The organism is Photorhabdus sp. RM71S, assembly GCF_042879355.1.
Lineage (GTDB): Bacteria > Pseudomonadota > Gammaproteobacteria > Enterobacterales > Enterobacteriaceae > Photorhabdus > Photorhabdus kayaii.
The window spans coordinates 1-57,671 of record NZ_JBHFKV010000030.1; the positions used below are offsets into that span (position 1 = coordinate 1).

53 protein-coding genes and 4 pseudogenes (1 of these 57 running past the window's edge) are annotated in these 57,671 nt (G+C 43.0%); 25 read left to right on the forward strand and 32 right to left on the reverse strand.

The annotated features are described in order from the left end of the window. Window positions 1-57: 57 nt before the first annotated feature. From ACGF5R_RS15610 to ACGF5R_RS15630, 5 genes and pseudogenes are all read right to left on the reverse strand, one after another. Complete coding sequence (locus ACGF5R_RS15610) at window positions 58-546, reverse strand: hypothetical protein (protein ID WP_387691649.1); 489 nt, start codon at window positions 544-546, stop codon at window positions 58-60. 96 nt (window positions 547-642) lie between these two features. Further along, complete coding sequence (locus ACGF5R_RS15615) at window positions 643-912, reverse strand: hypothetical protein (RefSeq protein ID WP_387691651.1); 270 nt, start codon at window positions 910-912, stop codon at window positions 643-645. A 294-nt stretch (window positions 913-1,206) separates the two neighbouring features. Beyond that, window positions 1,207-1,773 (reverse strand): plasmid pRiA4b ORF-3 family protein, encoded by a 567-nt coding sequence (locus ACGF5R_RS15620; RefSeq protein WP_387691653.1) that lies wholly within the window; start codon window positions 1,771-1,773, stop codon window positions 1,207-1,209. A 53-nt stretch (window positions 1,774-1,826) separates the two neighbouring features. After that, window positions 1,827-2,093 carry a hypothetical protein gene (locus ACGF5R_RS15625; protein WP_112878381.1) on the reverse strand — a complete coding sequence of 89 codons (267 nt, stop codon included), beginning with the start codon at window positions 2,091-2,093 and terminating at the stop codon, window positions 1,827-1,829. 224 nt (window positions 2,094-2,317) lie between these two features. After that, window positions 2,318-2,864: pseudogene (locus ACGF5R_RS15630) on the reverse strand (IS630 family transposase); the annotation flags it as partial. A 216-nt stretch (window positions 2,865-3,080) separates the two neighbouring features. Here ACGF5R_RS15630 and ACGF5R_RS15635 point away from each other — a divergent pair. Both ACGF5R_RS15635 and ACGF5R_RS15640 read left to right on the forward strand, forming a co-directional pair. Beyond that, window positions 3,081-3,749 (forward strand): papain-like cysteine protease family protein, encoded by a 669-nt coding sequence (locus ACGF5R_RS15635; RefSeq protein WP_262981092.1) that lies wholly within the window; start codon window positions 3,081-3,083, stop codon window positions 3,747-3,749. Between the two features lie 16 nt (window positions 3,750-3,765). Further along, entirely contained in the window at window positions 3,766-4,326 is a 561-nt protein-coding gene (locus ACGF5R_RS15640; protein ID WP_262981093.1) for a hypothetical protein, read from the forward strand. A 1,033-nt stretch (window positions 4,327-5,359) separates the two neighbouring features. Here the strand turns inward: ACGF5R_RS15640 and ltrA are convergent. Then, window positions 5,360-6,741 (reverse strand): annotated as a pseudogene (gene ltrA, locus ACGF5R_RS15645) (group II intron reverse transcriptase/maturase). Between the two features lie 582 nt (window positions 6,742-7,323). On the opposite strand from ltrA, the pseudogene ACGF5R_RS15650 reads away from it, so the two are divergent. Beyond that, a pseudogene (locus ACGF5R_RS15650) lies at window positions 7,324-7,779 on the forward strand (transposase); the annotation flags it as partial. Window positions 7,780-8,052: 273 nt separating this feature from the next. Here ACGF5R_RS15650 and ACGF5R_RS15655 read toward each other — a convergent pair. The 5 genes from ACGF5R_RS15655 to ACGF5R_RS15675 form a co-directional block, all read right to left on the reverse strand. Beyond that, window positions 8,053-8,991 (reverse strand): helix-turn-helix domain-containing protein, encoded by a 939-nt coding sequence (locus ACGF5R_RS15655; protein WP_387691655.1) that lies wholly within the window; start codon window positions 8,989-8,991, stop codon window positions 8,053-8,055. A 193-nt stretch (window positions 8,992-9,184) separates the two neighbouring features. Next, on the reverse strand, window positions 9,185-10,426 hold the full coding sequence (locus tag ACGF5R_RS15660; protein ID WP_387691657.1) for an ATP-binding protein: 1,242 nt from the start codon (window positions 10,424-10,426) through the stop codon (window positions 9,185-9,187). A 521-nt stretch (window positions 10,427-10,947) separates the two neighbouring features. Further along, a complete protein-coding gene (locus ACGF5R_RS15665) occupies window positions 10,948-11,421 on the reverse strand; it encodes a hypothetical protein (RefSeq protein WP_112878386.1) in 474 nt (157 codons plus the stop codon). Continuing rightward, the gene (locus ACGF5R_RS15670) at window positions 11,421-11,918 is read right to left on the reverse strand and encodes a hypothetical protein (RefSeq protein WP_112878387.1); all 498 of its coding nucleotides are present in this window, start codon (window positions 11,916-11,918) and stop codon (window positions 11,421-11,423) included. Before ACGF5R_RS15670 ends, ACGF5R_RS15665 begins: the two co-directional genes overlap by 1 nt. Window positions 11,919-12,518: 600 nt before the next feature. After that, entirely contained in the window at window positions 12,519-12,680 is a 162-nt protein-coding gene (locus ACGF5R_RS15675) for a hypothetical protein (RefSeq protein WP_262981099.1), read from the reverse strand. Here ACGF5R_RS15675 and ACGF5R_RS15680 point away from each other — a divergent pair. Then, a complete protein-coding gene (locus ACGF5R_RS15680) occupies window positions 12,679-13,554 on the forward strand; it encodes an alpha/beta fold hydrolase (protein ID WP_112878388.1) in 876 nt (291 codons plus the stop codon). The genes ACGF5R_RS15675 and ACGF5R_RS15680 overlap by 2 nt on opposite strands. Window positions 13,555-13,809: 255 nt before the next feature. Here the strand turns inward: ACGF5R_RS15680 and cynS are convergent, their stop codons facing one another. Together cynS and ACGF5R_RS15690 are read right to left on the reverse strand one after the other, a co-directional pair. Further along, complete coding sequence (gene cynS, locus ACGF5R_RS15685; RefSeq protein ID WP_112878389.1) at window positions 13,810-14,280, reverse strand: cyanase; 471 nt, start codon at window positions 14,278-14,280, stop codon at window positions 13,810-13,812. A gap of 27 nt (window positions 14,281-14,307) precedes the next feature. Then, complete coding sequence (locus tag ACGF5R_RS15690) at window positions 14,308-14,967, reverse strand: carbonic anhydrase (RefSeq protein ID WP_262981100.1); 660 nt, start codon at window positions 14,965-14,967, stop codon at window positions 14,308-14,310. A 418-nt stretch (window positions 14,968-15,385) separates the two neighbouring features. Here ACGF5R_RS15690 and cynR point away from each other — a divergent pair, with 418 nt between their 5' ends. Beyond that, on the forward strand, window positions 15,386-16,288 hold the full coding sequence (gene cynR / locus ACGF5R_RS15695) for a transcriptional regulator CynR (RefSeq protein WP_262981101.1): 903 nt from the start codon (window positions 15,386-15,388) through the stop codon (window positions 16,286-16,288). 47 nt (window positions 16,289-16,335) lie between these two features. Here cynR and ACGF5R_RS15700 read toward each other — a convergent pair whose 3' ends face one another. From ACGF5R_RS15700 to ACGF5R_RS15740, 9 genes are all read right to left on the reverse strand, one after another. Beyond that, a complete protein-coding gene (locus ACGF5R_RS15700; RefSeq protein ID WP_262981102.1) occupies window positions 16,336-17,532 on the reverse strand; it encodes a Wadjet anti-phage system protein JetD domain-containing protein in 1,197 nt (398 codons plus the stop codon). Further along, window positions 17,529-20,924 carry an ATP-binding protein gene (locus tag ACGF5R_RS15705; protein WP_387691660.1) on the reverse strand — a complete coding sequence of 1,132 codons (3,396 nt, stop codon included), beginning with the start codon at window positions 20,922-20,924 and terminating at the stop codon, window positions 17,529-17,531. The genes ACGF5R_RS15700 and ACGF5R_RS15705 overlap by 4 nt, the downstream gene beginning before the upstream one ends. After that, complete coding sequence (locus ACGF5R_RS15710; RefSeq protein WP_387691662.1) at window positions 20,917-21,834, reverse strand: DUF4194 domain-containing protein; 918 nt, start codon at window positions 21,832-21,834, stop codon at window positions 20,917-20,919. Before ACGF5R_RS15710 ends, ACGF5R_RS15705 begins: the two co-directional genes overlap by 8 nt. Window positions 21,835-21,875: 41 nt before the next feature. Further along, window positions 21,876-23,336, reverse strand: a complete 1,461-nt coding sequence (locus ACGF5R_RS15715) for a DUF3375 domain-containing protein (RefSeq protein WP_387691664.1) — start codon at window positions 23,334-23,336, stop codon at window positions 21,876-21,878. A gap of 408 nt (window positions 23,337-23,744) precedes the next feature. Beyond that, entirely contained in the window at window positions 23,745-27,017 is a 3,273-nt protein-coding gene (gene pulA, locus ACGF5R_RS15720) for a pullulanase-type alpha-1,6-glucosidase (protein ID WP_387691666.1), read from the reverse strand. Window positions 27,018-27,385: 368 nt separating this feature from the next. After that, the gene (locus tag ACGF5R_RS15725; RefSeq protein ID WP_370446064.1) at window positions 27,386-27,589 is read right to left on the reverse strand and encodes a hypothetical protein; all 204 of its coding nucleotides are present in this window, start codon (window positions 27,587-27,589) and stop codon (window positions 27,386-27,388) included. Window positions 27,590-27,850: 261 nt separating this feature from the next. After that, window positions 27,851-28,342: a heme-binding protein gene (locus ACGF5R_RS15730; protein ID WP_262981366.1), complete on the reverse strand. Its 492-nt coding sequence runs from the start codon at window positions 28,340-28,342 to the stop codon at window positions 27,851-27,853. A 107-nt stretch (window positions 28,343-28,449) separates the two neighbouring features. Beyond that, window positions 28,450-29,076, reverse strand: a complete 627-nt coding sequence (locus ACGF5R_RS15735; RefSeq protein WP_262981367.1) for a response regulator transcription factor — start codon at window positions 29,074-29,076, stop codon at window positions 28,450-28,452. Beyond that, complete coding sequence (locus ACGF5R_RS15740; RefSeq protein ID WP_262981368.1) at window positions 29,076-30,413, reverse strand: sensor histidine kinase; 1,338 nt, start codon at window positions 30,411-30,413, stop codon at window positions 29,076-29,078. Before ACGF5R_RS15740 ends, ACGF5R_RS15735 begins: the two co-directional genes overlap by 1 nt. A gap of 718 nt (window positions 30,414-31,131) precedes the next feature. Between ACGF5R_RS15740 and ACGF5R_RS15745 the strand changes: the two genes are divergently transcribed. Further along, the gene (locus tag ACGF5R_RS15745; protein WP_262981369.1) at window positions 31,132-31,827 is read left to right on the forward strand and encodes a pirin family protein; all 696 of its coding nucleotides are present in this window, start codon (window positions 31,132-31,134) and stop codon (window positions 31,825-31,827) included. A gap of 47 nt (window positions 31,828-31,874) precedes the next feature. Here the strand turns inward: ACGF5R_RS15745 and pckA are convergent, their stop codons facing one another. From pckA to ACGF5R_RS15765, 4 genes are all read right to left on the reverse strand, one after another. After that, on the reverse strand, window positions 31,875-33,494 hold the full coding sequence (pckA, locus tag ACGF5R_RS15750) for a phosphoenolpyruvate carboxykinase (ATP) (RefSeq protein WP_387691669.1): 1,620 nt from the start codon (window positions 33,492-33,494) through the stop codon (window positions 31,875-31,877). Window positions 33,495-33,708: 214 nt separating this feature from the next. Then, entirely contained in the window at window positions 33,709-34,581 is an 873-nt protein-coding gene (gene hslO, locus ACGF5R_RS15755; RefSeq protein WP_112878403.1) for an Hsp33 family molecular chaperone HslO, read from the reverse strand. Between the two features lie 22 nt (window positions 34,582-34,603). After that, window positions 34,604-35,020, reverse strand: coding sequence for a ribosome-associated heat shock protein Hsp15 (gene hslR / locus ACGF5R_RS15760; RefSeq protein ID WP_262981372.1), 417 nt, complete (start codon window positions 35,018-35,020; stop codon window positions 34,604-34,606). 57 nt (window positions 35,021-35,077) lie between these two features. Further along, window positions 35,078-37,210, reverse strand: coding sequence for an intracellular growth attenuator family protein (locus ACGF5R_RS15765; RefSeq protein ID WP_387691671.1), 2,133 nt, complete (start codon window positions 37,208-37,210; stop codon window positions 35,078-35,080). A 351-nt stretch (window positions 37,211-37,561) separates the two neighbouring features. Here ACGF5R_RS15765 and nudE point away from each other — a divergent pair, with 351 nt between their 5' ends. Continuing rightward, on the forward strand, window positions 37,562-38,110 hold the full coding sequence (gene nudE, locus ACGF5R_RS15770; RefSeq protein WP_112878406.1) for an ADP compounds hydrolase NudE: 549 nt from the start codon (window positions 37,562-37,564) through the stop codon (window positions 38,108-38,110). Between the two features lie 42 nt (window positions 38,111-38,152). Here the strand turns inward: nudE and mrcA are convergent, their stop codons facing one another. Beyond that, a complete protein-coding gene (gene mrcA / locus ACGF5R_RS15775; protein ID WP_387691673.1) occupies window positions 38,153-40,681 on the reverse strand; it encodes a peptidoglycan glycosyltransferase/peptidoglycan DD-transpeptidase MrcA in 2,529 nt (842 codons plus the stop codon). A 119-nt stretch (window positions 40,682-40,800) separates the two neighbouring features. Between mrcA and pilM the strand changes: the two genes are divergently transcribed. The 11 genes from pilM to trpS all read left to right on the forward strand — a co-directional run bounded on the left by pilM (window position 40,801) and on the right by trpS (window position 50,254). Beyond that, window positions 40,801-41,631 carry a pilus assembly protein PilM gene (gene pilM / locus ACGF5R_RS15780; protein WP_112878408.1) on the forward strand — a complete coding sequence of 277 codons (831 nt, stop codon included), beginning with the start codon at window positions 40,801-40,803 and terminating at the stop codon, window positions 41,629-41,631. A gap of 2 nt (window positions 41,632-41,633) precedes the next feature. After that, window positions 41,634-42,185 (forward strand): PilN domain-containing protein, encoded by a 552-nt coding sequence (locus ACGF5R_RS15785; RefSeq protein ID WP_112878409.1) that lies wholly within the window; start codon window positions 41,634-41,636, stop codon window positions 42,183-42,185. After that, a complete protein-coding gene (locus tag ACGF5R_RS15790) occupies window positions 42,172-42,717 on the forward strand; it encodes a hypothetical protein (protein WP_112878410.1) in 546 nt (181 codons plus the stop codon). Before ACGF5R_RS15785 ends, ACGF5R_RS15790 begins: the two co-directional genes overlap by 14 nt. Beyond that, window positions 42,710-43,744 carry a type IV pilus secretin PilQ gene (gene pilQ, locus ACGF5R_RS15795; RefSeq protein WP_112878411.1) on the forward strand — a complete coding sequence of 345 codons (1,035 nt, stop codon included), beginning with the start codon at window positions 42,710-42,712 and terminating at the stop codon, window positions 43,742-43,744. Before ACGF5R_RS15790 ends, pilQ begins: the two co-directional genes overlap by 8 nt. Before the next feature lie 370 nt (window positions 43,745-44,114). Beyond that, a complete protein-coding gene (gene aroK, locus ACGF5R_RS15800) occupies window positions 44,115-44,636 on the forward strand; it encodes a shikimate kinase AroK (protein ID WP_036779445.1) in 522 nt (173 codons plus the stop codon). A gap of 47 nt (window positions 44,637-44,683) precedes the next feature. Then, a complete protein-coding gene (gene aroB / locus ACGF5R_RS15805) occupies window positions 44,684-45,772 on the forward strand; it encodes a 3-dehydroquinate synthase (RefSeq protein WP_112878412.1) in 1,089 nt (362 codons plus the stop codon). 181 nt (window positions 45,773-45,953) lie between these two features. Continuing rightward, window positions 45,954-46,880 (forward strand): SPOR domain-containing protein, encoded by a 927-nt coding sequence (locus tag ACGF5R_RS15810; protein WP_387691675.1) that lies wholly within the window; start codon window positions 45,954-45,956, stop codon window positions 46,878-46,880. Between the two features lie 84 nt (window positions 46,881-46,964). Further along, window positions 46,965-47,777 carry an adenine-specific DNA-methyltransferase gene (gene dam / locus ACGF5R_RS15815; protein WP_112878414.1) on the forward strand — a complete coding sequence of 271 codons (813 nt, stop codon included), beginning with the start codon at window positions 46,965-46,967 and terminating at the stop codon, window positions 47,775-47,777. Window positions 47,778-47,837: 60 nt separating this feature from the next. Continuing rightward, window positions 47,838-48,518, forward strand: a complete 681-nt coding sequence (gene rpe / locus ACGF5R_RS15820; RefSeq protein WP_387691677.1) for a ribulose-phosphate 3-epimerase — start codon at window positions 47,838-47,840, stop codon at window positions 48,516-48,518. Next, window positions 48,508-49,212 (forward strand): phosphoglycolate phosphatase, encoded by a 705-nt coding sequence (locus ACGF5R_RS15825; protein WP_262981378.1) that lies wholly within the window; start codon window positions 48,508-48,510, stop codon window positions 49,210-49,212. Before rpe ends, ACGF5R_RS15825 begins: the two co-directional genes overlap by 11 nt. A 4-nt stretch (window positions 49,213-49,216) precedes the next feature. Further along, complete coding sequence (gene trpS / locus ACGF5R_RS15830) at window positions 49,217-50,254, forward strand: tryptophan--tRNA ligase (protein WP_387691681.1); 1,038 nt, start codon at window positions 49,217-49,219, stop codon at window positions 50,252-50,254. Window positions 50,255-50,630: 376 nt separating this feature from the next. Here the strand turns inward: trpS and ACGF5R_RS15835 are convergent, their stop codons facing one another. Further along, entirely contained in the window at window positions 50,631-50,762 is a 132-nt protein-coding gene (locus ACGF5R_RS15835) for a hypothetical protein (protein WP_255566984.1), read from the reverse strand. Between ACGF5R_RS15835 and ACGF5R_RS15840 the strand changes: the two genes are divergently transcribed. The 5 genes from ACGF5R_RS15840 (at window position 50,709) to ACGF5R_RS15860 (ending at window position 53,434) form a co-directional block, all read left to right on the forward strand. Next, a complete protein-coding gene (locus ACGF5R_RS15840) occupies window positions 50,709-50,843 on the forward strand; it encodes a DUF4160 domain-containing protein (protein WP_112878418.1) in 135 nt (44 codons plus the stop codon). The genes ACGF5R_RS15835 and ACGF5R_RS15840 overlap by 54 nt on opposite strands. A 132-nt stretch (window positions 50,844-50,975) precedes the next feature. Next, complete coding sequence (locus ACGF5R_RS15845) at window positions 50,976-51,269, forward strand: DUF2282 domain-containing protein (RefSeq protein WP_113042734.1); 294 nt, start codon at window positions 50,976-50,978, stop codon at window positions 51,267-51,269. Between the two features lie 27 nt (window positions 51,270-51,296). Then, window positions 51,297-52,220 (forward strand): DUF692 domain-containing protein, encoded by a 924-nt coding sequence (locus ACGF5R_RS15850; protein ID WP_387691683.1) that lies wholly within the window; start codon window positions 51,297-51,299, stop codon window positions 52,218-52,220. Next, window positions 52,189-52,938 carry a DUF2063 domain-containing protein gene (locus tag ACGF5R_RS15855; protein WP_262981381.1) on the forward strand — a complete coding sequence of 250 codons (750 nt, stop codon included), beginning with the start codon at window positions 52,189-52,191 and terminating at the stop codon, window positions 52,936-52,938. The genes ACGF5R_RS15850 and ACGF5R_RS15855 overlap by 32 nt, the downstream gene beginning before the upstream one ends. A 1-nt stretch (window position 52,939) precedes the next feature. Continuing rightward, complete coding sequence (locus tag ACGF5R_RS15860; protein WP_240000823.1) at window positions 52,940-53,434, forward strand: DoxX family protein; 495 nt, start codon at window positions 52,940-52,942, stop codon at window positions 53,432-53,434. A 10-nt stretch (window positions 53,435-53,444) separates the two neighbouring features. Here ACGF5R_RS15860 and ACGF5R_RS15865 read toward each other — a convergent pair whose 3' ends face one another. Then, window positions 53,445-53,645: a hypothetical protein gene (locus ACGF5R_RS15865; protein WP_112878422.1), complete on the reverse strand. Its 201-nt coding sequence runs from the start codon at window positions 53,643-53,645 to the stop codon at window positions 53,445-53,447. Beyond that, on the reverse strand, window positions 53,638-54,228 hold the full coding sequence (locus ACGF5R_RS15870; protein ID WP_262981382.1) for an RNA polymerase factor sigma-70: 591 nt from the start codon (window positions 54,226-54,228) through the stop codon (window positions 53,638-53,640). The genes ACGF5R_RS15865 and ACGF5R_RS15870 overlap by 8 nt, the downstream gene beginning before the upstream one ends. A gap of 191 nt (window positions 54,229-54,419) precedes the next feature. On the opposite strand from ACGF5R_RS15870, the pseudogene ACGF5R_RS15875 reads away from it, so the two are divergent. Further along, a pseudogene (locus ACGF5R_RS15875) lies at window positions 54,420-54,752 on the forward strand (recombinase family protein); the annotation flags it as partial. Here the strand turns inward: ACGF5R_RS15875 and yiiM are convergent. Both yiiM and sodA read right to left on the reverse strand, forming a co-directional pair. Further along, on the reverse strand, window positions 54,666-55,337 hold the full coding sequence (gene yiiM, locus ACGF5R_RS15880; RefSeq protein WP_112878425.1) for a 6-hydroxyaminopurine reductase: 672 nt from the start codon (window positions 55,335-55,337) through the stop codon (window positions 54,666-54,668). The pseudogene ACGF5R_RS15875 and the gene yiiM sit on opposite strands and share 87 nt — an antisense overlap. Window positions 55,338-55,455: 118 nt before the next feature. Further along, complete coding sequence (gene sodA, locus ACGF5R_RS15885) at window positions 55,456-56,082, reverse strand: superoxide dismutase [Mn] (RefSeq protein WP_387691686.1); 627 nt, start codon at window positions 56,080-56,082, stop codon at window positions 55,456-55,458. 373 nt (window positions 56,083-56,455) lie between these two features. On the opposite strand from sodA, the gene acs reads away from it, so the two are divergent. After that, window positions 56,456-57,671, forward strand: the 5' portion of a protein-coding gene (gene acs / locus ACGF5R_RS15890; RefSeq protein ID WP_387691688.1) for an acetate--CoA ligase. It continues 740 nt past the right edge of the window; only the first 1,216 of its 1,956 coding nucleotides appear in the window; it begins with the start codon at window positions 56,456-56,458; the stop codon falls past the right edge of the window.

Genomic DNA, 57,671 nt, shown 5'->3' on the forward strand with positions numbered 1-57,671 from the left:
GAGTTGGCATGTTCTTTAACAGAGCGGGAAAAAGCGGTGGAGAAAAAGGCTGCTAAATCAAGGGGAAAAGTCCGCTAACCTGTATGATGGCGTCGGGATAGTGCCGAAGATGTCATCGGCGGTAAAGTGGGATGGCGGCAGATTGGTGAGCCAAAAACAAAAGCGTTTTTCCTGCGCAAACCAACGTCGGATGACCCGAAATTCGAATCGGCCACGCCGACAGGTGAAATCCAGTACTTCAGCACGGTTGTTTTTGCGACTAATCTCCCGGAGTTTTTTGCCCGCCAGTGTCGGTAATTGTCGCCCCTGTCCATTTCGGGCGCTGACAATCAGGGGATTAAGCAATTGGCTTCCCCGCACGATAAATGCCCCCCGGACAGGGAAAATAGCTCGAAGTACCCGAAATCCACGTAACCGGCATCCGCCAACAGCAATGTATTGCGTAAGGTGTGAGGGGCAGGCAGATAAGCCCGCTCGGAGGCCGTGTCTGCGGTCACCGTCATGGCGATAGGCGATTGGCTGAACAAAGACAGGGTCATATGGCACTTAACCGCCGCCTTCAAGGGACTGAAACGACAGGGAAAAACCCCGGCTAACTCGGGATGAACGTTGAATGAGCTGCCATCCTGCAAGAGGATATCGTCAAACTGGCTGAATTTTTGGGTAAGGGGGCAAAGCTTTTTCAATCAACTGAGTCATGGCGAACGTCACCAGTGTCCTCATAAAATCGGCGAAAGCGCTTTTACGCAACTGATTATGAAAGGGCTTATAGGCGACAGTGTGTTTTTCACTCAGACACATGCCATTGAATTGCCAGTGCAGGTCAGCGATGGAGGGACAGTTTCCTTTGCTCAGAGCGGCTATCAGACTGAGAACCAGAGACTGTGGCCCAATATTTCTGAGTCGTTCCATAAAGCCACATCAGCGGGCGGTTTTTTCAAGAAAAGTGTTACTGAAGAATTGCATTAACTGAAGTTTTGTGGAGATAATTGTCATCGGCTTTATTCTCTGATCTCGGTATTTTGTTTGGCGACAATTATCAGATCATAAATAAAGCCTTTTTTCTATCTAAAATAACCGGTTGGCGCTAAAGATCCTGTTTATGATAAAGGTATACCTTTATAGACAGGTGGCCTACAGCCAGAGTACTTCCGGCTCAAGGGCCGGAGCAGAAAGATTAAGCTGCCTCAGCCGCTGATTGACTTTTTATCGGTTGAACCGGACGGTATCGAGTGCATCAATAAAGGGACGAATATCACCGACCGTGGTCGAGTCATCCGCAATCGCACGAAATAATGCCAGGACTTTGTCCACTTCATCAGCCCATGTCGCCCCCCCCGGCATTCCATGACCACTCAGACAAAATGGTGTTTTCAGGTCTGAATTATCATGGATAGTCTCAATGCGAATGTCATGAAGCCAGTTATCAAATAAGTTGAATTGATAGGCAAAGCGATCGCCGACATCAAAAGCAAAATCATCAATCACGACCTTGTACGGATTATCCGGGAAAGCGATGCCTCCTTCGTAAGAGATGCCGTAGTCTTTGCCATAAATGTGGAACTGATGAAGGTGATCATCATCCCAGCCCTGTACTATCTGGATAATGTAGTGAAGCGCAGCCAGTGACGTATCAGTAGCAATCCTCAGCCGACGCCAGACCATGGGACTGACACCACGAACAGCGAGCTTAATCGTGTACATTTTCATAGCAAAGCGGATGATGGAGACGTAGTGAAATAATGTCAGTATTCTATCGTCAGCGGGGAGCATTTGATGATGACTGCCCCACGCTTTTTCATGCTCTCTTGCTTATAGGGTCAGTATTAAGGCATTTCTGCAATTGGTATAACCATTCTTCTATAAAAATTTAAACCATTGATTGTTTCATATTCAATTAAGAAAAAGCCTGGAGCATTACGAGAATTTGCTGTGATCAAAGCCTGCCCAGCGAGAATTAATGTATTTCCTATTTCTGAGGTATAATCTAGTGGTTCAAAATTAATAACCGTTGTTGCATTATGTGCAGTAAATGCAATTTTATTGTTTGGCAATGTACTTATTAAAATTGACGTTGGAAGAATATGTGACATTTTTTATCCCTTCTTGGTTATGTATTTAATGTGTTGAAAACTGTGATTGCAGTACAACTCTACGATTAAGGTTTTACTGCAATTTATATGCACTAAACAGCATTAGATGCAATACAATTAAATTCATAATACACACTTTGAATACGTGCCCCCTTCTTATTTTTGATAAATAATATTATTTTTTATTTATAGTGTATGTTTGTTTTTAGTTGTTTATATTTATTTTAACGTAAATTATGGTTGGGGATAAGAGATAAATAAGTTTTTATAAATGAGTTAATGAATTTTTCAACGCCTTTCAAGAATTGCCACATATACTGACAACAATGATTCCATGTGACAGTTTCATGCAATGATTGCCATAGGCGTTCAATCTTATTTATCTATGGCGAATAGACCGATAAAAACAACAGATTAAATTTAGGATTTTGTTTTAGCCATGCCCTGACTTTCCGACTTTTATGAATGCCATAGTTATCTAAAATCAACGTGATGTTTTTTGCATGGCGATATTGGCAATTCAGTTTCTTTAACATTTTGATAAATAAATCAGAATTTTTCTTTATACCGCTGACATAAGTCACTTGGCCTGTTTGGGCGTCAAGGCAGTCCGCAAGGTAGTATTTTTGATTTTTTCCCGGCGTCATGACCCGTTTTTGTTGCCCTTTCAGACACCAGTCCGCTCAGATTTTGGGGTATAAGGTCAATATCAACTTCATCTTCGTAAAACACAGGATGTTGTTCTGACACGTTGGATAAGGATTCATCCAATCAATAGCATTCCTGATGATCAGTCAGGAGATTACCGCTCTGCGAAAATTAGAATAATCAAGATATAAGGTTAATTTATTAATGTACCTCTGATAAATTTTACATTTTTATAACAAAAAAATAAATCTTATATTGTATTTGCAGACATACAATCCAATAAGATTCGTGATTTAAAACTCTAAAACTGGAGTCACATTTTCAACAAGTGAGGACAACATGACTGATATTCAAAATGGCAATTTACCGAGATGCCTTTCTTTAAAAAAAGTGGCGCTTTCCGCTTCCAAACGTAGCATAGAAACCAACATCTTGTATTCTGATGGGAAGACAGGCTACTTAACGGATTTCTGGAGTAAAGGGTACTCGCAGATTCAGGAGCAAACGTATTGGTGCTGGGTCGCTGTGGCTGCAAGTATAGGCAGTTATTATGCGCAGACGCCGTATTCTCACCGACAAGCGTCAATTTATGAGAAATCCAACAATATTACGCCTGGAACTTGTGTAGCTCCCTATCGCACCCTTCCAAAGAATAATTGTAATAAGGAGGGAGATCCAGACAACTCCTTGGCGGTGATAGGGGCGTTGGGGCAAAAAATACTAGGAAAAGGTTATGTACCTGCTCTTATGACAGAACTACTAAATGATAAGCCATTTGTCATTGCCGTTTATTTCTCGCACCCAATTGCCAAATTAGGTAACGCTAAGGGGCACGCAGTGGTGATATCATCTGTATTCAATGAAAAGCCGTATCATGGAGTTTGGGAAGTATGCGACCCGTGGAGCAATACGAGAACGTTGGAGAATTTCGATACATTCCCGTCATATTACTATGGTGATCCAATGGCTAGATGGGCAGAGACCTACTTTACTAAAAAACCAATATAATACATGAGGTACGCAAATGACTATTAACTTTGTGAGTGCTCCAAGCGGGGCAGATAGTGTTATAGTTTCTTTTTTACAAGATATTATAGATGGAGGCTCGCTTAGCGAAGCTGATACAAACAATAAAATAAATACCAACGACGTCTCATCGTCGAACCCGATTAAAATGTACTATGTCGATTACAATGAATTTGAAAAAACGAAATCCTTGATCAAGGCTGCCCGCGCTACAGGTTGGCGGTATCTATTGTGGTCAGACGGCTCTGTTGTGTCCGATCTCCATTTGAACATGCACGATGAAAATCTCATCGTCTCTTCAATGACCCTTGATGGCCCAATACCCGTCTCGACAGTTGAGGCGCTCCTTGCAGCAGAAATGGATAGCAGAGTTCAACAGCAAAGCTATGAAGTGAGGCAACTTAATTTACCTTGGTGTTATTTTGTAGCTCTGTGGTTACACAACCCAATTCACGACATTATCATCCCGCTTAAGCCAACATTAATTCATGATATCACGATCCACAAATTGTATGAGGTGGAAGAAATTTCCAACAAAATTATAGCGCAAACAGGTTGACTCTAAGATGCTAAGCTATAGTGCACAGTTAAAAAAGTGGGCATCTTTTTAACTTTATTTTAATCGCCATATTCATTTTCTATGGCAAAGGTAGGAGAATGTAATGAACGTATTCCAACCACTTAGCCTTTGGCACTGTACTGAAATTGGGAGATGAGGTGTGGATCCTCTCAGATTCCTAGCCTTCTTATAGTGCCTAAAAGCAGGAGCCATGTCAACGGTATCAATATCCATGGCTCGATAATTGATAGCGGGCGGGTTGCGTTTCCTATTTTACCACCAACTAACTAAAGTGCCCCACAAATTTTTATGCTCCCCGTGATGAGGAAACAGTCTGCTCAAAGCCGGGATTTTTCGACATAGACGGGCTTGATTCCCCCGTCAATACAGTACGGAAGGAAACACACTGCGGGTCTAATTTGAACAATCAGACCCACAGTGTTGTTTCCAGTACATAAAGACAGCAGCAGTCATGCAGCTGAAAACATAGCATTCATGAATAAAATAGCCCTTAACCTGCCCAAAAATGAGAAAACAGCTAAAGTAAGCGTGAAAACCAGGCGCCAGAAGGTAGAGTGGGATAATAATTATATGATGAAGGTTGATAGCAGGCTTGTGAGGTGTCGAAAATTCATACGCCACTACATAATCACTTAGTTTGACCTGTAATGGATTGATCTAATGCTAATTTGGTGCGGTATTTTTGTGTTTTAAAGCTGGTTAATCTAAATATTTCCATTTTTGACTCAAAATCAAATCACTATATCGAAAATAACATAACTTAATCTAAAATACTGCCTCTCAAATTTTCCCTAAAAATTTTAATCACAATTAAGATCATGAATCGGTTTAATTATGGCAATGGTGCCCCTTGGCAAAATAATGACAGGGTTGGCCGGATGGGCTGTATTTGTTATTCAGCCTGTGTATGCAGATGACAAACCTTTATTCAAACGGGTCGCGGTAGGAATAGCCGTTACCGGCTACCCCCCCCCGCACAGATCCGGACGTGCGCTACTAACGCATCCGGCTCCTACCTCGGGTGTTTGGCGTAAAAGCGCTGCAAAGGATAAGGATGTACAATTCGGGGGGACGGTATCCATTTATTCACTAACTGACTGTAACGCGACCACGTCATTTTGTGCCGCTGGCTTCGCCGTCTCAGTGACTTCAACCACATCTGCTTCACTTCTTCCACAAATTGACACAATGCTCTGCTGTTGAAGGGGACGCCATAGTAATTGATGTGCCCTTCTACCACTCGTTTCAGCCACCGTCCCGTTTCTTCCGGGCGGTTATGCAGCCGTTGCCGCAGCCCCTGCTTTATTCGCTTCAGTTGTGTTTGACGTCGTTTTCGTTGAGTTTTGCGCATCACCGCATCCTCGCCCGTGTGTAGTCGTCCTATATAATGCGTAAATCCCAGAAAATCAAACGTCCCCGGCTTGCCCCTCTCCGGTCACTCCTCATATTGCTTTAACGCAAAGCGGCCAAATCGTACCAGCCGGGTTTTCGCTGGGTGTACCTTCAGCCCAAACTGCATCAGACGTCGTTGTAGCAGGGATTGGCACGCCCGAGCATCCTGATGATTCTGGAAGCCCAGAACCGCATCATCACCACCTCTCCTTGCACCTACTTTCTCCATGCGTTGAGCCAGAGATCAAAGCTGTAGTGCAGATAAATATTCGCCAGCAGTGGCGATATGACAGCACCTTGCGGCGTGCCACAATGCGACTTCTGTCGGTGGCCGTGTTCATCAACTATCCCCACCGTGACCCACTGCCTAATTAATCGCAACATCCGACCGTCCCTTATCCTGTGCTGAATAAAGCGGATGAGCCAGTCATGCTCCACAGTATCGAAGAACCGACTGATGTCCAGATCCAGCACCCAATTGACTTTCCTTTCCATAATTGCCACATTCAGCGCGTCCAGAGCATCGTGCTGCCCTCTGCCCGGTCTGAACCCACACGAGAAGCCGAGAAAATTGGTCTCGTAGATTTGATTTAAGACCGTGACAGCCGCTTGCTGCACGATTTTGTCCTCCAGACACAGTATACTCAATGGCCTTTCTGTCCCGTCTTCTTTCAGGATCATCACCTGCCTTGCCGGCTGGGGTCTGTATTGCCCCCGATGAAGTCTGCCGTGGAGCGCATGGAGGTTATTTTGCAGATTTTCTGCCTAGTTTTCCCATGTGATACCATCGCAGCCCGGTGCCGACTGGCGTTTAAGTTGCTGAAAAACCTGATATAACAGTTCTTCACTGATGTGATGAAAAAGGTGAGTAAACTGTTGTTTCCTATCCTTCTTTGCTGCTTTTCGCACAGCCAGCAAGCGTAACGTCGTATTTCCCCGGCTCTGTGTCCGGATACGGGCGCACTGTTGGCTGTTCCCCTTGGTCGGGAGCCTTCCCTCCATCAATTCCGCCACATTGTTTTCTGTTTTGTTCACTGATTTCTCGGTACTATACTCCCGTCCGACTTCCTGATCTCAATAGAGCCTCTGCTTTGACACTTAGACCTTATCGTCCCAACTGCTCAAGATGGGAAACCGTTCAGGATCTCCCAGGTTCCGCGCGACGAACTTCCTCACATGCACAGGGCCTCCGACCCCGGGAGGTATAGTCAAGTTTCGCCAATACACCCTGACCATTGTAAGTTTCTGCTTCCCTTAACTGCATCACCACCTCCGATTTACCGATTTCGTGGCTCAATACCTAGCCTGTGAGTGCCTTCGCTAATACTTCACGACAGTAGTTACCCACAGTCGCGCATAGCTAAAGGACCGGGCGAGTGGCTAGCTCTTACCCGGAAGGGACTTTCACCCTCTGTTCTATCGCCAGCTTGCCTGGCGTACTAAGGCTCCGGTGAACTCACCTTGTCTTTCCCTTCCAGCCCCTGCACGCTACCGCTTCCTTATCTTCACCTGGAGACTGACACCATGAGCCGTAGCCGATATACCCCGGAGCAAAAACAACACCCTGTGACCCAATGGCGGCACAGTGGCCGTTATGCGCAGAGCATGCCGAAAGACTGGTCAGGCGGCACATTAGTGACGGATGATTATGCGGGTTACAATGCGCTGCATGCCCGGCCGTGGCTGAATGAGTTTCGAGCCTGGTTGCAGACGACTCAGGCCCAAACGGCCCCCAACTCCGGGTTACGCAAAGCGATAGATTATCCCCTGAAGCGCTGGTCGGCCCTTGTGTGTTATCTGGATGATGGCCGGGTGCCGATAGACAACAACCGGGCAGAGAATGCCCTCCGGGGCGTGACGGTCGGCCGAAAGAACTGGCTTTTTGCGGGCTTGCTGCCTGAGAGGCAACGGGCCGCCATGATAATGATCCTGCTGGAAAGCGCCAAAGCCAGCGGATATGAGTCCTGGTTCTGGTTACGTGATGTCCTTACCCGGTTACCGGCCTGGCCGAACAATCGGTTGAATGAGCTGCTCCCCTAGCTGGAGAATCCCTTCAGTTAACATCCCATTTTGTTGTTATCTGACAACGCAAGGTGAGTTCACCGGAGCCTTACGATAAAGAAGGCAATCCTGTCAGTCAAAATCCGTGATAATCTTACCAATCAGGGAGAAATACAGGCTAGCAAGCATCTTGATATCACAGGGGGTTATTGGGTGATCTGCTTGGATGAAAATACCCATCACTCGTTATACATCTGGCAGAACACCCTGATTTTAGGGGGCTGCCAGATGAGCGGGTGTTTAATAGCAGAATTATCCTATATGAAAAGCAGATGGATCTAGTTGGAATTCTTTATCAATTTCCAGCTTCTTCAATATCGCAGGAAGAACCTGGTGAATTGTACGCATACCAACCAGAAGTTCGTTCATATAAATATCTGGATGAATACGTGAAGAATTGAACCCCAAACTTTCTGCTTCGGCTTCAAGACCGAGATTGTCACCAGAATCATAAATTAACGCGAGCAGTTCTGCCCTAAGAGGAACGCCGGCCCGAAACGCTTTATCCTTAACAATATTGAGCCATTCTTCGTAATCTTTCATAACATTATATTTGAATTCTTTGTACCTAGGAGCCAGTTTTGTATCAACCTCAATTTTACAGGCCGCTAGATCAACCAAGCAGGACTCAATGTTTCCTGCCTCTGTTTCAAATAAATCTAACTCTTCATCATAGATAAAGTCAGAAATGTAAGCAGCGTAGAAGCCATAAACATTATTAAGTGCATTGAAGATTTTGTAGATGATATTAGCGTAATTATCCTTTTCTACTGCATCCCAGAATTCTTCATCTTCATCAACGTCCAGCTCTTCAGGGAATGACTTCGGCGACCTTATCCCCATACTTGTAAGTACACTGGAAACACTTGAACATAAGAGATCCATCTCGTCCTGCAAGGGGTCAGTAATATACCCAGTCTCTGCATTCTCGTGAGCCATGTCAGCAAGACGGTATATGAGTTTTTGCCATTTAACAGCTTCTTCATAAGAACCCGCCCAGAGAATAAATTCAGGGTCCAGTTCACCTATCATTGCTACATCCCGGAGTTTCTTTTCCATATCCAGCGACATATGTTCACCTTTTTTCCATTTAGTGATCTGAGTGGGAGATACCCCAAGTCGACTGGCCAATTCTTTTTGGGTGCAGGATAAAGTACGCAGGGCTAGTTCTACCAAAGCTTCACTTATCATTGTGAGGTTCCTTTCTTTTTACTAAATATATCTAACAATGTAGTAAAAACAGTCTTGCTTATTTTTTAGTATATTTCAATCATTTTTTACTAAAAAATTGCAATTTATTAATTTTTCAGTATTTATCTGCATGGAGGCTGGTTTCAAGTGAAGTTTGGGCTGAATTAAGACGTCCTTTAGAACGTGGTAGATATCAATGCCCCCAAAGCACATTCATTGGTACTGCAAATGTGTTCGGTACGTGGCTAATTGGCAGACAATTGTTACCTGTGTAAAGTAAGATGCCTCCCTGCCAATCTCTGTCAGCCAGTGAAGCTAATCTTGCCAACCCCATACCGTCTTTCGGCTGTATGCTGGCCGCTTTTTTAACTTCAACCCCCCAGATTCTTCGACCATCTTCAATAACCAGATCAACTTCAACCTGATCTTTATCACGATAGTGGGAGAAGTGCAGTTCATGTTCTCCCCAACCTGATTGGCAGATCAATTGTTGCACCACAAAGCTTTCGAGTACTGCACCAAAGTCATTACTAAGGTTATGCCAATCGTCGACTCTCATATTGTTTAAAGCACAAGCTAAACCGGAGTCTACTACATGAACTTTAGGAGCTTTTATTAAACGCTTGGCTTGGTTTTTATGCCAAGCCGGTAAGCGTCTCACTAAGAACAAGCGCTCTAGAATGGTGATGTATTTGTCAACGGTTTCTCGCTGAAGACCTACATCTTTCGCTAATCCACTGATGTTCAAAAGGCTACCAGTACGCAATGCGAGGATCTTAATGAGTCTCAGTAATTCGTCTTCATCTCGAATCGCTGCAACGTCTTTCACATCACGTTGAATAATGGCGTTGAGGTACTGCTTATACCACTGACGAGCTCGCGCCTCACTGCGCATATTCGGCTCTGGATAACCTCCTTGTACTACAGCTTCTGCTACGCCTTCAATGAGGATTTGTTCCCCTTTGATTGAAGGAGAAATTTTGTTAGTGATCAGCTGTTCGAGTAGCGATGTTGGACTATGTTGCTTTTCTTGTTCAGAAAGTGGCTGCAAAAAGATTACTTCGACGCGACCTGCTAGTGATTCCTGTACTCCAGGCAGCAACAGCAAATTAGCTGAACCAGTTAGTATGAACCGCCCCGGTCGACGATGAATGTCTATAGTTGCTTTTAAGGCAGGCAAGATCTCTGGCACACGCTGTACTTCATCCAGTGTGACACGTTCTGGCAAGCTTTGTACAAATCCAGTGGGATCGGCTTTAGCTGTGTTAAGCAGAGTGCTGTCATCAAAAGTTAGGTAAGCCCGCCCAGGCTCTAGAGATTTCGCCAACGTTGTTTTGCCGACTTGGCGAGGACCAAGCAAGCACACCACTGGTGTATCAGCCAATGCTGCCTTGAGCTGTGGTGCTATGTATCTTGGGTGTAGTGCGTTACTCAAGGTTGTTCTTTTATGTTCAATGTGGAGAATGAAGCTTAAATTGCTCCGTCTATTTGTTGGCTATGGCTATCGTCTAAATGCTGGTTTTCATAGCGTCTATTTGCTGGTTTCCTTTTCGTCTATTTGTCGATTTATGACGTTCCTACACATCAGTCAAAATTTTTCCTTTGGGCTTAAAGGCACGACTGTAACGAAAAGCCAGAGTAATTGGAGGAATAAATCTAACAATATCCGACAGTAGAGGAGTCGACGCCAGTGAACTCTGTATCCAGCACACAGAGAGGATAAGGAGCACCAGTGGACTTAAAAAGCTTACTGTAAAGCTATATCGTGAAAAAGCCCCAATCTTGCATTCGCAAAACTAGGGCCTAATATCTTTCGCTTTATGACGGGGGGACTGAGCACCATGATAAGATGGGAGAAGAACCGTCGACTAGCTACGCTTTGGAAGCGAATTCACAAGTAATAAATTGTCAACATAATAATAGCGGTTTAACCACCAAGAATTTATTTGGACCTTATCACCTAAACTGCTTCCCCATTTTTATCGAAAAAGCATTCATGATTGAAATAACAGTTGCACATAAACTGGGCAGCAATTGCGTAATAAAACCAAGAATAGTTCCGTGATTCACCGAAGAATGATGATTAGCCATGCCTCCCATAGCAATTTGCATAAAAGCGGAGTTTGTCAGGTAAGCATAAACCAAGCCGCAAATCCCTGTAACCAACAGAAAGCTTATAAGCATGGCAACCACCGCCCCTACCCTCTGAGGTAATCTTCCCCTGATTGAATTGATGGTGAGCGCGGTCAGGCAACCCGGAGCAAAACCCCATCCCAAGAGATACCAAATAATCATTAACCCCTTTAGCGGGACGCTATGTGCCATTTCCAAAATATCAGCGCGCCATAATATAAGATTCAGGCATGCAGCCAACACAGCCAGAAATATGGAAATAGCGAAACTGTTAGGCAAAGTTAATTTCTTATTCACTAAAAGACCTTGAGACGAGCAAGAAATCTCGCACCAGTTACTGAGTTAAGAAGAAAACTACCCAAAATGCCAGCAATAAGTGCGGCAGTATATCCTTTAATCAGGAATAGCAACGGCATTTCTATTGAACCCCAATAATTCAGCCCCACGTTGTGGTCCAAGCCCCAACAAAGTGTTTGGCAAACACTGAATAACAGAGCGCTACTCACGGCGGTCATGATATAAGCGCCGGTACTTCCTGGCGTGAAACGTGCTGATACCAAGTAAGTCAGTCCCCCAACGGCGGCCCCCATGCCAATACCACATAAACCAAGCGCCCATACGAGACGCCATACCAGAGGGCCATTGTCGGGAAATAAAATAAAACTCATTAAAAGAAATCCAGCCTCTGCGATAAAGCCCAGAGAAATAAATAGCTTAATCGTGCGTATAGCACGTTTCTCACCTTCTGCCACCACATATTGCGGATCGGGTTCATTCACGATTTGAGTAGACATTTTTCATCTCCTGGATAGGTGCGTTAAATATCCGATGATGCCATTCAATTTCATCTTTCCGAAGCAGACTACACACGCTGATAGATTGTATAAACCGAGTCGAACGTTGTAATAGAATGCTATCAGAGCGAAAAAAATACTTTATAAAATATTTCGAAAAATAATTTTTTGTGTATTACTGATAACTCTTAATTATATAAATAATCAATAATATCCAAGCAATAGATTAATCAAATTATTTAATAATGCAATCACATAAAACAAGTGATGTAATCACTATGGTATGAGGATGAAATCCTGTCAATGTGAAATAAGAAATTAATAAGACAATCCAGCATATGATCTTTTTAATATTTTGATATTCCCCATTCAGCCTGACAAAAAACTTTCATTTTAATTAATAGATTGCAACTTATTTCCCCTGCCTGCAATATCGCAAAAATACAATAAACAAGACCTAATATTGGAATTTGTAATAATATGAATATTCAAGCGCAATACTATTTTAATTTTATAATTTGACAATAACTCTATACTTAGTTATTAATTTAATTAAGCAACTAACAAGATCATTGTTTAATTATCTATACCCTATGGATTTCAAGATGCATCGCGACGGCAAGGGAGCGAATCCTCGGGAGCATAGATAACTATGTGACCGGGGTGAGTGAGTGCAGCCAACAAAGAGGCAACTTGAAAGATGACGGGTATATATTTGGCTTCTATATAACTCATACCTATCAGGAGAGATTTAATTACCATGAATAAGTCCCAACAAAAATTTAATATCAACGAAAATGTCATAAACGTAGATGGAAAAGATGTAAAATTTTTCACATCCCAACCTCTCGATCCAATTAAGAATAGCGCCAAGAGAAATCCTATCGTCTTGGTACATGGCACTGGCGGCAGCACAGAGATACATTTCGGTTATCTCTTTCAACTACTTGCCTCGGAAAATCGAGTTATATCCCTGGATTTTTCTCAACCAGTAAAAGCAAACGAAACGCTTACCCTTGAACATCTTGAAAAACAGGTCGAAGCCGTTATTGAAACAGCGGCGTCGGGGGAGTCTGTCACACTGATAGGTTACTCGTTGGGTGCTGTCGTTACTGCTTCTGTTGCCGCTAAGCGTCCGGACCTGGTTCGTAATTTGGTTCTGATCGCAGGATGGGTGAAAACAGATTCACAGTTAGCACGATTTTTATCTGTCTGGCGTCAGTTATATGAGATCCAATCACCCTCTATTGCAGACTTTATGATATTTTGCGCTTTCAGTTCTCCCAATCATGTCAATATGCTTCCAGATCAGCTTGCAATCGGATTTGAAAATGCTGTGCCGGGGGAATTTGAAGCGTTACAAATGGATCTTAATGGCCGGGTTGATATCTCCCAACTTGTTCCTACGATAAAAGCCACAACGCTAATTATCGGCTGTACACACGATCAAATGATACCTATCCGTCACAGCAAAGATCTGTTTGGTGCCATTCAGGACGCACGCTATACAGAGATAGAGTGTGGACATGCGGTCATTTATGAGCGTCCTTCGCAGTTGATGCAGGTTATTGATCAGTTCTGCGCGGACCCGTCGTTTTATCCTGCCGGGACCATAATCCCTTCAGACCTGCCATAATCCCTTTAATCCTCTGGAGAACTATGATGAATAAAAGTACACCAAATACAGATATATCACAGGCCACAGATGTAGCAATTATTATCAACGGACCAAATGCGACACTTACCCATAACTCAATTAGTTATATACTTGAATCTCAAATACATTTTATAAAAAACCCGAAATGGCTAATTAATAAACTTTAATTTGAAACAGCAAGAGATTTGTCTCTCAAATTCAAACCTCTTGCTGATGCCAACAATTGCAATTGCTTTAGAACGGTTTAGTCGGCAAATATTTCCCATCTAGCGTAATGACAGCACGCGAACCGCCATTAGGATCATCGACCTTTTTGATATCAAGTTTGAAGTCAATCGCACTGATAATGCCATCACCAAACTTCTCGTGGACAAGCGCCTTAAGGGTTGAACCATAAACCTGCAACATTTCATAGAATCGGTAAATAGTCGGATCAGTCGGTATACCCTCGGGAATACTGCCACGTACAGGGATGGTTTGCAGCAGAAGGAGTGCATCCTCGCCAAGTTCAAGCCGGTCAACCACAATCCTCGCAGCATCGGCTGGCAATGGGTGCTGGCCGAGCAATGCTGCGGTGACGAATGCGAGACTCAGACCAGTTCCTTGTGCGATATCTTCAAACGTCAAATTCTTGCGTATCTTAGCGTCGATGATAGCATCAGTAAGGACCAGCCTGGGAGTTTGGGAGTATTGAGATTGTGTCATAATGATTCCTTTGGATTAATAAGCTATTTAAATGCCGTGGTGAAACACGGATTGTGTTGCAGAAACATGTGGATAGTCCGCAAGCGAAACAAATTGGCCGACCAAGCCGTCTAGAGCATCGATCGAACCAGCCTCTATATCGTAAACCCAGCCGTGTAGATTCAAGTGTCCCTGTTCCAGCCCAAGCGCCACGGACGGGTGGGTCTTGATATTAGCAATTTGAGCGATTACGTTTTCACGCACCATCGAGTCAAGTCGAGCAATCTCACTAACATGCTCACGTGCCTGATTAATCGCTTTCGCAGAATCCGCATAACGTAACCAGCTGGTAATCGCGGGAAGATGATCCATACATTTACAGGTCGCAATTGTGGTCATAGCACCACAATCTGAATGTCCGCAGATCACAATGTCAGTGACCCCAAGCACAGCGATCGCATACTCAACGGTAGCGGAAACACCGCCAGATTCTGCACCGTACGACGGAATGATGTTACCAGCATTGCGTATTACGAACAGATCACCTGGCTCACTCTGAGTCAGAAGCTCTGGAACCACACGGCTGTCGGAGCACGCAATAAACAAAGTACGCGGATTTTGGCTGGCGGCAAGCCGCTTGAAACGCTCGCAACACTTTGGAAATACCTCGTGCTGGAATTGTAAAAAACCTTCAATAATATCCTGCATGTCTTCACTCCATCGTGATCGATAAAAAAGCGAATGGATAAAGAATGAACGAATTTATCTATAGCGTCAAAGATCGGATTACTATCATCGCTATAGTATTTTCCAATAGTTTATTGTCGTTCTGCGGCAACGTATTTGTTTTTTGTTATTTACATCTTATAAACGACAAATGATGACGCCATAGTGTTTACATGATGTAACCAAGTTTCGTGATCAGCTCAAGATAAGCTACGGGGTAATACCACCAACGCTAACACTAAAGGTACAACACGGCGTTGACATGTTCAGGAAGCCCTTATAGTCTTCACCCCATCGTGGCCGATAAGACAGCCAACAGGTGAAAAATGAGCGAATATTTCTATAGTCTCAAAGATCAGGATGTCATTACTTCCATATTATTTTCAAATAGTTAATTGATATGCTGCTACGACACATTCGTTATCTGCTGGCAGTTGCCAAACATCAGAACTTCACACGCGCCGCAGAGGAACTTCATATCTCACAACCAACCCTATCGCAACAAATCAGGCAACTTGAAGAGTCACTGCACGTGCAACTGTTCGATCGCTCTGGAAGGACTGTACGACTGACTGACGCTGGCGAGGTATACACAAGTTACGCCCGTCGTGCGTTGCAGGATCTGGATGCCGGACAGCGTGCGATTCATGATGTGCAGGATTTAAGCCGCGGATTGCTCAGGCTAGCAATGACACCCACCTTCACTACTTATTTCATCGGCCCTTGGGTAGAACGTTTCAACGCGCTTTATCCAGGAATTACGTTGAATATTAAGGAAATGACACAAGATCAGATAGAAGTCTCTTTAGCAGAGAACCAGCTCGATCTCGGCATCGCGTTCTCAGAAGTGCGCTCCCCCGACATTGATAGCGAACCATTGTTCATCGAAACACTCAGCCTGATCGTTGGTCAATCGCATCGACTCATTGGTCAACAAACATCATTAACGGCGAAAATGTTGGAACATGAAGGGTTAGCGCTACTAAGTAAAGACTTTGCAACGCGGAACCATATTGATTTGTACTTCCAGAAACAGGGGATCACGCCACACATTGCAATTGAGGCCAACTCCGTCAGTGCAATCGTAGAAATTATCCGTCGGGGACGACTCGCAACTTTGTTGCCTGATGTCATAGCCCACGAACAGACAAGGCTCTATTCCATTGCCATTCAACCTACGTTACCGCAACGCAATGCGGTACTGTTGTGGCGCCGTGGCGCATATCGAAGCGCTGCGAGCCAGGCGTTTGCCAATCTGATCACGCACCGTTTCGATGTATACCAAGAAAGTGACGATTTCTGATAATGATAAATAGAAAACACATCGTGTCTGGCGGCTTCCCTTCTGTGTTAGGGCAACCAATTCATAAGCTTGTTTCTAATGTAATCAGATGAAAGGCGCTCCTGCTCTAAACGTGAAGATTGGAACCGGCCAGAAATGAGATCATTAAACAACTGTGCTTCATCCTCATTTAGCGATGAAGGATTGGATTCAACTGGATTTGATTCAGGAACCATTCTCTCTTCATGGGCTTTAACAGTTTCAACGTCCATCATCAGAGGCTCAATATCCACAAACTTGTTTCTGGCGTCACTGAGAATAGACAAACCCCAAGTATCAATATCTCCCCAATATCCTACACGTTTATCTTTCAACCAGACTGCATCCATCCAGGCAATGTTTTTCCCTCCTCCTATCACCGCGATCGTGTCAAACATTTCGGGTAATGCCAGACCAGACTGTAGGTTTTCTACTACTAATATATTCGATGCCGGAAGTTCGTACTGTCTAAGTAATTCGCCGGGTATTTGTAGTATCGGTATTCCACCAAGTGCAGCCATCACAGCACGGCAAAGCGGCCTGATAGTTAACCAACCTTTGGGGTTTATTGAACACCCCAACCAAGCAATAAGACCACCTGATGCCGAAACAGCTCCCTTGTGAATGATATCGGCCAACTCTTCGATCAGGATTTGGTGATTCTCAAGAAACTTAGTATCAATCCCAATGAGTGGCAGTGCTCTTAGATATTGCCCTTCCCCTAAGCCTTGCTTTAATTGTGGCAGCAACTTTGCTAATAATTCCGCATCTCTCAACGAGAGTTTTTCCACAATATCTATGCACTTAACCAATGCAGGATAGAGATCTTTATTAACCCACAAAAATGGCTTCATATTTCTTTCCCATACCTTACTTCGGGAAAGGGCATCACTCCCTAAAAATTGAATCAGACATTGCATCGATTCAATGACAACAAAAGTTGGAATGCGTTGCTCAGATAGCTCCCTGAAATTCTTAGAAGACCACTCCACGACATCTTGATGGGGAAATGATTTCCACTCATCAATAAACCGTTGGAAATGAACTATATCTAATATGGCAGAATTCCCTTTGGGTGGCTTCAAGCCAACGCGAATAGGGAATGCCTTGATGCCCAGTAACCGGGCTTTTAGTGAGGGAAGGCTATCCCACTCACGCTGCCTAATGATGCTCTTAACTTGTGCTGGCAATAACCCCCAACTCACCTCATACTGCCCTCTTTTCATGTCAGTTTCTCAAACTCAATACCCAGATCAGCAGCCTCATCAGGCAACTTTTTCTCCTTCTCTTCGCCCATTCTCCGGTCAATCTCTTCCCAAGTCACTTCACATAAATGGCTGTCATGGTTTTCCTGATCTCTTTCCGCAATGAGCAGTGAACGAGCAGATTCCCTTGCCAGATTTAAGTTCTTATAAGGCGTAATCAAATTAACGTGAATGTGGAGCTCTCTAAATACTCGGAGCACCCGCCGACTTACCGTTTCAGCCGTATTTGAGAATGCCTCATCCAAGAAAACAGTACAGTAAACCGGACGATCATAGCCATCTGGCGTCAAAACATAGGCCAAACTTGCCGCGACAATAGTCGCCGCAAATGACTCTTTCTCGCCACCTGACTTTCCACTGGATGACTCCAATACATCACGAATCTCACCGGTATTACTATCCAACTCTTCGGCATAAAATGACATCTGATAACGAGGATCAAGCAACCTTAAACTTTCTAATGTATTTGAGGAACCTGGCGCACTTGCTTTCCCAAGTATTTCAACTACTTTAGCCAATTGACGGAACCGTGCTTCATGGTCATCACTGGTTACCTGACTCAGCACCTTACGCAAATGCTGTTCAAACTCATTAACATGTGGGAATTTCTCTCTCTTTGAACCCAGCTTTAAATGTGTCCCTGATCGAAACTCTGTACGCTTAAGGACCCGGTTAATGATATCAATCCGTTCGAGGACATCTTCCCGTTCAGATTCAAGCTTAGTTTTAATCCGCGCCAGTGACTGCGTTGCATGCTTATTCAACCGCTCAATAAACTGCTCCACAAGGTTGGGAAGCCCTTCCTCTTCCAGTTGTCGCAAATGATTAAGATAATCAGGTAAGCCATCAATATTGCTTTGCCAGTCAACCGTGAAGACTTGCCATTTATCGTTAGACCTGAATGAGACCATAATGCTAATGGCTAATCTTTCCGCTTTGTCTTTACTGTTTCGGCTAATATCTAACAGACGTTCTAAATCGTCTTCAACTTTCAATACCAATTCAGACATCCGGCCTAAATCGTTTGTATTAAGTACGCCAACCCGAATCGCAAGTAATTGCCGGGCTGAATCAGGTAATCCTTTCGACGCTTTTTCCTGCGCTTTGCTCCATTCCTCTTTTGCATTTTTCAGCGTATTTTTAACGCCACCAGAATCAGAGTTGAGCTGATTTAATACCGATTGAATTTGAGCTAGCTGCCCTTTAGCCGACTCCCAACGCTCTCTGGCCTTATCAAGATCACCCCCTGACTGTTCCAACACCTTGAGGTCAGCCTGCAAATCAGAAAGCTTTTCGTGCCAGTAAGGAGCATTAATATCATCCCAGCGGTAACCTTGGATCTTCTCCCAAAGAATTTTACGATCAGAAACAGAATTCAAATCTTGACGGGCTTGACTCACCTTTTTCTCGGTTTCTGCCAGTTGCAGAGTTAACTCTTTTTTATCGTTATTAAGAATGGCTAAACGTGACTTGTTCGAAAAACCCAGACACCAGCGCCTTCTGTCGTCTATCCGGTGCTGATCTTTTTTCTCAAAGCGCCCCTTATCCATGTGCATCAACCCCTGCTGTGTCATCGAAAACGGGGTTTGATCCAATTCTTCCGTACTTGAAACACATTGCAGGTCAAATCGCTGCAAATGGTGTTTGAGCCACTCTCGATAAGGGTGATTACGCCATACCAGTTTCCTTAGATAACCATCAGACTTAAACACCACCGATTGATCTTGAGTTGTAGAATCATTCACAACTTGAACACGGACATGTAAACCGGTATGTCGGGTATTCAACCAACGAGTCACCATCGAATAACAATGATGTGGCACAGCAAGTGTGGTTCGTAACCCGCCTAACGCCCTCTCTATCGCGCCCTGCCAGCTCTTTTCACGATCTTCGACATCGATAAGCTCACCGATAAATACACACTGGTCCTTACTTAATTCTAAAGAATTAACCAGTTCATCTCGCAGTTGCTGATATTTCACATCAATATTGGAATCGGGTCTTGCCTCGATCTCACGAATTTCCTGAGAGATATCATGGATATTGGCTTGTAGCTCACTGAATTTAGCACTGATGGTGGCAAACCTGTCCTGATACTCTCCTTCTTCTTGCTGAATACTGGCAAGCCGGGTTGATGCTACGGATTGATTTTTAAGAAACACCGCCTCCTCTAATACAGAAGGAAGAGCCAGCTCGTTAGCATGAGTTTGATATTGCGATGAATTTCTAACCACCCGACTCAATTGAGCTTGGGTATGATCAACCTCTTTTCTCAGCGACTCTATTTTATCCCCACCAAATTGAAGATATTCCTCGTGCCTTCGCTCAACCAACTTATTCGCATCCACTTTCTGCTCTTCAGCTTGGCTAATTTTGAGGAGTAGCGCTTCCAGTTCAGCCTCAATATCGGCAATTTTTTCACTCCACAATTGTGCGAAAATCTCCCCAAAGTAGACCGGGAGACTATTTTTCTCAGCTATCAGCTCCGCAAATTCTTTCGTTGTTTTTTCGATAATTGCGTTGAGTTCAGGTAACCTGGATAAGTGCACTTTTTGTGCTCTTGCATCCACTAATTGACTATGAATTGCCACCAGATCAGCAAACTCTTCCACGACCTTTTTAGCATCATCCTTGACCGTACTCGGTTCCAGTACCAATTCACGAATCAACCCGGTTAAATCATCAATTTTTTTCAGACCTAACGCCCGCGACAAAAGTGCAGGCGCATTCTTATTGTCCATATACAGGAGCTTTCGGTACAACTCTTGATAATCAGAAAAATTATCATCACAGCACGTAATCGTCGGGTCATCACGAAGCCATTGCTTGAATGCCCGAGCATTACCGTTCCCAAAAGCATTCAGCATTTCCTTAAGAGTCAGGTCTCTTTTGGCAACAACATAAACTCGTGTCACATCCGCGAGCACATTCGTCGATTTAGTAATCCAGAAAAGCGCCGCAAGCGTGATTTTTGACCCATCATCACCCTGATATAAAGCTCTAAGCCCAGTCACTACGCCAGACTCACGCTTACTTCTGACTCTCGTCCCCGCTCCGTCATGGGCAGATCCAAAACTTCCCCGCATATAGGAAAGTAAAGTCCGGTCAGAACGATCACCCTGTGCCGCAGCTACATTGAAAGTTGCCTTTCCGGCAGGAAGCAGCAAAGCCATAAGGCCATCAATAAATGTCGATTTTCCGGCGCCATTATCTCCAGTGACTAGCGTTCCCATAGGATCTATCAACGCGGTATGCAAACCATTAAATGACCCCCAGTTATAAACTGAGAGTTCAGCTAATCTGATTTGACCAACATGAAATAATGAATTAGCCGAAAGAGTTTGATCAGTCATTTTCATCTCCTGTCTCTTCCCCTTCATTTTGATAATCAACAGCGTCGCTGCCATTTTTATTTAGCTCAATACCCTTTTCTCCCGCCATTTTCAGGTATTCATTGAGCATACTTTCGAGAAATTCAGCGCTGACTACATAGCGGATCACCGGCGTAATCTCGAAGCGATCCTCGCTTCCTCGGACCGAACTCAATATTTTTTTCGTCACCATTTTCTCAAGAGCACCCTTGAGTTTTCTCCGGTCAGATTTAGTACTGTTTGTCAGCGGTAAAAACGGTGTCAGATGGGATTCTATACGTTCTATATCAATGATAACCCTTTGCTCTCCCGATGTTTCCCGGTCCTGGTAATGTTTACGCAGCACCAACAGCAACAATGTATCGTATAAAGAGAGCGTTCTTCGGCTAATCAGAGAGACAACCTCTTCATCATCTATACCCAATAATTCAGTATCTTCCTCATTCTGAAAGCCAGCTATAAAGGCAACACCTGCTTTTTCATCTAAGATTAACTTCAAATAGACTTCTGACAGATGTTTGCGCACAGCACATTGGTATCGACAAAGTAATTCAAACAATTTAGCTTTCTGCGAAGACAAAATAACGCCCTGACGCAGCAAGCTAACTAGCACCCGGCGCGCATCAGGCGGCATATCACTGTTTGAGTTTTCAACGTGCTTACTGACTAATACATCATCAACTTCACCGGATGGGCTTTGGTTGACAACCGAAAAAACAACATCAGATTCAACGCCAGCTGTATCTGTAAGCGGATCATACTCTGATTGAGTATGGTGTTTTATCAACTGATCGAAGAACCCTGTTTTCTGTTCTTCCCGAGGATCGGAATGAGACTTCCCAGAGGTAGCGAGGGCGCCATTATCTTTATTCAACTTTTTACCTACATGCATTACAGCCCTCACTATATATATACAACCATTTTCTATTCACTCTAAAGAACCAATTCATCCAAACTATCTGGAAACAGGTCAGCACTCAGCAAGAAAGTGGGTATAGACGCCCGCAAGCGAACTCCCCGTTTGTCACTGATTTCAATTGATTCCTTTTCTTCCAATAATGCAGCCCCGACAGATTTGGCCACCCGCAAATAGGCAACTAACTCCTCCAACCCTGAATTAATCGGCTGATAATTTGCAATAGACGCAATTGTCATTGGACCAAACTCTTTTAACGTTGCTAACGCCCTCTCAGCAATTAATCGAATTTGAACAACATCAAGGCAATCCAGCATTTGCATACTCGGTTCCCGAGAGTTGAGCTGTTCTTCAGCACCTGAAGTATCCAGCTTTTCATCAGGTGATTTAAGCAGCATGCTTTCAGGAGAGCTAATACTTGCCGCGCCAACGGGCAGTGACAGAGTTGTTGCCGTTTGTAAGTCATAACCTGAGTTCTTTAATTCAATGGCGAGTCGTTCCAATTGACCAAGCAATCTATCAACCGCACGATTTTCTTGAGCAGTACCACTCTCTATGTAAGCACGCAAACTCTCTTCCGTTCTTCGCCTAATTTGAAAAACTCTGTCACTCTCGCGGCTTAGTTCTCTCATGAGCTGACTTAAGAATTGCCGCTGTTGGGCACTTAAGTGTTCTGCGACCGGACGGCTTAAAATACTGCGAAGCTGATCTCGTAGCTCCATAGTTCTATTTTGATCACATAACAAATCAAAAAAGCTTTCAAACGCACTACCGGCGTCAGTTTTAGCCAGTAATGCCTCTTTTTCTAAAACAGCAAGCAGGATATCTCCTCTAGTGGAGTCCCCCTCAATAATTTGAATACGAATTTCCTGATCCAACCGACGAATTTCATCTTCAACACGGCGAAAATCACCCGTTAAAACAGAAGCCAGTTGGTAAATTTCACGAATTCTTTCCCGCTGTTCAGCCTTGGTTAATTCCGTCACGACGCCAGCTCTCAGAGCATCAATCTCTCTTTGGATCTCAGATTTTCTATCTTCCAAAAGTGCGACACGCTCATCGGCATTTGGGCTAATCGCTACTGCAAAGTCCCTGACCGCTTCCTGCACAATTCGAAGATGAGACGCAGTGGTTCCTGAATTGCGTTCATCAAGCCCCTGGCTAAAACGGAGTGCAATTTCACTGGCATCCGTTTTAGTTAATGTGTCATCCATCTCACGCAACCAGCCTTCCCGAATCCATTTATTGAGATAAGTACCCGCTCCCGTTTCAGTTTCCCAAATGCCAAGTTCACGACAGCGTACCAACTCTGCATCAAGTGACACACGGGCACGACCAAAAGGGACTTCACTATCCTCGGAAAATAACTCCCCCAAAAATGCCAAAATTACAGGAGCATTATCAGCTCTCAACAGTTTCCAGGCAGCACTTTCCTGAAATAGACGGCGGTACTTTGCCTGTAACCCTTGGAAATTCAACTTGCCTCCCTCTGTGTGGTGATGAATAAAGAGCGATTAGATGAGCATTAGCCCACAGCCATCCTTTCCAAAAAGCCACCACCAAGAATTTTGTATAATTTACAATCGATACAATCAAATAAAACCATATCATCATATTTTTTTATTATGTCAACACAAATTACTGACTTTTAAACTATTCAGCGTTGCGACCAATGGGAGAATTAAACTTATTAAAGTCACCTATTTTTGAAGAATAGCGACAACATGATGGTGAAAAACAAAAACTGCTAGCGCAGACAGATAATAAGGAGATAAACAATGTCTCAATTATCATCAACAAGAAAAGCGGTGGCAGTACCTTTTCAAGGTAAAAATGAGCGGTCTGGACAAACCGCCCCGATACAAACAATGGAAAACGCCTACGCGTTACTTTCTACGAACAGGCAAACCAGTACCGCGCTTCCCATCTTGCGGCAAAACCAGCACCGCTACTGACCAAGCCGGTAGCGTGACCGCGCCATCTTTCGCAATTCTGGTACCCGCCGCCAGAGATGTATGGCCCAGTTCCCTTTGAATATTATTCAACTTCAACCCTCTGACGTTAAGATCTCTTACTGTGGCAGGATGTGGAGCCGCATTAATCATCACCACCAAACCGTCAAATCGCGAATCACGGTCATCACCAGTAGTATTACCATCATCTATGGTCATCACCAGCAACCCAAGCTGCTGATGCGGCCCAACGTTACGGAAATCAACACGTTGTTTAACCGATGCACCATCACCAAGAGTCATCAGTGGTGAATATTGACGCAAGCGCAACAATTCCTGATAAAAAGCCGCCATCTGTAATAATTCAGTCCGGCCCGGTTTATCTACCACATTTTTCACTTTTTCAATCAATGCATAATTTTCGCCATCAACACGCTGATCCGGCATACCAACATCATAGTTGTTATCTTGGTAAGTGTAGCTAACACGGTTAAACCAATCGCCGGAATTATAGGAATCGCGGGTAAAAGATTTTGAACGTAGTAACTCCGATCCGTGTTGAGCAAAGGCCAATCCTTGTCCAAGGAATGTCGTGGCGAGGGATATTGCCTGCATACGAACTCGTGTTGCCAGATTCGCCTCACGTGAAGCTTTGTAGCTGATTATGTCCCACAGCGTTTGGTTATCGTGCTTAGAGACATAATTAATCACCTCAATGGGATCAGCGGCATAACCGGCTATAGCGCCTTTGTAGTTAATTTCCCTACCCGTTTTTACCGTCCCATCTTTATCGATTATCACAAAATCAGCCAAATTACCCGCCATGCCAAGACGTACCAGATCCGCCAGATGACGCACCTCATTAGCATCTAACCAAGCCATTTCGTTCAGTAACGTTCCCGCGCCATTGCCCACTCCCTGGTTAATACGAATAGTGTCAGCGGAATCAAACGGCCCACCACCTTGTACCGCGTCGCGTAATCGATCAGAGAAAGTACCAATTCCAGTGCCTTTAAGATTAATCTGTGAAGCCATCTCGAAACGGTCGTCCTGCCCGGAATTCCAACCTTCACCGAAGAAGTAGACCGATGGGTTAATCGCGCGTACTTTTGCCAGCGCCGATAACATCTGTGCCTTGGGATGAAAACCCATTAAGTCAAAGCGGAATGCGTCGATCTTATAGTCCTTAACCCAAGTAACCAATGAGTCTTCAATGAGCTTAGCGAACATGCGGTGCTCTGGCGCCGTATCGTGACAACAAGTGTTAGATTCAACATTGCCCGTGATCTCATCCAAACGATGATAATACCAAGGCACTACCTTATCCAATACCGAGGATCGGTGCGTCGGTCCGGCTGCGTTGGTATGGTTATACGCCACGTCCATGATCACATTCATCCCCAATTGTTGCTTGATGGCCTGAATCATGGCGCGAAACTCTTTTATACGTATCGAACCTTCCGCATCTGTAGCATAAGAACCTTCCGGTACCGAGTAATGAAACGGATCGTAGCCCCAGTTGTAGGAGTCGGTTTCTGCAATCATTGCATTCAGCTCTTGTACCTGCGGGTTATTGGCACTATCACCGCTCTTCAACTCCTGCAACACTTCACCCACGGTCTGTAAACCATTGCAATAATCAGCAAAACGGCTGCTTCTCACCTTTGAATTAACCTGGCACAAACGACTAAATGGGTGATTAAGATCGGCCACTTCGTTGCTAAATTCATTAATGGAAGCCACATCAAATACTGGCAACAACTCTATATGAGTGACTCCAGCCTGACTCAGTGCTTTAAGATGTTTGAACATATCGCTGTCATTAGCAGTCAGAGCCAGATATTTACCTCGCCAGGCTTCCGGTACCGTGTTATCTGCAACGGAGAGATCACGAACATGAGCTTCATATATGGTCATACGCGCAATGTCCGCCGGTGTATTTTGCGAACGCGGCATGATCAGGCTATCCCAATTTTGTGGTTTTAGCGCCTCATCATCCAAATTAATGACTTGACTGTACTCCGAATTGGTGGACAAACTGTGAGAATAGGGATCAGTAACTTCGTAGTGCTCCACATTACGGGAATATGGATGGTATACCGTTAAAGCATAGCGGTAGTAAGCACCAACCAGCTCTTTATCACCTTGCCATAACCAGGAACCACTAGCAGGATCACGGTTCATTGCATGATTGGCAATGACCTGTTTATTTGCATCATAGATAACCAATCCAACATGCTGAGCAGTAGGCGCCCACAAGCGAAAGGTAACACCGGTATCGCTAACCAGCGCACCATATTCCAGCATGTCAGCATCGTTAGCGAAGCGATCATCCAACACACCAGCCGTTTGTACTTGAGTAGCCGACAATAGCAAGCCAGCTTCATTGGTCGCCAACGCCACCAGATCACCGGTAAGCAGTGTATCAACATCCGTGTTCTCTGGCAGGCGGAACGCTGTTAATTTCTTCAAGTGCGGGAATCGCTCAGCCGTCTTCTGGCTCAGAGTCGTCGGCGTTAACGTCAGATAGTTATCGATGAAGTTTCCTTCATCGTTAGCTTCCACCTTACCATTTCGGTTGTAATATAAGCGGACATAAGGCTTATCCGCTCCACCCGACCATAACAGAGTCTGGTCATCGACCCAATGTGCCGAAGCCTGAGAAACACCAAACACGGAATTAAAGGCAGCCGCGCGGCTGCCATAGATTTGATAATTGCCGGGTATCACAGAGACGGTACGGTTACTGAAATCGGAGAAGGAAATTTTCAGGTCACTGTCAATCAATTTAGTGTTGTTACCATCACGCACGATAAAATTGATACAACCCTCGTCCTTGGTTAACGGTATTACCCAGTAAGGCCCATAGCTATCGCTGCCGGTGGGAATTGCACTGGTGTCGTTCCAGCTTGATGAAGGGGAAGCCAAGGCATCACAATTTTGATCATTCCATAAGTAAAGGGTATTGGTACTGTAGTCATGGTTTGTGGTTGGACTTTGACTTAACTTAGCAATGTCCACCAAGTGGATCACTGCCTGAAAATTGCCGGCAGTAGCAGCCTCACTGGGTACTTTATTAGGGATATGCGCCATCGGTTCCTCCGGGGATTCGGGTAAAGAACTATTGTTATCACAGCTTGCCAGTAGTAAAACGAACGTACTGCTTAATAGGGCTAGGTAAGCCCTTTTCCAGAAGTGAGCTACCATAATCAGACCTTTTTAATAGAAATAAATCGTCGCCGATATTATTGTTAATAAAATAGGAATGAAATATTAAATAATGTCTCAGATGAGTCAGCATCCTCCTGGTTTTGATATTAATAGGGAGTAGGAGTTAGGAGTAGATACTTTTTCGTGATATTGCGCACGATAATAATGTAATGATCTTTTATTACATAAGCCTATGTGTGAGTTTATTTGTATTACTCCATTAGATACAGATTAAAATGATGTCAAATACAGTCATTGTCATTTTATATATTTTCACAAACTTTATTATTTCTGAAAAAAAACACTTTTCGTAATGCAGGATTATTAAGTAATTCCTTCCCTCCTAATCCTGCATTTTTCTTGCATTAGATATAAGTGTAATTTGTTACATGACCTGCACCTGTGTAAAAACATAAAGCTTGATCATTGCGACCAAAACAATAGCCTAAAATAAGATTATAATCTGGATAATTAATATAATATTGCATATCTTGATATGTAAAATTCCTTATGTTTTTAATATGGCCTTGTTTATTTATATTATCGATAACACAACTAATTATATACACATTAGCCAAGAATATACTTATTTATAAAGTCGCTATTTTAAAATAAAACTGAGACTAAATATGGCCTGTTAACCATAAACAAAATCAATGAGAGGCAATAACTTCATTCCAGTTATTGCCTCTGTGCAAATTATGATAATGAAATATATTAAACCTAAATTCTATATTCCTAATATCAATACAACGAATGTTTTAATCATAAGTAGAAATAGAGATTTATTTTATTATCGTTATCCCTGTACATTTTATAACTTGTTATGATTAAGATAACTCTGATGAAATTTTCTGAATCGCATCAAAAGCACACTGTTGGTCTAAAGAACCACTCGGTGCGCCGCCAACACCAATTGCGCCAATCACTTCATCACCAGATTTAACTGGAACACCACCACCAAGTAATAGGAGGCCTGGAATATCCCCTAAATATTGAGCACCAAGATTTGATTGTGCGGTTTTCATGACGTCCTCTGACGTTCTCTGGGTAGATAACGCGGTATAAGCTTTCATTTTGCTCGCCTCAACGGTATGCAACCCAGCTTTATCCATACGCTGAACCGCTTTCAAAACCCCACTTTTATCAATAACAGAAACCGCCACGTTATAATTATTCGATTTACAAGACTGAATTGCTTCAGAAGCTAATTTATTTGCTATCTCAAGGGTAATATTACGTTCGGTAATTAGTGATGAAGCAAAAGCAGATTGAGCGAATAAACCTGCGGCCAGAACAGTATAGAAAAGAGAGTGTTTCATAGGTAAACCTCATTAAGTTTAAGTTGATGAATTATCCTGTTCTAACTTAATGAGGTTTATCGGCTATAGCTATTCGGTCAATTACTTATTCAACTCAGTAGAAATACTTAGTCATAAGATAATGACTTAAATAATTCATACTCTTTGACTAACTGCGGTAAAGAGTGTATATCCAATTTATGAAATATATTAGCACGATGAACTTCAATAGTACGTGGTGATAACACCAATTGTTGCGCAATTTGTTTACTGGTTTTACCTTCTAAAATAATTTTCATCACCTCCCTTTCACGTTCAGATAACTGGCTAAATTTCGTTTTCAATTGCTCATATATCTGACGTTGCTTAAATACTTTCCGATGAAATAATAATGCACTTGAAACCGTTTCAATGAGTAAATCCGCATCAATAGGTTTGGTTAAAAATTCAAAAGCGCCATTTTTAAAAGCTCGACGGCAAAGATCAATATTTCCGTGTCCAGTCATGATAATGACCGGTAATGTACTATTGAGGTTCAATAAATCGGCCTGCAATGCCAATCCAGGTTTTCCCGGCATACGAATGTCCAATAAAATACATCCCTGAAGCGCTGCGATATTCTTACTACCAATTTCATCAAGAAATTCTTGCGCACCAGGAAATGAATTTACCTGCCAATTCATTGTTTCTAATAACATAGATAATGAGTCACGGATCGCTTCATCATCATCAATAAGATAAATCACTGCCGCCATTATTTCTCCTTACCTTTATTAGTTGGTAACCAAATAATAAAACGCGCTCCCCCTGTTTCACAATTTTCAGCATGAATATCACCACCAAGTTTATGAATTAATGTTTCTGTTAACGTCATTCCCAATCCCATACCTTGTTGGCGTGTTGTGAAGAATGGAATAAACACGTTTTTTAAAGCTTCATCACTTAATCCAGGGCCACCATCTGTTATCGTGATTCTTATCATTTCATTAATATAGTTGATATCGATACAGATCCAACTTTGATATTCTGACCTACCTTGCTCTTGCTGTGCTTGAATAGCATTGCTGATTAAATTATGAAATATCTGTTCAATCCACAATGGCTCAGCAGATATCATTGGCAATTCATCACAAATATGCTTTATTATCTTGATTTTACCGGCCTTAATTTCATTTTCGAGTAATACTTCAACTCGACCTAATATCGCTTGAATATTCACAGGTTGTAAAATAATACTACCAGTCGTCAGTTTTTGACGGTATTGCGTTAATAGATTTGCTATGCGTTGAGTTTGCAAAATCGATGAATCCAGTATTGGCGTCACTTTATCATATTGCTGCTTTTTCATTAACCTCAACGCGGTTTGGTTATAACTCATAATCGCCGTCAAAGGCTGATTTAATTCATGAACAACACCGGTTGCCACTTCATCCATTGTATTTAAGCGGGTAAATTCAAAGAAATGTGCTCGTAAATCAGAAATTTTCCTCAATCTTTTATTCTTCTGAATTAAAAAGATAAAACAGATAATTACTGCCCATAAAAAACTCAGACAAGCAATATAGCCCCACGGAAGTCTAAACCATTGTTGATCGTTACCCACTTTAAGCACAAAAGGCTGAAAACGATTAGCTAACTTTTTCTCCCAGTTCCAAAAATAGTGCTCTTTCTCCAACCCATACGTAATCAATGGGCGATTATTCCAATCCAGTTGTACCATTCGAAATTGTGAAAATAATGATAGATCTTTCATTAAGATATTAAGATCTATTAATAACCGGATATTATCGCGTTTACTATTAAGCCAATATCTTCCCTCTCCCTCTTCACTGATTATAGGGAATATTAATACATTCATTGGCATCTCTTGTAATCCGACGATTTGTGGAAAATTTTCCTGTAACTGATCTAATTCGATATTAGTATTCGTTAGTGATACAATCGCGTCATGTTGTGCCAGCTTTTCACTCAGCTCTCGATAAAGAATATTAAATGAAACTGTTTGTTGTTGATAATTCTGATTTAGTGAATGATTAATCATTCCCCAAATAGTCAAACCTGTTAACACAACCCACGCCAAAAAATGCCACATATGATTACCTGAAAAGATATCTTTCATGACGTTAAAATACAGTCAGAATATATAAAAGAAACGGCTATTAAACAGAATGAGTTGAATTTTAGAGAACATTTAGCATTGAGCAGCATATTAAAATTCGTTATAGCGTAATTATTTCATCAAAACATTTCTTAAAATAAATAGTTGCCTATGGTAAATGAAACTCCAGCTCTAGCTTATTTTGTCTAAGCATGTTTCATGCCCCTGATCAAATTATTTCGATAGATAGACCCCAGATAAGGGTTTCGGTGCCCCCTATCAAAGCTCTTAATATCATGTCAAATTTACTGAATAATCTAAGGTAATCACCTAATAAATCGACTCGATGAAAGGGTTTTCTTTCCCTTGGGCATCACACCGATATCTAAAAAAATAGCAATATTTATCAAATAATTGAGATAAATCTTCACCATTATTCTATATTTGACCAGAAAAAACACTTTACAATCGATAGTGATAATTATTATCATTCGTATCGCTTTCAGATGAACTGCCTTCAGGGTACAGATGAAAGCACGACATTGCTCACATTGCTTCCAGTGTTTACTTTAGCCAGCCAAGTGCTGGCTTCTTTTTATTAATTAATCCAATCACCCTTTGTTTAAAATATTTGAATTTTTAAGTCAGATTTTTAAGCTTTAATGCTATCTCTTCTCAATTAGACTGTAAGAACCATTGAGGAGATTTAAATATGATCCATTTACGCAAAGCCTCAGATCGTGGCCATGCCGATCATGGCTGGTTAACTAGTTGGCATACCTTCTCATTTGCCAGCTATTACGATACTAATTTTATGAATTTCTCAGCATTGAGAGTCATTAATGAAGATTTCATCAAAGCAGGTCAAGGCTTTGGTACCCATCCGCATAAGGATATGGAAATACTGACCTATGTTCTTTCTGGTGCCGTTGAACACCAGGATAGTATAGGAAATAAAGAGCGAGTACCTGCTGGTGAATTCCAAATTATGAGCGCAGGTACCGGCATTCGCCACTCAGAATACAATCCGAACAGTGATAGCCAATTGCATCTGTATCAAATTTGGATCATCCCAAGTAAAACGGGTTTAACACCGCGCTATGAACAACGCCGTTTTGATGATGTACAAGGCCGCCAATTGGTGCTCTCGCCTGATGCCCGGGATGGTTCAATGAAAGTATTTCAGGATATGACTTTATGGCGTTGGGTACTTAAGGATCACGAAACCACCGAATATGTTACAGAAAAAAGCCGTTATATATGGATTCAAGTCATTCGTGGCGAAGTAACGGTTAATGGTGTCAAAGCCACCACCAGCGATGGTCTGGCTATTCGAGATGAAGTCAATCTTCAACTTAGCACCAGCAGTGATAGTGAAATATTGTTGTTTGACCTTCCTCCAATATAAATATCAAATAAGCCTCACCCTAACGGATGAGGCTAAAAAATTCACAATTACAGTTTAGGGCCTGCTTTCACTAAAGCTTCCCCCGCCGGGGTATCGGTATATTTATCAAAGTTGTCGACAAAACGATGAGCCAAATCTTTCGCCTTCTCTTCCCATTGAGATTTATCTGCATAAGTCTTACGTGGATCAAGAATATCGGTATCCACACCCGGCAACGCTGTCGGAACCGCTAGATCGAAAATAGGTAATGTAATGGTATCAGCCTCCTCAATATCACCATTTAGGATGGCATCAATGATTCCACGGGTATCCTTAATCGAGATCCGTTTACCCGTTCCGTTCCAGCCAGTATTTACCAGATAAGCCTTAGCACCTTCTGCCTGCATACGTTTTACCAACACTTCCGCGTATTGGGTTGGATGCAAAGTCAGGAATGCAGCACCAAAACAAGCAGAAAATGTAGGTGTTGGTTCAGTCACACCACGTTCGGTACCTGCCAATTTTGCCGTAAAACCAGATAGGAAGTGATATTGAGTCTGTTCAGGTGTCAGGCGAGATACCGGAGGTAACACACCAAATGCGTCCGCAGTCAGGAAGATGACCTTAGTTGCATGACCCGCTTTGGAAACCGGCTTAACAATGTTTTCAATATGGTAGATAGGATAAGAAACACGGGTGTTCTCAGTTTTTGAACCATCATTGAAATCAACCGTGCCATCTGTCAGTACAGTAACATTTTCCAGCAACGCATCACGTCTAATCGCATTGTAGATATCAGGTTCCGCTTCTTTGGACAGATTGATGGTTTTCGCGTAACAACCACCTTCAAAGTTGAATACACCGTCATCATCCCAACCGTGCTCATCATCACCAATCAGCTTACGTTTTGGATCAGTAGAAAGTGTGGTTTTACCTGTACCAGATAAGCCGAAAAAGACCGCAACGTCCCCTTTCTCACCCACGTTAGCAGAACAGTGCATCGAAGCAATGCCTTTCAGTGGCAACAGGTAGTTCATCATAGAGAACATCCCTTTCTTCATTTCGCCACCGTACCAGGTACCACCAATAAGCTGCATACGCTCTGTCAGGTTAAACGCAACAAAGTTTTCAGAGTTCAAACCCTGCTCTTGCCATTGCGGGTTGGTGCATTTTGCACCGTTCATCACAATAAAATCTGGTTTGAACTCAGCCAACTCTTCATCTGACGGACGGATAAACATGTTTTTAACAAAGTGGGCCTGCCACGCAACTTCTGTGATAAAGCGGACTTTCAATCGTGTATCTGCATTAGCACCACAGAAAGCATCAACTACAAACAAACGTTTGCCTGAAAGCTGTTTAGTTACCAAACCTTTCAGATATGTCCATGTTTCCTGCTGTAATGGCTTGTTATCATTTTTACCTTTTCCCTGGTCAGCCCACCATACAGTGTCACGGGTGACATCATCACGAACAATGTACTTATCTTTGGGGGAACGCCCCGTGAAGATCCCCGTATCGACAGCCACAGCCCCCAGGTTGGTCAGAGTGCCACTCTCGCAGCCTTCGAGTGAAGGTTTGGTTTCTTCTGAAAATAACAACTCATAGCTTGGATTATAAATAGTTTCATTAACATCATGGATTCCATAGTCCGCGAGTTCCTGCGGGGTAATACCTTTAACACTCATGTTATTGCTCCTGGGTAGTCACGCTTTTTCTGTGAGCAATAATAAATAGTTATGATTAATTAACAGCGATAGTTATCAAAAAATTGAAAACCCACTATTTTTTTAAGTTTAATCTGGGGCCAAAGGCACAAAAGCAGTTTTGAATATGATGGATATTGATAGCAAGGCGCGAATCCGCGCCTTAAGAGGTGAGAAAATTTGTTTAGATAGAATATCAATGGAGCCGGTTCTTTTTTTCTGTTCTGATTGCAGCAAGATCATCAGCATCAAAAATATAATGCGTGCCACAATACTCACACTCCATATCAATGTTGCCATCTTTCTGCAAAATATGATTAACATCCTCATCGGAAAGTGTAACTAATGTGTCAGCACAACGTTGGCGAGAACAAGTACAACGAAATTCGACCGCTTGCGGTTCATATAATATGACATCCTCTTCATGATAAAGGCGGTGCAAGATCTCCTTAACTTCCAATGAAAATAACTCTTCACCTTTAATGGTTGCAGTAAGTTGCGCCAGATGATCAAAAGCTTCTGTACACCCCTGTTCCGCCGTCGGCAGAATCTGTAGCAACATACCACCAGCAGAAACTCTTCCATCCTGAATGCCAGTACGGATAAATAGACGAGTAGGTAACTGTTCAGACTGTCTGAAATAATCATCAAGGCAATTCGCCAGTGTTTCACCTTCCAATGCAACTACTCCCTGATAACGCTCACCATGAGTTGGCGTAATGGTAATAACCATATAGCCAGTACCAACCATCTGTTTCAAACTGCTATTTTCAGTCACTAATCCATCAACACGAGCGACACCACGCATTTGTTGCTGATGATTGCCATTAATCACTGCCAGTTTGACCGGGCCATCTCCCTGAATCTGAACCGTAATATCACCATCAAATTTCAGTGTTGCAGTTAATAGACTGGTTGCTACCAACAGTTCTCCCAATAATTGCTGTACCGGCTGCGGGTAGTCATGATTTTCCAAAATATGCTGGTAAGTTTCACTGGCTAAAACCAGTTCACCACGTACAGAATAATTCTCAAATAAAAAGCGGTGTAATTGGTCGTGTTTAAACATAAATATCTCTCATTCGAGCAAGTTATTCCTGCCCACTTAATTTAGTGTTTTTAAACTTAATCAGCGTGCGTCTTTCTTTTTTATCCGGTCGGCGATCAGGATGAGGCATAGTTAATGCATTCATTTTTCGAGCAATTGCCATTTTTTCCCGGTTAGCAATACTCGCTTCCGTCTCTTGGTAAAGTTGCTGCGCCTCCGGCGCACTGCGCCGATGATTGCTTAGTGCAAGAACTTCAACTATACGTTCATCATTACCTTGACGCAGTTTAATTTCAGCCCTTGGTTCAACCAATTTACTCGGTTTACTCCTTTGACCATTATAGTGAACTTTACCACCGTCTATCATTTCCCGTGCAATAGCCCGTGTTTTATAAAAACGAGCCGCCCACAGCCACTTATCCAGACGGACAGCTTGATCGGAGTCTGAATTACCCTTCATTTTTCCTCTCACTATCAGCTTCGACAAATAAAATAAATCCTAACATGCCATTGTCGATTATCGCCAATGCGTAGGCGGAAAAAGTGTATTAAAACAGTTATCGTAATATTGACTGATTTTGTTTATACGTTGTTTATTCTGCCGATTTTTCTTAATAACCAGCACAAAACTAATGATTAAGGTCGTAAAAAGAGCCAAGAATAAAATAGTGGTACCAATACAACGAGCAAGTGTCATGGTATCTAGTTCACTATGCAGCACAATCCGGCGGGTTCCATTACTATCTACGGACAATTCCATGACAATTCCCGTTGTCTCAAAGGGTGTTTGCAATACCATATCCGATAACCGCTGTAACTCACGCCATTGTTCCAACGCACTATGATCTTCCAAGGCACTATGGTCATAAGAGATGATGGCTGGCGTTATATATTCAACCAGTTGTTTGCCTTCATCACTGATAAGTAGAACACCGCCAGGAGAAGGGCTATTAAGCAGCATTGCAACTTTATCTATTTCCCGGTAGATAAATGATGATGTCGTCGCATCAACCAATTTCCCCAAAGCTTCAGCACCTGCCGGGCGCAATAAAACATGAGTGCCATCCAGCTTGCCACTTTCTGCATTCTTTAACAAAGTTAGCCAATCAATAGCACTACCCAGGTTAACCAAAGCATTTTTCAATCGTAAACAGTCTGTTTCTTTTTCACATAATTTTTTAGTTTTCAATATAATATCAGAGAAATCTTCCAATAAGATCATACTAGATTTGAAAATCTCCTGAGTAAGGTCTGAATTTATTACATCGTCATTTTCCTGTAAACGTAATTGTTTATTAACAGTCGCGATCAGTTTAGCTGCATTTTCTATAATTTCTGATTCTGGTATTGGCAGTGGATTAACCCTATTCCAATATATCCCCGAACAATCTAACGGAGAAAAATAGGTGTCGCCTTTACCGTTCATATTGTTTGGGGGCATATAACACATACCAATCCCTTTTGCTTTTAGGATATCCCCAACTCGCAATTCCATCCCTTCTATCATATCAGCGTCAGTGATAACTTTTGTGATGCTGCCACGCAACCAAGCAAAACTGAGTTTCATCGGTACATTAACTGGCTGATAAAAATAGAGTAGTAACATAATAAGCAAGCAGCTAACGATCATCATGAGATTTTTTCCATAACGACGATAAGGGTAATTTTTCTCTTCATCATGCAAAGAGAGATAATGCCCTTGCCTGACTACCTGACCGTTAGTGTAAATATCAATATTGGTTTTCTGATCAAAATAGTGAGCAACATAGGGCTCCCAATGAGGAGGATAGATTAAATCAATCCCACCAAGAGAAATATTACTCATTTGTCCTTGTTCAAATTCGCCAAATAATCCCCATCGTTTTGGTATACCGGTAAGACAGTGAATATCCTGGCGCCTGCATATTGAAAGTGGGCAAAGTAATGGCCAAAAACTGACAACGACTAAACTACCTGCAATCAACATCAGCCACGGCAAAAGCAGTGCCGGTGAAAGTAACGCAAGAAACCAAATGAAAAATCCGAAACACAAAAATCCCCCCTCCCAAATACCCGATGAGTGATTCAACCGGTATTCCTCCAATGTCTCTTTACGAATATTTTGTAACTTTACGCTAGTTTCACCATTTTTTTGGATCGATGCCTGCTGATGAGATATATCTGAGATTACCGGAGCAGAAGGAAAATCCTGTTGAAAATCTTTCAGAAAGTGACCATTAATCGAAACAACCAGTGGTATTGTCGCGGTGTGAACAACATCAATAATATTCTGCTGTTTAATAAAAGGCTCAAGGAAAAACGGCAAATGAATTTCTGCTATATCAATATAATAACGCCAGCTATGTCGTTCATCTGAGGCAACAGAAAACCGGGTAATAGAATGACAGATAGTATAAACCATATCATTTTTACCCATCAGAATTGGCCAACTTGTTTTATTAATACGGTCTGTTACAACTGCCGGCAACACTCGATTCAAATAACATTCAATAGCCTGGTATTCATCAGCATTAAGTTTACGATAAGTTGGTTCAGCAACAGAAGGCAGATAACGGGCGCTATCATGTAGCTTCCATTTGAAAATCAGAAAGGAAGCCATGACAATCAGGCTAATTATCAAGATAGCCAATATAACGACTGTTACTCTCATTTTATCCCTATGCCTATGACAATCTTGCTATTGTTGTTTGCAAATTAGCAACTACACGTTAAGTTCTGAATTAGGTTATTTCTATTTATTTTTTTAATTTATTTTACAATGAGCTACATAATAACGCACTAAACTATATACAACATAGATCTATTTCCAAAGAGGATAAAGATAACAGTAACAACAATAACCAGCGATAATCACTATCATTTATCAAAATAATCAGCCATATTTAGTCAAGCTATGGAGTGTACCTAATTTCATCATAAAATCTAAGGTTAATGAAATAATTTATGACGTAATAATGCACAGGCACTCAACTCAACCAATATTAAACCATCAGGGGCAATTATGAATGACCTGAAAAACCCTAAAATCCTAAACATAGAGGACATTGCCCATTCACGTTTATTTCATATTCAGTCAGTTGATCTCGAATTTAGTAACGGTGTAAAACGCGTTTATGAACGGATGCGTCCGGCCAATCGGGAAGCTGTTCTGATAATCCCGGTCATTGGGGATGAATTGTTACTTATTCGTGAGTATGCAGTCGGCATTGAGCAGTACGAATTGGGCTTTCCTAAAGGCGCGATCGACCCTGGGGAAAGTATCTTCGAAGCAGCTAACCGTGAATTAAAAGAAGAAGTCAGCTTTGGTGCCAGAAAAATAGAACAATTAGCCAAACTCACTATGGCCCCATCCTATTTTTCCAGCAAAATGAACATTGTTATTGCCGAAAATCTCTATCCAGAAAGCCTGGAAGGGGACGAACCTGAACCACTACCACAAATACGTTGGCCGATAGCAGATATGATGTCATTACTGGATCACGGTGATTTCAACGAAGCACGCAATGTCTGCGCCCTATTTCTGGCACAAAAATACTTAACACACCGTTGAAGTTCACAGGCACAACAGCGCTTCGTTGTGCCTGTTTTATCATCAGAATAACTCCTGACTTTCACCATTCTCAATTAAAGTCGTGCCAACTTCTTGCACCGCACTCTCTGTAGGTTGAGTGCCGTCAATGAAGTATTCACTACGGGTATCTCCGCCGCCGCCAGCAAGTTTACCTGTTTTACGATCTATCACGGCAGAAACAATCCCCGGAGGAGGTGTAACTTCTTTTTCAGGAACCCCCTCTAGCGCAATTTTCATAAAATCATCCCAAATTGGCTGCGCACTCTTAGCACCCGCCTCACCGCCACTGGCTGCTGTACGGCCAAGGCTTCTACGATGGTCATCAAAACCAATCCAAACCGTCGTGACAATATCTGGCCCATAACCTGAGAACCAAGCATCTTTTGAACTATTAGTTGTCCCAGTTTTGCCACCAATATCACGACGTTTCAGATCGCGTGAAGCACGCCAACCCGTACCTGACCAACCCGGCTCACCAAAGATATTGCTATTCAAAGCATCATGGATCAAAAATGCCAACTGAGTACTGATAACATGAGGAGCATATTCTTGCGCACCTTCACGGCTATCAATTACCGGAGCTCTTTCCAATTCAGGTAACGGCAATATCTCTTGTTGGCTGACATGAGATTGAGCAACATTCTCAATCGAGTTTTCAGAAAGTTCGATTGAACGTACCGTATCCCCATAAATTACTGGAATATCGCACTGCGGACATGCAATTTTAGGTTTAGCCTCAAAGAGAACATCGCCATCTTCGTTTTCAATCTTAGTAATAAAGTAAGGATCGATCAGATAGCCACCATTGGACATAACCGAATACCCTCGTACCATTTGCATTGGTGTGAATGATGGCGAGCCCAAAGCCAGAGATTCTGTTCGTACTATATTTTGTGCCGGGAAACCAAATCGTTGCAGGTAATCAGCGGCATAATCGACTCCCATTGCTCGCATTGCTCGAACCATCACGACGTTCTTCGATTGCCCTAATCCCTGACGCAAACGGATTGGCCCAACATAAGTCGGTGGTGAGTTTTTCGGACGCCAGTCAGTACCGGCTCCTGCATCCCAACGACTAATTGGTAAGTCATTCAGCAATGAAGCCAATGTCAGCCCTTTATCCATCGCTGCGGTATAGAGAAATGGTTTAATATTAGAACCAATTTGACGTAATGACTGAGTGACACGGTTAAATTTACTCAAATTGAAATCAAACCCACCCACCAGCGCCTTCACAGCACCATCATTCGGATCAATAGAGACCAAAGCAGCATTAGCTTCCGGCACTTGTGCCAACCACCAAATATCCTTTACTTTCCGAACCCAAACCTGTTCACCAACTTGAACCACTTCATTCACACTACGAGGAACCGCACCCTGCGCACTATCAGATTTGAACTTTCTGGCCCAACGGACACCCGCCATTGGCAATTCCGCACTACTGCCATCAGGCAACATCACTATCGCCTGAGCACTACCCGCTCTGGTCACCACAGCCGGCATTAATGATCCATAATTAGCCAAAGTCTTAAGCTTCTTAACAATCTGTTCTCGATCCCAAGCAGGTTCGCCCACTTTCCACAAAACTTCCTGCGCCCCACGGTAGCCATGACGCACATCATAATCAATGAGGTTATTACGAACCGCATCCATGGCAGCTAACTGAAGTTTACGGGTAATCGTGGTATAAACTTTATAACCGTCGGTATAAGCATTCTCACCATAACGCTCAATCATCTCCTGACGCACCATCTCGGACAAATAGGGCGCAGAGAAAGCAATCTGAGGTGCATGATAATTAGCAACCAACTTTTCACTTCTAGCTTGATTATATTGCTGCTGAGTAATATAGCCCTCATTGAGCATACGGCTCAGAACCACATTCCGGCGGTTAATCGCTCGGCCATAAGAATAAAGCGGGTTAAACGTAGAAGGTGCCTTTGGCAAACCAGCAATCATGGCTATTTCACTCAGTGTCAACTCATTGACACTCTTACCAAAATAAACTTGAGCCGCAGCCCCAACACCATAAGCCCGGTAACCAAGGTAAATTTTATTAAGATAGAGTTCGAGGATCTCATCTTTATTCAGCAATTGCTCAATCCTGATGGCCAGAAAAGCTTCCTTGATTTTACGCATCAACGTCTTCTCAGGAGTGAGAAAGAAATTTCTCGCCAGTTGCTGAGTAATGGTACTTGCCCCTTGTGATGCATGACCTGAACTCATCGCGACAGAGGCTGCCCGGATAATCCCTACAGGGTCAACCCCGTGATGTTCATAAAAACGGCTGTCCTCCGTGGCAATGAACGCCTTCACCATAATGGGTGGAATTTCGGACAGCTCAAGAGGCATACGGCGCTTTTCACCATATTGGGCAATAAGCTCGCCATCTGCACTGAACACCTGCATTGGTGTCTGTAATTGAACATCCTTTAATGTCGCCACATCAGGTAACTGAGGCTCGATATATTTGTACATACCAAAAATCGAGGCCGTTCCCAGAAAAATGCAACTCACGACAAAGACTAGAAAATACTTTACGAACTTCACCTGAAATTTCCCATGCCATGTTAGTCGGGTGGTTTATAAACAATCGGCGCGTAGTATAAAGGTTACACAGCACCTTGAATATGGTCTTTTATTAAAATTACTGATATGGAGATCGATATATGTATTCACCAAAATGGTATGTCGGATTGGACATCCAAAATGGCATCCTTCGCGCCGTCGCAGCTATAAAACGCCGAGATGGCTGGCAGCTTCGCCACTGCTGGCAATATCTTTTATCTGACGCTGTCATGCCAGAGGGCCGTTTACAACGGCCAGAAATATTATGTGATATTTTAAATCAATGGCGCCAAGAATTACCTAAAAAAATCAGTTTCAGACTTGCCCTACCTGTACAACAAACATTGCAGAAGAGTCTGATTTTACCTCCAGATATCAATCTTAAAGAGCCGGAACAAGGCTGGTTTATCAACGCCAGTGCCGAGAAACAATTTCCCTTTAACACCCGAGAACTAGCGCTGGATTACCGTATTATTGAACAAAACGCCTACATCAGCGCCGCTCGCCAGAAAGATCTCAACCTCTGGCTACAATGTCTTGCACAAGCAGGAATATTTCCAGACGCCATTGATATTGCCCCCTGTGCCCTACGCTATATAGCGCAATATGCTGGCGTTCCCGCTGATAGTTGGCTGTTACACAGGCAACAATCTGGTTGGCTATGGGTATCTCCTGCCAATGTCCCCTTCGCTTATGATCTAGTATCAGCAAATACAGCTGTTTCTCCACAGCAGATTATCCGTCAATTATTTGCTTCATCTATGGCTGAACAGCCTGTTTACTTCAGTAGCTACCAACAAGAAGCCCTACCTGAAGGAACTTACTCTTGGGATATGTTGACAGCATTTCGTCACTATCAACCACCACTGCCAATCCAACTGATGGAATATGTGATAGCTGGTGGTTTAGCACTCAGACCGGATGATAAGTAACGATGTATCAGGTTAATTTTCTACCTTGGCGCCAAACCCGGCTAAAACATCGTTATCGTTGGTGGGCGATTCTTCTCTTATTGCAATTGATGTTGTGGCTGACAGTGCTCGTCTGGATGTTATTAAAACAACAGGAAACGATTAACCAGTATCAAAGACAATGGCAGCAACTCAACCAGCAACAATTATATTTGCAACAACAGATAACTCAGACAGAGGAGGCGGTTAATCTTCACAACAAACTGGCCTATAAATTAAAACAACAACAAACGTGGCTGAAACAGAACCAACAACATTGGCAATTATTCAATGAATTACCTGAATTATTACCGGAAGGAAGTTGGTTAACCGCTTTCGATGATCAGGCAGGTCAATTAAAACTGGTTGCTAATAGTCTGGATTATTCCAGTATGACGTCTCTGCTGGATAATCTTGAAAACAACGGGCAATTGTCTGAAATTCAACTAAAAAAGATGACCACTACCGAACAACAAATTAGACAATTTATTATTGACGCTAACTGGCAGACGGAGATATCCGATGATAAAAAGTGACTATCTATGGTGGTTTGCCAAACCAACCTGGCTGCTCTTTATCTGGCAGCAAGCTATTATCATGCCATTTCTGATTCTGTTTTATCTTTTCTTCTGGCAAGAAAGAATTGAACAGCGAAGTAGCCTGACACAAAAAATAGCAGCTCAACAAATCAATACCAAAGCAGCCAATGAACGACTAAATCAGCTACCGATATTGGAAGATATACAACAACACATCAACCAAATAGAAAATGTACTCAGTAAGCCGCGACAAAATGAGGTAAAAATTACCACAATAAAACAATTACAACAGCCATTGATAAACTCTGGCGCGCAAGTTCTTGAGTGGCAACGTAAAAAAGAAGGGGAAAAAACGCTCTGGCAAATCACAATTTGTTTGAACTACGAACAGATGCTAAGTTTTCTTGAGGCGTTACAAGCGTTATATCCACCACTGCTGATTAAACAGCTTTCCATTTCACCATCAGGTGAATCTCTAAACGTCAAAATCACCCTGTCAGAAACCTCACATGAGGAATTTTATGACTAAAAAATTTATTCTGTTTATCCTTTTTCTGCCCGCTATTGTTGTTGCAGAAATAAGAAATCCTTTTGCTCCCCCGATGATAGAGCCAGAAGAGCAATCGGTTGAGTTATTTGATCAATCAGTCAATGAGACCGAAATTCAGTCCCTCTCAACCGTATTACAATATGCAGATGCAGAAAGAATCGCCATGAATCTCAGGCAAAATACGCCCGCACTGATAACAAAAGAAGGTAAAGTTGATTTTGATCCTGAAACTAACAGTTTGATTTTACAGGATACCCCCATCGCCATCGCACAGATAAAAAGCTGGTTGAAAGAGATAGATACACCACAGCAGCAAGTGCAGATTACTGCACATATCGTGACCAGTAGCCGAGAAGCATTACATGAACTCGGCATTTACTGGGGTATGCCGATAGGAGAGCAGATTAATACATCAACTGGTATAAACCGCCTCAATATCAACCAAGCAGCCAACGATAACATGCATCGATTTGCGTTCAATATTGCCCGCATTCACACCAGTTTACTGGAAATGGAGCTCAGTGCCTTAGAACAAGAAAACCAACTAGATATTATCGCTAGCCCAAGACTAACCGCCTCACATCAACAGTTAGCCAGCATCAAGCAAGGCTCTGATATTCCTTACATCAGCCAAGAAAAAGAGAAAAGTACCGTGCAATTTAAAGAAGCCGTACTAGGAATGGAAGTCACACCCCATATACTGAGAAAAAACAAAATCAGGCTCTCTCTGAAAATCAGTCAAAACATGCCAGGGATCTCAATAAGTCAAGGAGGAGGTGAGAATTTAACCATCGACAAACAGGAAATAATAACTCAAGTTACTGTAAAAAATGGTGAAACACTTATTCTCGGTGGAATTTTTCAACAGAAAAAAGGCGAGCAAACCCAGAAGGTCCCTTATCTATCGGACATCCCACTAATTGGCTCATTATTCAACCAAAAAGGTCATAAACACAGCCGACGTGAGTTAGTCATATTTATTACACCTCAATTGATGGACATTTGATCAAAAATAAAAATATAACTATTATATCAGTGAGTTGGGTCTAAAAAACTTAACTGTTCCGTATGATGATGCGCAGATTTTTCCAACTAATCCTGTTTATAGATTTGACGCTGAGTCCGATTTAGCATACAAGAGTTAACTAATTGAGTGGTCGGGTTTAACATCACAATAATCAGCCAATGAAACCAGAGCTTCCGTCACAAAAAGCTCGTCGTTGATTTATATAGTTGCAAAACTGGCTGATGTACTGAGATAATTTTGTTATCTGATCTCACATTACCGCTCATGAGGTTTCAGTTTAGGTCCCGCTGCTGATTTTGATTAGCGGGGCGGGTTATCATTAACGAATAGTCTTAGTAATACCAAAAACATGGCAGAGAAACGTAATATCTTTCTGGTTGGGCCTATGGGTGCCGGCAAAAGCACTATTGGTCGTCAGTTAGCTCAGCAACTCAATATGGAGTTTTACGACTCCGATCAAGAAATTGAGCGACGTACCGGAGCTGACGTGGGCTGGGTATTCGATGTGGAAGGCGAAGAAGGCTTCCGCGAACGCGAAGAAAAAGTGATTAACGAACTCACTGAAAAACAAGGCATTGTACTGGCGACTGGGGGAGGTTCTGTGAAATCCAGAGAAACCCGTAATCGTCTGTCTGCCCGTGGTGTCGTGGTCTACTTGGAAACCACCATTGAAAAACAGTTAGCACGCACCCAGCGCGATAAAAAACGCCCCTTACTTCAAGTCGATGCACCAGCACGCGAAGTTTTAGAAAATTTAGCAAGCGAACGTAACCCTCTATACGAGGAAATTGCTGACGTCACTATCCGTACCGATGAACAAAGCGCTAAAGTTGTCGCTAACCAAATCATTGAGTTACTGGAAAAGAACTGATTTAAGCAAGTCTGTACAGCGATAAATAATTAAGGCGAAGGCTGCTTATGGAAAAGATCACTGTCACTTTAGGGGAACGTAGTTACCCAATTACCATTGCAAAAGGGTTATTTGACGATCCTTCTGCTTTTGCACCATTAAAAGCAGGCCAGCAAGTTATGCTGGTGACAAATCAAACCCTAGCTCCGCTGTATTTGGCAAAAGTAAAAGCTATCTTACAGCAAACCGGGATTCGGGTAGATGAAGTAGTTCTACCTGATGGTGAACAGTACAAATCTCTTTCCGTATTAAATGACGTATTTTCTGCTTTGCTGGAAAATAACCACAGCCGGGACACAACGCTTATCGCTCTCGGTGGCGGCGTAATCGGTGATTTAACTGGTTTTGCCGCTGCCTGTTATCAACGTGGTGTCCGTTTTATTCAAATGCCTACCACCCTTCTTGCCCAGGTTGATTCCTCTGTCGGAGGAAAAACCGCAGTAAACCATCCCCTTGGCAAGAACATGATAGGTGCATTCTATCAACCAGTCTCTGTGATGGTCGATCTTAATTGCCTGCAAACGCTTCCAGCCCGCGAACTCTCTTCCGGTCTGGCTGAGGTCATCAAGTACGGTATCATTCTCGACAGCGTATTTTTTAGTTGGCTTGAAGATAATATGGATAAACTCCTGGCTCTTGACAACCAAGCAATGGCTTACTGCATCCGTCGTTGCTGCGAATTGAAAGCTGAAGTTGTCGCAGCAGATGAGAAAGAATTGAGTGGCTTGCGTGCCCTACTGAATCTTGGTCACACCTTCGGTCACGCCATCGAAACAGAAATGGGATATGGTGTCTGGTTACATGGGGAAGCAGTTGCCGCCGGAATGGTCATGGCTGCAAGAACAGCTCAACTTGTTGATAATTTCTTTGAACAGGATACTCAACGTATTATCCGATTGTTGGAGCGGGCAAATCTGCCTGTACGCGGGCCACAAAACATGCCACCAGAAGCCTACCTCCCACATATGATGCGAGATAAGAAAGTTATAGCAGGTAAATTACGACTGGTTCTTCCAACAAAAATAGGTAAAGCTGATCTTCGCTCAGATATTGAACACAACTGTGTTCTTGACGCTATCCGTCAGTGTTTACTATGAAAGTGTGTAAATTTTAAGTAAGTTGTATGCTTATAGCATTAAATTAAATGTTTTTTTGCATCCATCTGGTTGTTGTGTCATAAAATAACGACTCTATCAGACAAATTTCTATCTTCGTTAAGTCAGCCTGCCGGACTGACTTCAATTGCAATTGGCAGTATTGGCTCTGTTTGGAGGGCATATGGACGAATTCAAATCAGAAAATGAACAAAGAGCAAATAACGAGTTTAGGCCAGATACCTCAGATCGCCGTCCTTCACGCTCGCGTCAGCCATTAAACAAACCCAAATTTGCGGTTTCACGTCAGCAAATGATGCTCGGCATTGGGATTTTAGTGCTGCTACTGCTGATTATTGCTATCAGTTCTGCCTTAAAAGCCCCAACTGAACATGAAAAACAGCAATCGCCAAATGTTGCCGAGAAGAATATTGATTTATCAAGTTCATCATCCAGCAACGATGACAATCAATCCATAACATCAGAGAATACCACTACAGATACAATCAACAGACCACAGGAAATCAATGTTCCTCCTGTCAGTGGTACTTCAACTCAACCTCATCAGCTTCAAACTAACAATGGCGAAACCCAAAATCAGCGCATTGAATTATCAGGAAATATTCCTGATGCACTGACTCAACAACAAAGTAATATAAATCACGCAGTACAGAATCTGAATCAAACCCAACAATCACTGCCAGTAACACCGCCACCGGTGGTACAGCAGAAATCAGAAAATATCCGTCCACTGAAATCAGAAACACCAGCTAAATCAAAACTATCGACAAGTCATGCTAGCAGTAAAAACAATGTGGTCAGTAGCACCAGTAGTGATCAATTAAAAACCCCGGCAAACCACTACACTTTGCAATTAAGTAGTGCCAGCCGCTCAGATACACTGACCGCTTTTGCTAAAAAGCATAATCTTACCCATTACAAAGTTTATGAAACTAAACGTAATGGAAAAGTTTGGTTTGTTTTAATTCATGGTGATTACCGTTCCGTTTCTGAAGCCAAACGGGCCGTTTCATCTCTACCAGCCGAGATTCAGGCGAAAAAACCTTGGGTTAGAACGATGCAGCAAGTGCAACAAGACCTAAGAAAATAAAACAATATTTATTAGGCGCTGATATGCTGTCCTAAACAGAGTACAATCTGCGGCTCTGGAATGATTGAGTAATTAATTGACAGCATGAAAAAAAAACGCGCTTTCTTAAAATGGGCCGGTGGAAAATACCCGTTGGTAGATGATATCAAACGTCATCTGCCAGCCGGTAGTTGTCTGATAGAGCCATTTGTTGGCGCAGGTTCTGTCTTTTTGAACACAGACTACGATTCTTATATCCTCGCTGATATCAACAGTGACCTGATTAACCTGTACAACACAGTAAAACTCAGGGCTGATGAGTTTATCGTCCACACACAGCCTCTGTTTACCCAAGAATACAATACAGCCGAACATTTTTATCAGTTACGAGAGCAATTTAACCAAAGCACTGACCCGTTCCATCGCAGCGTGTTATTCCTTTATCTCAATCGCCATTGTTACAACGGCCTCTGTCGTTATAATTCTCATGGTAAATTTAACGTACCTTTTGGCCGTTATAAAAAACCCTACTTTCCCGAAGAAGAATTACACTGGTTTGCTGAAAAAGCCCAAAATGCGACTTTTATCTGTGAGCACTACCAACACACGTTGAACGAAGCACATAAAGGCTCAGTTATCTATTGCGATCCTCCTTATGCTCCTTTGTCAGCAACAGCGAACTTTACGGCGTATCACACCAATAGTTTTAACGTTGCAGATCAGGAAAATCTGGCAAATATTGCATTTAAGTTATCATCAGAACGTGCAATTCCTGTTTTGATATCCAACCACGATACGCCAATGACGCGAAAATGGTACTATCAGGCTTCACTTCATATTGTCAAAGCACGTCGTACTATCAGCAGGAATATCCTTGCCCGCAGTAAGGTAGACGAACTTTTGGCATTATATCGCTGATTTATCCACTCCCCTTTTGCCTGGCAATTAAGGGATGATAGAAACGATTTGGAGAAGATAATGAAAGACTTTCTGATTGCCCCATCCATTTTATCTGCAAATTTTGCGCGGCTGGGTGAAGATACAGCTAAGGTGCTGGCAGCAGGGGCTGACGTTGTTCACTTTGATGTGATGGACAACCATTATGTCCCTAACCTGACTATCGGGCCTATGGTCTGCCAGGCTCTACGAGATTATGGCATCACTGCACCAATCGATGTCCATTTGATGGTAAAACCGGTTGACCGCATCATCCCTGATTTTGCCAAAGCAGGAGCGACTTACATTACCTTCCACCCAGAAACCAGCGAGCATATTGACCGCAGTTTACAACTGATCAAAGAGCATGGTTGTAAAGCTGGCTTGGTATTCAATCCTGCAACTCCATTGAGTTATCTTGATTATGTCTTGGATAAACTGGATATCATTCTATTGATGTCGGTAAATCCCGGTTTCGGTGGCCAATCTTTCATCCCTGGAACACTAGAGAAACTGCGTCAGGTTCGTAAAATCATTGATGAAAGCGGTTATGATATTCGTCTTGAAGTAGACGGTGGCATTAAAGCTAACAACATTGCCGCAGCAGCAACCGCGGGAGCAGATATGTTTGTTGCTGGCTCAGCTATTTTCAATCAGCCTGATTACAAAACTGTTATTGATAATATGCGTAGTGAATTGTCAAAGGTATCTCATGGCAAGTAAGGTATTAAAAGGCATTCGTGCTATCGCTTTTGATCTGGACGGCACACTGGTAGACAGCGCCGATGGTTTGGCTGATGCACTGGATCAAGCGCTGTTAGCCAAAGATCTCCCTGCTGCGGGAAAAGAGCGGGTTGCTGCTTGGGTAGGTAATGGCGCAGACATTATGGTCGAACGGGCGTTGACATGGGCCAGAGTCAAATTGACCGCGCAACTGCATAAAGAAACCCGTGAGCTATTTGACCGATTCTATGAAACAACTGTAACAACAGGCAGTCAACTGTTCCCAGAAGTCAAAGCTACATTGGCTGAACTGGCAAAACACAATTTGCCAATGGGTATCATCACCAATAAACCAACACCTTTCATTGCTCCTCTGCTGGCTTCTTTAGGCATCAGTGAATATTTTTCATTAGTGTTAGGTGGTGATGATGTTAAAGAGAAAAAGCCACATCCGGCACCTATTTATTTAACAATGGGCACATTCGGACTGCGTAAGGAAGAATTGCTCTTTGTCGGTGATTCCCGTAATGATATTTTAGCAGCACAAGCGGCTGGTTGCCCTTGTGTTGGTTTAACTTATGGATATAACTACGGTGAATCTATTGCATTAAGCAATCCAGATTGCATATTAACGAATTTTTCGGATCTGCTATCCATAATTGGACTCCCATATTTAAAACTTCAGGAAGCATAATAAAATGAATAAACCCACTGTATCTGAAACACTAAACTCCCAAAAACCTATTGTATTCAGCGGCGCACAGCCTTCCGGTGAATTAACCATCGGTAACTATATGGGGGCGTTACGTCAGTGGGTTAAAATGCAGGATGATTATGACTGCATCTATTGCATTGTTGACCAACATGCAATTACAGTCCGCCAGGACTCAAAAGAGTTGAGAAAACGCACTCTGGATACACTAGCTCTCTACCTGGCTTGTGGCATTGACCCAGAGAAAAGTACTATTTTTGTCCAATCTCATGTCCCACAACACGCTCAGTTAAGCTGGGTTCTAAACTGTTATACTTATTTCGGTGAACTCAGCCGCATGACTCAGTTTAAAGACAAATCAGCTCGTCATGCCGAAAACATCAATGCAGGCTTGTTTGACTATCCTGTACTGATGGCGGCGGATATTTTGGTATACCAAACAAATCAGGTTCCTGTAGGTATCGATCAGAAACAACATCTTGAATTGAGCCGTGATATTGCTCAACGATTTAATGCCATCTACGGCAATATCTTCTCTGTACCAGAACCGTTTATCCCAACCGGTGGTGCCCGCGTTATGGCCCTTCAAGACCCAGAAAAGAAAATGTCCAAGTCAGATGATAACCGTAACAACGTTATCGCTCTGTTGGAAGATCCAAAATCAGCCGCTAAAAAGATAAAACGCGCAGTCACAGATTCAGAAGAACCTCCTCGTGTTCGCTATGATCTGGAACAAAAACCGGGTGTTTCCAATTTATTAGATATCCTCGCGGGTGTTACTGACAAAACCATTCCTGAACTGGAAGCAGAATTTGAAGGCCAGATGTATGGTCATTTAAAAAGTGCTGTTGCTGATGCAGTTTCCGGTATGTTGACTGAGTTACAAGAGCGTTTCCACTATTTCCGTAATGATGAAATCCTGCTGAACAAAATCATGGCAGAAGGTGCAGCGAAGGCAAAAGCCCGCGCTCAGATTACGCTAGATAAAGTGTATGAAGCTGTTGGTTTTATTGCTCACCCTTAATTAAGAGATAAAATGTGCACGTTCACCACGTGCACATTCCAGGCTACAGAAAAGCAATACGATTGGACAAATTAAAACAGTATAAAGCAAGCTTAAACTGACCTATTTAAGATATTCCGATTTTTCATATTCGATTATTTAACTGGTTTATTAAAAAGTTTATTCTGCGGTTGAAAATATTATTAAAGCGGTTCATTTTGGAAAATATATTACCTGATTAACCTATTCATATTTACTTTTTTCGGGGAATATAACCATTAACAAAACCAATTTTTGCTTCTCATTTTCCATTGATAGTTTTATGATAGGCAAATTTTAAGCCATTATTAAAGGCCGTTGTTTTACCCTCTAGTTTTAATTTTAATAGTATAAGGTTTTAACCGTTGTTTTTACCACTTTTAATCACCTGATTTTTATTCGGTTTAATCGGAAGTTCTTTGTCACCCTGATACCGATGTACTATGACGATCACAACCCACCCCACTTTCATGCCTACTACGATGAACATACGGAAAACATCCTAAAAAAGCCTATTCCTTGTACAGACCAATATCTGATTCACAAAAATAAGTCATTAAAAATCAGTTAACTATAAAAAAATCATTTTTTTCTCATATTCACTGTAAGAAATTGATGTGCGGTGCGACTAATCGAGTGAAGCAAATGCTCGTTTCAGCGAAGCAGTAATTCACCTTCTACACCAATATAAAAGGAACGTTCTATGACTAAACAAACGACAAAAGCATTACTGGCCCTAGCCTTAGGCAGCGCACTGATTACGGTAGGCACTTCAGCAATGGCGGATTCCGGCAGCAAAATGGAGAAATGCTATGGCGTTTCTCTGAAAGGGAAAAACGACTGTAAAGCAGGCGCAGGCACCACCTGTGCTGGTACCTCAAAAAAGGATTATCAGGGTAATGCCTGGAAAATGGTACCGGCGGGTTCCTGCGTAAAAATGAAGTCTCCGACCTCCCCAACTGGTTTTGGTCAACTGGACGCATTTAAAGAAGCGTAATTCTGGCATCAGGCAGGAGCTCATACGATGACAATTTCTTTACCCTCACATAGTGTCTCTCGTGATGCTCCTGACTGTCTCATGCTAAATAGGCTTCCGACCAGAGCAGGGATCGGGTTAAAGCCGGAGCATTTTCGCGCTATCCTGCGCGATAAACCCGACATTGGTTTTTTTGAAATTCACGCGGAAAATTATTTGGTTGCGGGAGGTCCGTTTCATCAAGCACTAACCGCCATTCGCCAAGATTATCCGCTCTCTATTCATGGTGTGGGCATGTCCATCGGAGGAGAAAGTCCTCTGAATCAGACTCATTTACAACGTGTTGCTGCGCTGGTTGAACGCTACCAGCCGACCGTTTTTTCTGAACACCTTGCCTGGTCGACGCACAACGAGCTATTTCTCAATGATCTGCTACCGCTGCCTTATACCGACGTCACGCTGACGCGGGTCTGCGAACACATCGATCAGGTACAAAATGCGCTGCGTCGCCCCATTCTGCTGGAAAACCCATCTACTTACATCGAGTTCAGTGCCTCAACCATGAGCGAGACTGACTTTATCTCCGAGGTGATACGCCGCACCGGATGCGGACTACTGCTGGATGTGAACAATCTCTATATCAGTGGCGTCAACCATAATCGCTGCCCACGGCAGATGCTATTCGAACTGCCACTTCACCGTGTCGGTGAAATTCATCTGGCAGGCTATACGGAAAGCCGCGATGGGGCAAACGACTTGCTGTTGATTGATTCACACGACAGTCATGTGACCGGGCCTGTCTGGGATCTTTATAACGAGACCCTGAATGAAACAGGGCCGATCGCCACCCTGATCGAATGGGACAGCAATATCCCACCATTAGACGTGTTACTAAACGAAGCCGGCCATGCCCAGCGTTACATTACGGAGAGCTCGAAAAATGCAACAACAACTGTATCAAGCACTTCTTGACCCCGACCTCGCGGTACCAGAGGGGCTGACAGTCTGGAACGATAGCGATCCAGCGGTACGTTTTGCGGTTTATCGTAATAATGTCATGGCGTCGCTGATCGACGCACTGGCCGAAAACTGCCCTGTCCTTCTCGCCCAGCTCGGAAAGTGCTTTTTTCGTGCGATGGCGGCGGAGTTTATACGTCAACAACCTCCACCCTCTCCTGTTTTGGCAAGCTATGGCGCACAATTGCCGGACTGGATTGCGACATTTCAGCCGTTGGCAGACTGGCCTTGGCTGAGCGATCTCACCCGGCTGGAAATGTTGTTTATCGAATCACTGCATGCAGCGGACCCTGCCAAACAGACGGCAGAAGCGGCCCCCGTTGACGACCCCGCACAGTTGCTGATGGCGCTCCATCCTTCGGTACGGCTCTTTAGTTCAGATTATGCCGTCTTCAGCCTATGGGCCTCACACCAACAAAATGAAAACGAGATGCTGCTGGACCCATTCCAGCCTGAACATATGTTGCTGTGCCGCGTTGACGACGACGTGCGAATAATGTTGCTCAGCCGTGCGGAAATGCAATTTGTTGCTATGCTCCAGTCCGGTCGGTGTCTTACCGAAGCCCTAGATATTGCCGCCAGGGAGGATGCAACTTTTGAGCCTCAGTCGGTTTTACAACGCATGCAGCACTATGGACTGATCCTTTCTCTATACAGCAACACGGAGCGCTAAAATGGCATTACTCAATATAGCATTACTCAAAATGTTAGCGTTAAAAGGGCAACACATTGCGCAGGAAAGTGTTATTCCCCTTCTGGCGCGCATTAGCCTTGCCGCAACATTCTGGCTGTCAGGCCAAAGCAAAGTGGTGGGATTAAACATAGATATTCTGGAGACACGCACACCCTGGCAATTAGGGATTCCGCGAGTTACCGATAGCTCCGTGTCGCTCTTTACCAGCGAGTACAAGCTTCCTCTACTGCCACCCGATGTTGCTGCCGTCATGGCCGCGACCGCAGAACACTTGTTTCCGCTGCTGCTGATTGTCGGATTAGCGACACGCTTCTCCGCGCTAGCATTAATGGTGATGACACTGGTGATTCAGATATTTGTTTATCCGGATGCCTGGCCTGTTCACGCTACCTGGCTGACGGCTCAGTTGTATCTGGTGACTTATGGCGGTGGGAGGTTTTCGCTTGATCGCCTGATTTACCGACATCGTACCTGATTCCCCCTCCCTACGTTACTTTATTTTGATTCTCATTTTCGCCACGAGCGAATGCGGAAGTGATAGTGCGCAGGTCGGCAAGCTGTTGTCTGAAGTTTCGGCACCCGTCGCATATTTTCAAATGCAGCATTAGCTGAACATGTTGAGAAAGCACGATTTTTTCATCCAGCGCCTGAGACATCAGGCGTGTAGCTTGGTAACAACTAAGCATATTTATCCTCCTGGGAAAACCAGCGTTGTGACAAACATTCGCGTAAACGCATACGCGCACGCCAGAGCATCACATTCAGGTTGCTGACCGAGAGCGCCATCTCCTGACAGATCTCCTGAGTCTCAAGACCAATAAATTCGCGCATCATAAATGCCCGTGCGTTTTGCGTTGGCAACTGTGTCAGACAAAGCTCGAAAACCGTCCAAAATTGCTCCTGTTCGGCCGCCTCATCCGGTAAATGCCAGCGCTGAGAATGCTCGTTTCGTGGCCAGTGACCAGACTCATCAAACAGCGCTTCGAAATTTTGCTCATCAACATCATCAGTCAGTTGCACGCTGCTGTGCCGATAACGCATACGCAAGGCGTCCGAGATTTTGTTGCGCAGGATCGTAAACACCCAGCTTTTCCAGGCGGCTCGTCCGGCAAAGGAAGAGGCATTCTTCATCGCCCCTTCCAGCGCCTCTTGAACAACGTCTTCCGCCTGATGAAAATCATTCAACTGCAAGCTAGCAAACTGCAACATCTGTTTATGCAGCATGGAAAAAAACTGCGGATCCCGCAGCAGATTATTGATATCGGACATCTTAGTTTCTATCTCAACAGGATTGTTCGGGATAACCGGGTATTACTGGCGGAATCGTTTAAATTCACTCACATGACTTAGGGACCGTTTGGGGAACGGGGACAATTCTAAATTAAATCTGTTTTTTGTACAGCAGGGGACGTGTCTTTTCCCCAGAGTCACCTATTTTTCGTTCAACTTCATAGCGTCATGGAGAAGTAAATCTGACCAGTTCTGCCGAGAGAGTGACCATGCAGATAATAGCTGCAATGGCAGAGTTTAAACAAGACTTACTGATAGAGCGCACTCATTTTGGTATTGCACGAGCTAAAGCAGTAGGAAAACACATGGGACGCCGTTCGGTACTTAATGAGGAACAACAACGAGTGGTGATTGAACATCTGAAAGTAGGAAGTAGTGTCAGTGCTAATGTGCACGTTCACCACGTGCACATTTTATTATTTCCCGAACAACCTACGGTTAAAATCCTCAATCTTTCCAAACATCACCCGCTTTTGCATAGTCAGGCTCCAACTGGCAGATAACCCAGCGGCACTCATCAACCGACGATATTGCTCTTCATCAAATGGCATATTAAAAGCAATCGCTACCGCTTCTTTAACCAAAACATCACTATTACGGGAAACAAGAACAAAAGGCTCATCCGGGCTAACATTTCCCGCTGCAATAATTCGGTAAAGCCAACCACAGCGGCCACTCCCCTGCATAATGGCAGAAAAATTACTGATACCGGAATGAGAATTGAGTTTGTAACAAGGCGAACGAGGCTGAGTTACCTGAAGCATGGCCTCTCCCCAACTGAAAATATCACCGATACAAACATTTTCTTCAGTCAACCCCGTTGTGGAAATATTTTCGCCAAACGCGGGAGCAATAAAGAAATCTTCCTGATCAGGAAATTGATGTTTCCAGAAATCGTAGTGTTCACGGGGATAATGGCAAAGCGCACGATCAGGGCCACCATGGAAACGGGTTTCGGCCTGTTCATCACCTTCTAATCCTAGAGAAGTCAGACGCAAGCTACCATCAACCATCCGTTTGTTAATTGCGCTGGCAGAAAGTTTTCCTGATATTTCAATTTTACCCGTATATACCTGCGGACAATACATAATTCACTTTCCTTATTGAAATCAGTCTGACATCACCATCATAAACCAATATTCAACCAATAAAAATGCCGGCAGTCATATCAGCCGGCATAGCAGAAAAGACAAATTATTCAGAAAGTTATTTCACTTTTTCCTGATAACGTATCGCTGCTTCATCCCAGTTAACAACGCTCCAGAATGCTTTAATATAGTCAGGACGACGGTTTTGGTACTGTAAGTAATAAGCATGTTCCCAAACATCCAGACCAATAATCGGATAACCAGATGCACCAGAAATCGCTTCACCCATTAATGGGTTATCCTGGTTAGCAGTCGATACAACCGCCAGTTTGCCATCATCTTTCAGTACTAGCCACGCCCAACCAGAACCAAAGCGGGTAGCCGCTGCCTGCTCAAATTTCTCTTTAAAAGAATCTATACTACCGAAATCGCGTTCAATAGCTTCTTTTAATGGACCTTGCAGAGTTGTGCCTAATTTCAGACCTTTCCAAAACAAGCTATGGTTAGCGTGCCCACCAGCATTATTACGAACAAAAGTACGTTTATCAGCAGGTATCTTATCTAATTGCTGAATCAGATCATCAATATCCAGTCCTGCCAGCTCAGGGAAGGCTTCCAGGGCGCTATTGGTATTATTAACGTAAGTCTGATGATGCTTGGTATGGTGGATTTCCATCGTCTGCTTATCAAAATGAGGTTCCAGAGCTTCATAAGAATAAGGAAGAGAAGGTAATGAATAGCTCATATCATGTACTCCAGTCATATAAGAATGGTTCAAAGTCCACACCTTGTGAACAACGTGATCATTATAGTTAATTAAATATTATTGGAAATGCTTATCAACACCATATTCTCATTATGGTTTTATCATACAACTGTGTTTCAGTGACTTATCAGTCAATTTGTCTATATTAAACATTATTATTGGATTAGGATTTTGAATTACTATTTTTGATTAGCAATTAAACCTAAATAAACCCGCCACACTAAATGACAATCACGTGAAAAATATTCTTTTTATTGCGTGATCTTCCGCGCAAAAAAAAAACAAAAATTCTCTTTACACTTTAGTTAACTTTGATTTGACATAATATTAACATTCGTAAGGAGAATATTATATGACCAAAATAATGAAGCACCCTATTCCTATCGCCATTGCAGAACATGCCCTGATGAATGAGCAACAATATCAACAAGACTACCAATTATCGTTGCAAGATCCCGACAGGTTCTGGGGTGAAAAAGGAAAAATTGTTGACTGGATTAAGCCTTACACCAAGGTAAAGAATACCTCTTTTGATCCTGGACATATCAATATCCGCTGGTTTGAAGATGGAACACTAAACTTAAGCGCAAATTGTCTCGATCGTCATCTAAAAGAACGTGGTGAGCAAACCGCTATTATCTGGGAAGGTGATGATCCAACAGAATCCAAAGCAATAACCTATCGTGAACTACACCATGATGTATGTCAGTTTTCCAATGTATTGAAAAATATGGGTATTAAAAAAGGCGATGTTGTTGCTATTTACATGCCGATGGTGCCAGAAGCAGCGGTTGCCATGTTAGCATGTGCCCGCATTGGTGCTATTCACTCTGTTATTTTCGCAGGTTTTTCTCCTGATGCTGTATCCGGGCGTATCATCGATTCAAACACCAAATTGGTCATTACCGCCGATGAAGGATTAAGAGCAGGACGTACAATCCCCCTGAAAAAGAATGTTGATGACGCATTAAATAATGCAGCCGTTGTCAATGTATCCAATGTGATCGTTTTTAAACGTACTGGAAATATTGGTCACTGGCAATCTGGCCGCGACCTTTGGTGGCATGAATTGGTAGCAGACGCGAGTGCTGACTGTCCAGTTGAAGAGATAAATGCAGAAGACCCACTGTTTATTCTCTATACCTCAGGCTCTACCGGTAAACCCAAAGGGGTACTGCACACCACTGGAGGTTACCTTGTATATGCATCTCTAACATTTAAATATGTATTCGATTATCAGCCGGGGGAAGTTTACTGGTGCACAGCCGATGTGGGATGGGTTACTGGACATAGCTACCTGCTCTACGGCCCCCTTTCCTGTGGCGCTATTACCCTAATGTTTGAAGGTGTACCAAACTATCCTGCGGTTAACCGTTTAAGTCAGGTTATTGATAAACATCAGGTAAATATCCTGTATACAGCACCCACAGCGATTCGTGCCCTGATGGCGGAAGGTGACAAAGCTATTGAAGGAACGAAACGTACTTCTCTGCGTATTATGGGATCAGTTGGCGAACCGATTAACCCGGAAGCTTGGGAATGGTATTACCAGAAAATTGGTAACAGCA

Coding starts and splice junctions, on each gene's coding strand:
- yiiM (WP_112878425.1), bottom strand. CDS start 55,337: ATGTATTGTCCGCAGGTATATACGGGTAAAATTGAAATATCAGGAAAA.
- ACGF5R_RS15865 (WP_112878422.1), bottom strand. CDS start 53,645: ATGCTTAGTTGTTACCAAGCTACACGCCTGATGTCTCAGGCGCTGGAT.
- ACGF5R_RS15845 (WP_113042734.1), top strand. CDS start 50,976: ATGACTAAACAAACGACAAAAGCATTACTGGCCCTAGCCTTAGGCAGC.
- hslR (WP_262981372.1), bottom strand. CDS start 35,020: ATGAAGGGTAATTCAGACTCCGATCAAGCTGTCCGTCTGGATAAGTGG.
- ACGF5R_RS15680 (WP_112878388.1), top strand. CDS start 12,679: ATGAATAAGTCCCAACAAAAATTTAATATCAACGAAAATGTCATAAAC.
- nudE (WP_112878406.1), top strand. CDS start 37,562: ATGAATGACCTGAAAAACCCTAAAATCCTAAACATAGAGGACATTGCC.
- ACGF5R_RS15620 (WP_387691653.1), bottom strand. CDS start 1,773: ATGCTCCCCGCTGACGATAGAATACTGACATTATTTCACTACGTCTCC.
- rpe (WP_387691677.1), top strand. CDS start 47,838: ATGAAAGACTTTCTGATTGCCCCATCCATTTTATCTGCAAATTTTGCG.
- ACGF5R_RS15675 (WP_262981099.1), bottom strand. CDS start 12,680: ATGGTAATTAAATCTCTCCTGATAGGTATGAGTTATATAGAAGCCAAA.
- ACGF5R_RS15785 (WP_112878409.1), top strand. CDS start 41,634: ATGTATCAGGTTAATTTTCTACCTTGGCGCCAAACCCGGCTAAAACAT.
- aroK (WP_036779445.1), top strand. CDS start 44,115: ATGGCAGAGAAACGTAATATCTTTCTGGTTGGGCCTATGGGTGCCGGC.
- pckA (WP_387691669.1), bottom strand. CDS start 33,494: ATGAGTGTTAAAGGTATTACCCCGCAGGAACTCGCGGACTATGGAATC.
- ACGF5R_RS15765 (WP_387691671.1), bottom strand. CDS start 37,210: ATGAGAGTAACAGTCGTTATATTGGCTATCTTGATAATTAGCCTGATT.
- ACGF5R_RS15835 (WP_255566984.1), bottom strand. CDS start 50,762: ATGTTCATCGTAGTAGGCATGAAAGTGGGGTGGGTTGTGATCGTCATA.
- dam (WP_112878414.1), top strand. CDS start 46,965: ATGAAAAAAAAACGCGCTTTCTTAAAATGGGCCGGTGGAAAATACCCG.
- ACGF5R_RS15735 (WP_262981367.1), bottom strand. CDS start 29,076: ATGGCGGCAGTGATTTATCTTATTGATGATGATGAAGCGATCCGTGAC.
- ACGF5R_RS15855 (WP_262981381.1), top strand. CDS start 52,189: ATGCAACAACAACTGTATCAAGCACTTCTTGACCCCGACCTCGCGGTA.
- ACGF5R_RS15700 (WP_262981102.1), bottom strand. CDS start 17,532: ATGAAAAGAGGGCAGTATGAGGTGAGTTGGGGGTTATTGCCAGCACAA.
- ACGF5R_RS15670 (WP_112878387.1), bottom strand. CDS start 11,918: ATGTCTACTCAAATCGTGAATGAACCCGATCCGCAATATGTGGTGGCA.
- ACGF5R_RS15860 (WP_240000823.1), top strand. CDS start 52,940: ATGGCATTACTCAATATAGCATTACTCAAAATGTTAGCGTTAAAAGGG.
- pulA (WP_387691666.1), bottom strand. CDS start 27,017: ATGGTAGCTCACTTCTGGAAAAGGGCTTACCTAGCCCTATTAAGCAGT.
- ACGF5R_RS15640 (WP_262981093.1), top strand. CDS start 3,766: ATGACTATTAACTTTGTGAGTGCTCCAAGCGGGGCAGATAGTGTTATA.
- ACGF5R_RS15745 (WP_262981369.1), top strand. CDS start 31,132: ATGATCCATTTACGCAAAGCCTCAGATCGTGGCCATGCCGATCATGGC.
- ACGF5R_RS15840 (WP_112878418.1), top strand. CDS start 50,709: ATGTACTATGACGATCACAACCCACCCCACTTTCATGCCTACTACGAT.
- ACGF5R_RS15870 (WP_262981382.1), bottom strand. CDS start 54,228: ATGTCCGATATCAATAATCTGCTGCGGGATCCGCAGTTTTTTTCCATG.
- ACGF5R_RS15615 (WP_387691651.1), bottom strand. CDS start 912: ATGGAACGACTCAGAAATATTGGGCCACAGTCTCTGGTTCTCAGTCTG.
- ACGF5R_RS15710 (WP_387691662.1), bottom strand. CDS start 21,834: ATGCATGTAGGTAAAAAGTTGAATAAAGATAATGGCGCCCTCGCTACC.
- ACGF5R_RS15705 (WP_387691660.1), bottom strand. CDS start 20,924: ATGACTGATCAAACTCTTTCGGCTAATTCATTATTTCATGTTGGTCAA.
- ACGF5R_RS15850 (WP_387691683.1), top strand. CDS start 51,297: ATGACAATTTCTTTACCCTCACATAGTGTCTCTCGTGATGCTCCTGAC.
- sodA (WP_387691686.1), bottom strand. CDS start 56,082: ATGAGCTATTCATTACCTTCTCTTCCTTATTCTTATGAAGCTCTGGAA.
- ACGF5R_RS15655 (WP_387691655.1), bottom strand. CDS start 8,991: ATGATAAGTGAAGCTTTGGTAGAACTAGCCCTGCGTACTTTATCCTGC.
- hslO (WP_112878403.1), bottom strand. CDS start 34,581: ATGTTTAAACACGACCAATTACACCGCTTTTTATTTGAGAATTATTCT.
- ACGF5R_RS15635 (WP_262981092.1), top strand. CDS start 3,081: ATGACTGATATTCAAAATGGCAATTTACCGAGATGCCTTTCTTTAAAA.
- ACGF5R_RS15740 (WP_262981368.1), bottom strand. CDS start 30,413: ATGTGGCATTTTTTGGCGTGGGTTGTGTTAACAGGTTTGACTATTTGG.
- ACGF5R_RS15730 (WP_262981366.1), bottom strand. CDS start 28,342: ATGAAACACTCTCTTTTCTATACTGTTCTGGCCGCAGGTTTATTCGCT.
- ACGF5R_RS15790 (WP_112878410.1), top strand. CDS start 42,172: ATGATAAAAAGTGACTATCTATGGTGGTTTGCCAAACCAACCTGGCTG.
- ACGF5R_RS15690 (WP_262981100.1), bottom strand. CDS start 14,967: ATGCAGGATATTATTGAAGGTTTTTTACAATTCCAGCACGAGGTATTT.
- ACGF5R_RS15810 (WP_387691675.1), top strand. CDS start 45,954: ATGGACGAATTCAAATCAGAAAATGAACAAAGAGCAAATAACGAGTTT.
- cynR (WP_262981101.1), top strand. CDS start 15,386: ATGCTGCTACGACACATTCGTTATCTGCTGGCAGTTGCCAAACATCAG.
- pilQ (WP_112878411.1), top strand. CDS start 42,710: ATGACTAAAAAATTTATTCTGTTTATCCTTTTTCTGCCCGCTATTGTT.
- cynS (WP_112878389.1), bottom strand. CDS start 14,280: ATGACACAATCTCAATACTCCCAAACTCCCAGGCTGGTCCTTACTGAT.
- pilM (WP_112878408.1), top strand. CDS start 40,801: ATGTATTCACCAAAATGGTATGTCGGATTGGACATCCAAAATGGCATC.
- aroB (WP_112878412.1), top strand. CDS start 44,684: ATGGAAAAGATCACTGTCACTTTAGGGGAACGTAGTTACCCAATTACC.
- ACGF5R_RS15625 (WP_112878381.1), bottom strand. CDS start 2,093: ATGTCACATATTCTTCCAACGTCAATTTTAATAAGTACATTGCCAAAC.
- trpS (WP_387691681.1), top strand. CDS start 49,217: ATGAATAAACCCACTGTATCTGAAACACTAAACTCCCAAAAACCTATT.
- ACGF5R_RS15825 (WP_262981378.1), top strand. CDS start 48,508: ATGGCAAGTAAGGTATTAAAAGGCATTCGTGCTATCGCTTTTGATCTG.